At 65.6% G+C, this 57671-nt stretch carries 43 protein-coding genes (2 of these 43 running past the window's edge); 27 read left to right on the forward strand and 16 right to left on the reverse strand.

Going from position 1 to position 57671, the window contains the following annotated elements:
• From AC25MA_RS12485 to AC25MA_RS12515, 7 genes are all read right to left on the reverse strand, one after another.
• Positions 1-405, reverse strand: the beginning of a protein-coding gene (locus tag AC25MA_RS12485; protein ID WP_213883049.1) for a sensor domain-containing diguanylate cyclase. Its footprint begins 1092 nt before the window's first position; 405 of the gene's 1497 nt are visible here — the first part of the coding sequence; its start codon is at positions 403-405; its stop codon lies off the left edge, out of view.
• A gap of 230 nt (positions 406-635) precedes the next feature.
• On the reverse strand, positions 636-1946 hold the full coding sequence (locus AC25MA_RS12490; RefSeq protein ID WP_028689814.1) for an OprD family porin: 1311 nt from the start codon (positions 1944-1946) through the stop codon (positions 636-638).
• 205 nt (positions 1947-2151) lie between these two features.
• Complete coding sequence (locus tag AC25MA_RS12495; protein ID WP_023631633.1) at positions 2152-2376, reverse strand: hypothetical protein; 225 nt, start codon at positions 2374-2376, stop codon at positions 2152-2154.
• 130 nt (positions 2377-2506) lie between these two features.
• On the reverse strand, positions 2507-3922 hold the full coding sequence (locus AC25MA_RS12500) for a heavy metal sensor histidine kinase (protein WP_062364001.1): 1416 nt from the start codon (positions 3920-3922) through the stop codon (positions 2507-2509).
• 123 nt (positions 3923-4045) lie between these two features.
• Positions 4046-4717, reverse strand: a complete 672-nt coding sequence (locus AC25MA_RS12505; RefSeq protein WP_028689812.1) for a heavy metal response regulator transcription factor — start codon at positions 4715-4717, stop codon at positions 4046-4048.
• Between the two features lie 9 nt (positions 4718-4726).
• A complete protein-coding gene (locus tag AC25MA_RS12510; RefSeq protein WP_069016124.1) occupies positions 4727-7819 on the reverse strand; it encodes a multidrug efflux RND transporter permease subunit in 3093 nt (1030 codons plus the stop codon).
• Positions 7816-8979 (reverse strand): efflux RND transporter periplasmic adaptor subunit, encoded by a 1164-nt coding sequence (locus AC25MA_RS12515; protein WP_186594250.1) that lies wholly within the window; start codon positions 8977-8979, stop codon positions 7816-7818. Before AC25MA_RS12515 ends, AC25MA_RS12510 begins: the two co-directional genes overlap by 4 nt.
• A 222-nt stretch (positions 8980-9201) precedes the next feature.
• On the opposite strand from AC25MA_RS12515, the gene AC25MA_RS12520 reads away from it, so the two are divergent.
• On the forward strand, positions 9202-10785 hold the full coding sequence (locus AC25MA_RS12520; RefSeq protein WP_486972069.1) for a methyl-accepting chemotaxis protein: 1584 nt from the start codon (positions 9202-9204) through the stop codon (positions 10783-10785).
• Positions 10786-10903: 118 nt separating this feature from the next.
• On the opposite strand, the gene AC25MA_RS12525 is transcribed toward AC25MA_RS12520, so the two are convergent.
• The 4 genes from AC25MA_RS12525 to norR form a co-directional block, all read right to left on the reverse strand.
• A complete protein-coding gene (locus AC25MA_RS12525; RefSeq protein ID WP_241410885.1) occupies positions 10904-11638 on the reverse strand; it encodes a YkgJ family cysteine cluster protein in 735 nt (244 codons plus the stop codon).
• Complete coding sequence (locus tag AC25MA_RS12530) at positions 11635-11946, reverse strand: hypothetical protein (RefSeq protein ID WP_486972070.1); 312 nt, start codon at positions 11944-11946, stop codon at positions 11635-11637. Before AC25MA_RS12530 ends, AC25MA_RS12525 begins: the two co-directional genes overlap by 4 nt.
• A gap of 88 nt (positions 11947-12034) precedes the next feature.
• Positions 12035-12934 (reverse strand): chemotaxis protein, encoded by a 900-nt coding sequence (locus AC25MA_RS12535; RefSeq protein ID WP_028689806.1) that lies wholly within the window; start codon positions 12932-12934, stop codon positions 12035-12037.
• Between the two features lie 92 nt (positions 12935-13026).
• Positions 13027-14577, reverse strand: a complete 1551-nt coding sequence (norR, locus tag AC25MA_RS12540) for a nitric oxide reductase transcriptional regulator NorR (protein ID WP_028689805.1) — start codon at positions 14575-14577, stop codon at positions 13027-13029.
• A 154-nt stretch (positions 14578-14731) separates the two neighbouring features.
• Here norR and hmpA point away from each other — a divergent pair, with 154 nt between their 5' ends.
• From hmpA to AC25MA_RS12610, 14 genes are all read left to right on the forward strand, one after another.
• Positions 14732-15910: an NO-inducible flavohemoprotein gene (hmpA, locus tag AC25MA_RS12545; RefSeq protein ID WP_486972071.1), complete on the forward strand. Its 1179-nt coding sequence runs from the start codon at positions 14732-14734 to the stop codon at positions 15908-15910.
• 469 nt (positions 15911-16379) lie between these two features.
• Complete coding sequence (locus tag AC25MA_RS12550) at positions 16380-16886, forward strand: disulfide bond formation protein B (protein ID WP_028689803.1); 507 nt, start codon at positions 16380-16382, stop codon at positions 16884-16886.
• 559 nt (positions 16887-17445) lie between these two features.
• Positions 17446-18390, forward strand: a complete 945-nt coding sequence (cyoA, locus tag AC25MA_RS12555) for a ubiquinol oxidase subunit II (protein WP_028689802.1) — start codon at positions 17446-17448, stop codon at positions 18388-18390.
• Positions 18391-18393: 3 nt separating this feature from the next.
• Positions 18394-20415: a cytochrome o ubiquinol oxidase subunit I gene (gene cyoB, locus AC25MA_RS12560; protein WP_028689801.1), complete on the forward strand. Its 2022-nt coding sequence runs from the start codon at positions 18394-18396 to the stop codon at positions 20413-20415.
• Between the two features lie 3 nt (positions 20416-20418).
• Positions 20419-21042 carry a cytochrome o ubiquinol oxidase subunit III gene (cyoC, locus tag AC25MA_RS12565; protein WP_028689800.1) on the forward strand — a complete coding sequence of 208 codons (624 nt, stop codon included), beginning with the start codon at positions 20419-20421 and terminating at the stop codon, positions 21040-21042.
• Positions 21042-21374 (forward strand): cytochrome o ubiquinol oxidase subunit IV, encoded by a 333-nt coding sequence (gene cyoD / locus AC25MA_RS12570; protein WP_028689799.1) that lies wholly within the window; start codon positions 21042-21044, stop codon positions 21372-21374. Before cyoC ends, cyoD begins: the two co-directional genes overlap by 1 nt.
• Before the next feature lie 11 nt (positions 21375-21385).
• Positions 21386-22273 carry a heme o synthase gene (cyoE, locus tag AC25MA_RS12575; RefSeq protein ID WP_028689798.1) on the forward strand — a complete coding sequence of 296 codons (888 nt, stop codon included), beginning with the start codon at positions 21386-21388 and terminating at the stop codon, positions 22271-22273.
• Between the two features lie 255 nt (positions 22274-22528).
• On the forward strand, positions 22529-23737 hold the full coding sequence (gene alaC, locus AC25MA_RS12580; protein ID WP_028689797.1) for an alanine transaminase: 1209 nt from the start codon (positions 22529-22531) through the stop codon (positions 23735-23737).
• 192 nt (positions 23738-23929) lie between these two features.
• Entirely contained in the window at positions 23930-24313 is a 384-nt protein-coding gene (locus AC25MA_RS12585) for a YkgJ family cysteine cluster protein (RefSeq protein WP_028689796.1), read from the forward strand.
• 448 nt (positions 24314-24761) lie between these two features.
• Positions 24762-39968: an autotransporter-associated beta strand repeat-containing protein gene (locus tag AC25MA_RS12590; RefSeq protein ID WP_486972084.1), complete on the forward strand. Its 15207-nt coding sequence runs from the start codon at positions 24762-24764 to the stop codon at positions 39966-39968.
• A gap of 649 nt (positions 39969-40617) precedes the next feature.
• Positions 40618-40863, forward strand: coding sequence for a hypothetical protein (locus tag AC25MA_RS12595; protein ID WP_046857050.1), 246 nt, complete (start codon positions 40618-40620; stop codon positions 40861-40863).
• Positions 40860-41105 carry a DUF3077 domain-containing protein gene (locus AC25MA_RS12600; RefSeq protein WP_028689794.1) on the forward strand — a complete coding sequence of 82 codons (246 nt, stop codon included), beginning with the start codon at positions 40860-40862 and terminating at the stop codon, positions 41103-41105. Before AC25MA_RS12595 ends, AC25MA_RS12600 begins: the two co-directional genes overlap by 4 nt.
• A 93-nt stretch (positions 41106-41198) precedes the next feature.
• A complete protein-coding gene (locus tag AC25MA_RS12605) occupies positions 41199-41762 on the forward strand; it encodes a GNAT family N-acetyltransferase (protein WP_051555640.1) in 564 nt (187 codons plus the stop codon).
• Positions 41763-41813: 51 nt separating this feature from the next.
• Positions 41814-42353 (forward strand): hypothetical protein, encoded by a 540-nt coding sequence (locus AC25MA_RS12610; protein ID WP_486972072.1) that lies wholly within the window; start codon positions 41814-41816, stop codon positions 42351-42353.
• Positions 42354-42361: 8 nt separating this feature from the next.
• Here AC25MA_RS12610 and AC25MA_RS12615 read toward each other — a convergent pair whose 3' ends face one another.
• Positions 42362-42829: a DMT family transporter gene (locus tag AC25MA_RS12615; protein ID WP_486972073.1), complete on the reverse strand. Its 468-nt coding sequence runs from the start codon at positions 42827-42829 to the stop codon at positions 42362-42364.
• A 91-nt stretch (positions 42830-42920) separates the two neighbouring features.
• On the opposite strand from AC25MA_RS12615, the gene AC25MA_RS12620 reads away from it, so the two are divergent.
• Complete coding sequence (locus AC25MA_RS12620; protein ID WP_069016120.1) at positions 42921-43841, forward strand: LysR family transcriptional regulator; 921 nt, start codon at positions 42921-42923, stop codon at positions 43839-43841.
• A gap of 34 nt (positions 43842-43875) precedes the next feature.
• Positions 43876-44262, forward strand: a complete 387-nt coding sequence (locus AC25MA_RS12625) for a lysozyme inhibitor LprI family protein (protein WP_028689789.1) — start codon at positions 43876-43878, stop codon at positions 44260-44262.
• A gap of 15 nt (positions 44263-44277) precedes the next feature.
• On the opposite strand, the gene mnmH is transcribed toward AC25MA_RS12625, so the two are convergent.
• Positions 44278-45390, reverse strand: a complete 1113-nt coding sequence (gene mnmH / locus AC25MA_RS12630) for a tRNA 2-selenouridine(34) synthase MnmH (RefSeq protein WP_028689788.1) — start codon at positions 45388-45390, stop codon at positions 44278-44280.
• On the reverse strand, positions 45390-46424 hold the full coding sequence (gene selD / locus AC25MA_RS12635; RefSeq protein WP_028689787.1) for a selenide, water dikinase SelD: 1035 nt from the start codon (positions 46422-46424) through the stop codon (positions 45390-45392). Before selD ends, mnmH begins: the two co-directional genes overlap by 1 nt.
• A gap of 119 nt (positions 46425-46543) precedes the next feature.
• Here selD and AC25MA_RS12640 point away from each other — a divergent pair, with 119 nt between their 5' ends.
• From AC25MA_RS12640 to moaE, 8 genes are all read left to right on the forward strand, one after another.
• Entirely contained in the window at positions 46544-47398 is an 855-nt protein-coding gene (locus AC25MA_RS12640) for a putative selenate ABC transporter substrate-binding protein (RefSeq protein ID WP_486972074.1), read from the forward strand.
• Positions 47395-48189 carry a phosphonate ABC transporter ATP-binding protein gene (locus AC25MA_RS12645; protein WP_028689785.1) on the forward strand — a complete coding sequence of 265 codons (795 nt, stop codon included), beginning with the start codon at positions 47395-47397 and terminating at the stop codon, positions 48187-48189. Before AC25MA_RS12640 ends, AC25MA_RS12645 begins: the two co-directional genes overlap by 4 nt.
• The gene (locus AC25MA_RS12650) at positions 48183-49010 is read left to right on the forward strand and encodes a PhnE/PtxC family ABC transporter permease (RefSeq protein WP_486972075.1); all 828 of its coding nucleotides are present in this window, start codon (positions 48183-48185) and stop codon (positions 49008-49010) included. Before AC25MA_RS12645 ends, AC25MA_RS12650 begins: the two co-directional genes overlap by 7 nt.
• Positions 49007-49774 (forward strand): phosphonate ABC transporter, permease protein PhnE, encoded by a 768-nt coding sequence (gene phnE, locus AC25MA_RS12655; RefSeq protein WP_062364037.1) that lies wholly within the window; start codon positions 49007-49009, stop codon positions 49772-49774. The genes AC25MA_RS12650 and phnE overlap by 4 nt, the downstream gene beginning before the upstream one ends.
• Before the next feature lie 294 nt (positions 49775-50068).
• Positions 50069-51463, forward strand: coding sequence for a PhoH family protein (locus AC25MA_RS12660; RefSeq protein ID WP_084941689.1), 1395 nt, complete (start codon positions 50069-50071; stop codon positions 51461-51463).
• A gap of 120 nt (positions 51464-51583) precedes the next feature.
• Positions 51584-52054 carry a cyclic pyranopterin monophosphate synthase MoaC gene (gene moaC, locus AC25MA_RS12665; RefSeq protein WP_028689781.1) on the forward strand — a complete coding sequence of 157 codons (471 nt, stop codon included), beginning with the start codon at positions 51584-51586 and terminating at the stop codon, positions 52052-52054.
• On the forward strand, positions 52054-52299 hold the full coding sequence (gene moaD, locus AC25MA_RS12670; RefSeq protein WP_028689780.1) for a molybdopterin converting factor subunit 1: 246 nt from the start codon (positions 52054-52056) through the stop codon (positions 52297-52299). Before moaC ends, moaD begins: the two co-directional genes overlap by 1 nt.
• A 2-nt stretch (positions 52300-52301) precedes the next feature.
• A complete protein-coding gene (gene moaE, locus AC25MA_RS12675) occupies positions 52302-52748 on the forward strand; it encodes a molybdopterin synthase catalytic subunit MoaE (RefSeq protein WP_062364041.1) in 447 nt (148 codons plus the stop codon).
• 159 nt (positions 52749-52907) lie between these two features.
• Here moaE and rhlB read toward each other — a convergent pair whose 3' ends face one another.
• On the reverse strand, positions 52908-54374 hold the full coding sequence (gene rhlB, locus AC25MA_RS12680) for an ATP-dependent RNA helicase RhlB (protein WP_028689778.1): 1467 nt from the start codon (positions 54372-54374) through the stop codon (positions 52908-52910).
• Between the two features lie 92 nt (positions 54375-54466).
• Entirely contained in the window at positions 54467-55123 is a 657-nt protein-coding gene (locus tag AC25MA_RS12685) for an alpha/beta hydrolase (RefSeq protein ID WP_028689777.1), read from the reverse strand.
• 334 nt (positions 55124-55457) lie between these two features.
• Between AC25MA_RS12685 and AC25MA_RS12690 the strand changes: the two genes are divergently transcribed.
• Both AC25MA_RS12690 and AC25MA_RS12695 read left to right on the forward strand, forming a co-directional pair.
• Positions 55458-56486, forward strand: a complete 1029-nt coding sequence (locus AC25MA_RS12690) for an amino acid ABC transporter substrate-binding protein (RefSeq protein WP_028689776.1) — start codon at positions 55458-55460, stop codon at positions 56484-56486.
• A 67-nt stretch (positions 56487-56553) separates the two neighbouring features.
• Positions 56554-57671, forward strand: partial view of an amino acid ABC transporter permease gene (locus AC25MA_RS12695; RefSeq protein WP_062364047.1) — the 5' portion only. Its footprint extends 61 nt past the window's final position; the window shows 1118 of its 1179 coding nt (coding positions 1-1118); it begins with the start codon at positions 56554-56556; its stop codon lies off the right edge, out of view.

A 57671-nucleotide genomic window follows, 5' to 3' on the forward strand; every position in this document is an offset into this window, starting at 1 on the left:
GAAGTTGGCTTGGCGCGGCACCACGCTGGTGGAGTCGCCAAGCACGTCGCCCTTGGCATCGAGCCAGAGGATGTCGCCGCGCACCGGGGCTGAGAAGGCCTGGTTGAAGAGGATCTGCTGGCGCAGCTTGGCGGGCACGTTGAGCAGCTCGGGGTGCTGCACGGCCCAGATCAGGCCCTTGAGCGACTGGTCGTAGAGTTCGACGTTGCGCAGGATGTCGCTTTCGATCAGTTGCACGATGTTGCTCGACGAACGCATCGCTGACTGCTCGACGCTGTCGCGCTCGCGGGCCAGCAGGTAGCTGACGATGGCCACGATGGCGAGCACGGCAAGGCAGCTGCCCAGGTTGAGGACCAGCTCGGGGTGTGACTTGTACAGGGCGGATCGTGGTGATCGGGTGGGCAACGTCATGCTCGCAACTGCATAAGCCCCGGGATCCATGGGGAGTGGGCCGGAAAGCGGCGGCAGTATTTTAGGCAAGGCGGGATTGTCGGACAAGATCAAAGCTGATTTGGCCGACGGAAATGATTCAGTAGGCCCATCGCGGGGCAAGCCCGCTCCCACCATTCGCCAAGGCCAAGGCCAAGGCCAGGTCATGGTCGTGGGAGCGGGCTTGCCCCGCGATCGGTTTCAGATCAGAACACGTTCAACGGATAATCCACGATCACGCGGAATTCGTTGTTGTCCTGGATGTTCGAGTACGCCGCGTTGGCCCGGTGCGTGGCATAGCGCAGCAGCACCGACAGGTCCTTCAGCTGGCCTTGCTGGAATACGTACTTCACGTCGAAGTCACGCTCCCAGTGCCGGGCATTCTCGCCGTCGGCGTTATAGAAAGCGTAGTACTGGGTGTCCTGGCTGGCTTTGGTCAGGTCGGCCTTGCCGCGCGAGTACGACAGCGAGGTGCTCAGGCCCGGCATGCCGAGGCCGGCGAAGTCATAGTCGTACTGCAGCTTCCACGAGCGCTCGTTCGGTGCGTTGAAGTCCGAGTACATGCGCGAGTTGTCGAGGAAGATGCTGTCGCCCAGGTTGATGTAGTCGAACGGCGTGTCGCCGTTGACCCGCTGGTAGGCGGCGGTGACGCTGTGGTACCCGGCGGCGACGGTGAAGTGCACGCTCCAGGTGTTGTTGTCGATGTCGCCCAGCTTTGACTGGCCGGTGTCCTGGGTGTGATAGAAGTGCACGCCAGGGTTCAGGCTGACCAGGTCGTTGACCGCGTAGGTGTAGTCGAAGTCGGCGTAGTACTGGTTCCAGATGTCCTTCAGCTCGGCGGCGTAGACGTTGGCGGTGACGCCTTCGGTGCCGCTCCAGGACGCACCGGCCCAGCTCAGGTTCTGGCTGTCCTGCTCGGGCGTCTGGTTGCTGTAGTAGGTGTTGATGCGGCGGTGGCCGCTCTGGTTGTACGGCTTGGTGAAGCTGACCTTGCCGCCTTCGAGCATCAGCCCGTCGATGCTGCGGTTGGTCACGGCGACGCCGCGGAAGGTCTGCGGCAGCATGCGGCTTTCGCCACCGGCGATCACCGGGTTGGTGAGGAACAGGTCACCGGCCTTGAACTCGGTATCGAAGCCCTTGAGCTTGATCGCGCCGCCAGCGGTGGAGAAGGCATGGCGTGCCTTGTCTTCCGGCGCGCTCGGCAGGATCGAGGTGCCGGCGCGGCCGCCGCCGCCGTCCAGCTTCAGGCCGACCATGGCGTGGGCGTCGAGGCCGAAACCGATCACGCCGGGCGTGTAGCCGGACTCGAAGCGGGCGACGGCACCTTGGCCCCACTCGCGCTTGTCCTTGATCGAGGCATTCTTCTCGTTGCGGTTGAAGTAGGCATTTCTGAAATGCAGGTTCAGCGTGGAACCCTCGATGAAGCCATCAGCCTTGTCTTCATCGGCCTGTGCGGCCATGGGCATCGTTGCGGCCAATGCAACGAACAACGGGGTGAAACGAAACGCAAAAGACACCGGTACACACTCCTTTGGTCAAGCGATGGGGCAGTTTTTTATTGTCGTGTCTGCAAGTTCTTATTAGAGACGTAACAGCCAGGCTGATATTTTCGACGCATAAAAAAAGCCGCTGAAAGGCAGCGGCTTTGAAAGGCTAACATATCGTCACAGGCAGTGCCCATGGTGTAGCCCAGGGAAAACTGGAAACAGTTGACGTGGCCGGTCAACTATCGGCATCGGTATCGACAGATACCTTGGAGGCTGTCTGCTGTGCGTCTTTTGCCGCAGCGGACTGCTGTGCGGCGTAAGCGTCACGCGCCTCCTGGTGAACTGCGGCGAGTTCGGCGTTACGGGCAACGAAGGCCGGGGATTCTTCGGCCATGGCCAGGGGCGACAACAACAGGGAAGACAGGACGAACACGCTGGCAATACCCATACTGTTGGACATTTGATGCAACCTTCTTGCGTGGCAAGTGCTAATGGAGACAGGGCTAAAGTTAGTCCTGTAAACAGCGGGGAAACAGAGGCTGTTCAGATAAGCACTGTTGCGCAAAAAGTAATGATCGCGGCAAAAACACTCAGACTTTTACCGCAAACCCGCGTAGTTGAGCGTTCGGCAGGTTAATGCCGAAGGTATTGGCGCCGGCTTGGCTGTGCACGAAAACACTGCCACCGTGCATCAGGGCGATCGCCTTGACGATGGCCAGGCCCAGTCCGTGGTTGCCGCCGCCGCTGTTGGCACGCGCTGCATCCACTCGGTAGAAGCGCTCGAACAGCATCGGCAGGTGCTCGTCGGCAATCGCCGGCCCTGGGTTGCTCACCGCGATGCTGACCTGTTCCTCGCCCGCCTCGATGCGCACCTGGATCACCTGGTGCGGCGCGGTGTGCTGGACGGCGTTGTTGAGCAAGTTGATCAGCGCCCGGCGCAGCTGGGCCTTTTCGAAACAGGCTTGGGCGTCGCCGCTGACGCTGACGCTGACCTGGGCGTCCTCGAGGATGTAGTCGAGGTAGTCGAGGGTGGTGGCCACTTCCTCGGCCAGCGAGGCGCTGGTCAGCGAGGTGGCCTTGCTGCCCTGGTCGGCGCTTGCCAGGAACAGCATGTCGTTGATGATGCTGCGCAGCCGCTCCAGCTCTTCGAGGTTCGATTGCAGCACCTCGAAGTAGTGCTCGGCGCTGCGCCCGCGGGTCAGGGCGACCTGGGTCTGGCCGATCAGGTTGGTCAGCGGCGAGCGCAGTTCGTGGGCGACGTCGGCGTTGAAGGCCTCGAGTTGCGAATAGGCCTGGCTGACCCGGTCGAGGGCGGCGTTGAAGGCGCCGGCGAACTGCGCCAGCTCCGGCGGCAGGTCGCGGGTCTGCAGGCGGTCGTCCAGGCGCGGCGGGGCCAGGGCCTGGGCTTCGTCCGACAGCGCCAGCAGGGGCCTGAGGCCGATGCGCGCGACCCAGTAGCCGAGCAGCGAGGCCAGCAGCACGCCGAGGGCGGCCAGGCCGACGATGGCCACCAGCAAGCTGTGCTGGGCCTGCCAGAAGGTCTCGGTGTCGATGCCGATCAGAAAGCGCAGCGGCGGGCGCTCACCCAGCGCCGGCAGTTCGCTGACCAGCACCTTGTACGGGTAGGGGCTGTCGCTCAGGCGCAGGTCACGCATGCCCGGCGCGCCCTCGGCGAAGCCGCGCACCTGCTCGGTGGGATGGCCGTACTCGAAGGCCGGGTTGCTGCTCACCACCCAGAAGCGGATGCGCCGGTCTTCCTCGCTGAGCAGGTTGAGCTTGTTGTTGATCTTGGCCCAGTGCTCGGGGGTGCCGTAGCGGTTGAGGGTGGATTCGAGCACGCTGAAGCGCGCGTCCAGTTCGGCGGCCGGCAGCAGGTCGAGGCTGCGGTCGACCTGGCGGTACAGGGCGCTGCCGATCAGCACGAACACGGCCAGGGCTACCAGGGTGAACAGCGCCGAGAGGCGCAGGGCGATGGAGTTGCCGGGTTTGCTTCGGAAAAGGGTCATGGACAAATCTCACTGGGGGCTGCTGCGCAGCCCTTTCGCGACGCAAGGCCGCTCCTACAGGGAGACGCGAGCCGCTGTGAGAGCGGCCTTGCGTCGCGAGTGGGGCGCGCAGCGCCCCCCGGGCTACCCACGGTGCTCCAGGACATAACCCATGCCTCGAATGGTATGCAGCAGCTTGTTGTCGAACGGCCCGTCGAGCTTGGCGCGCAGGCGCTTGATGGCCACCTCGACGACATTGGCGTCGCTGTCGAAATTGATGTCCCAGACCAGCTCGGCGATGGCGGTCTTGGACAGGATCTCACCCTGGCGCCGGGCCAGCACGCTGAGCAGCGAAAACTCCTTGGCGGTGAGATCCAGGCGCGATCCCGCGCGGGTGGCCTTGCGTGCCATCAGGTCGATCCACAGGTCCGCCACCTGGATCTGCAAGGGCTCATGAATGGCGCTGCGTCGGGTCAGCGCCTGCAGGCGGGCGACCAGTTCAAGGAACGAGAACGGCTTGCCCAGGTAGTCGTCGGCGCCTTCGCGCAGGCCATGAATACGGTCCTCGACCCGCTCACGGGCGGTGAGCATGATCACCGGCGTCTGCTTGCGCGCCCGCAGTGCGCGCAGCACGCCGTAGCCATCCAGGCCCGGCAGCATTACGTCGAGCACGATCACCGCGTAGTCGCCTTCCAAGGCCAGGTGCAGGCCGTCGATGCCGTCGCGGGCCAGGTCGACGGTGAAGCCCTGCTCGGTGAGGCCGCGATGCAGGTAGTCGGCGGTTTTCTCTTCGTCTTCGATGATCAGCACACGCATGGTCTTGTCTCAACTGGCGGTCGGCGCGGGGGCGGCAGCGGCCCGGCGGCGGTGGAACAGGCGCTCCAGGGCCAAGTATATGACCGGGGTGGTGAACAGCGTCAGCGCCTGGCTTACCAGCAGGCCGCCGACCACGGCGATGCCCAGCGGCTGGCGCAGTTCGGCGCCGGTGCCGAAGCCGAACATCAGCGGCACCGCGCCGAGCAGCGCGGCCAGGGTGGTCATGATGATCGGACGGAAGCGCACCAGGCATGCCTGGCGGATCGCCTGCTCGGGCGTCATGCCCTGGTGGCGCTGGGCGTCGAGGGCGAAGTCGATGAGCAGGATGCCGTTCTTCTTGACGATGCCGATCAACAGCACCACGCCGATCAGGCCCATGATGGTGAAGTCCTGGCCCATCAGCCACAGCAGGATCAGCGCGCCCAGGCCCGCCGAGGGCAGGGTGGAGATGATGGTCAGCGGGTGCACGAAGCTCTCGTAGAGCACGCCGAGGATGATGTACACCGCCACCAGCGCGGCGAGGATCAGGTATGGCTGGCTGGACAGCGAGCTCTGGAACGCCTGGGCCGCGCCCTGGAAGTTGCCGGCGATGGAGTCGGGCATGCCCAGCTCGCGCTGGGTGCGTTCGAGGATCTGCACCGCATCGCCCAGGGCCACGCCGGGAGCCAGGTTGAACGACAGGTTGGCCGCTGGGAACAGGCCGTCGTGGCTGATCGACAGGGGGCCGGTGCTGGGCGGCGCGACATGGGCCAGGGCCGACAGCGGCACCATCTCGCCGGACAGCGGCGAGCGCAGGTAGAAGTAGTTGAGGCTTTCGGCCTTGCCACGCTGGCGGGCGTCCAGCTCGAGGATCACCTTGTACTGGTTGGTCTCGGTCTGGAACTCGCTGATTTGTCGCTGGCCGAAGGCGTCGTACAGCGCCTGGTCGACGTCGGTGGTGGTCAGGCCGAAGCGCGCCGCGGCCTGGCGGTCGATGTCGATGCGGGTGACGCTGGCGCCCAGCTGCAGGTCGTTGGACAGGTCGCGAAACGCCGGGTTTTCGCGCAGGCGCTCGGTCAGGCGCTGGGTCCACAGGTTCAGCGCCACGCCGTCGTTGCTCTTGAGCACGTACTGGTACTGGGTGCGCGAGGGACCGGAGCTGAGGTTGATGTCCTGCCCGGCGCGCAGGTACAGGACGATGCCGGGGATCTGCATCAGTTTCGGGCGCATGCGGTCGATCCACTCACTGGCCGAGACGTCGCGTTCGCCACGGGGCTTGAGGGAGATCCAGAAGCGGCCGTTGGCGATGGTCTGGTTGCTGCCGGTGACGCCGACCGAGTGCGAGAAGGCGCGCACCGCAGGGTCGGCCTCGATGATCTTCGCCAGGGCCTGGTGTTTCGCGATCATCGCCGGGTAGGAGACATCCGCCGCCGCCTCGGTGGTGCCGAGGATGAAGCCGGTGTCCTGCAATGGGAAGAAGCCCTTGGGGATGGCCACGTAGCCGGCCACCGCCAGCGCCAGGGTCAGACCGAACACGCCGAGGGTGACGCGCCGGTGCGCCAGGGCCCGGTCCAGGCCCTTTTCGTACCAGCGCACCAGGCGCTGGCCGAGGCCGCCGTGCTGCTCGTCGGGCGGGCGGCGCATGCACAGCGCGGCCAGGGTCGGTGCCAGGGTCAGCGAGACCACCACCGAGATCAGGATGGTCGCGGTGGCGGTCAGGGCGAACTCCTTGAACAGCCGGCCGACCACGCCGCCCATGAACAGCAGCGGAATGAACGCGGCGATCAGCGAGAAGCTGATCGACACCACGGTGAAGCCGATCTCGCCGGCGCCCTTGAGCGCGGCGGTGCGGCTGTCGTCGCCGGCCTCCAGGTGGCGGTGGATGTTCTCCACCACGACGATGGCGTCATCCACCACGAAGCCCACGGCGATGACGATGGCCACCAGGGTGAGGTTGTTGAGGCTGAAACCGAACACGTACATCAGCGCGCAACTGGCGATCAGCGACACGCCGAGCACGCTGGAGACGATGAAGGTCGCCGACCACTGGCGCAGGAACAGCGCCATCACCCCGATCACCAGGGCCACGGCGATCATCAGGGTCAGCTCCACCTCATGCAGCGAGGCGCGGATGGTCTGGGTACGGTCCTGCAGCACCGAGACATCGACCGCCGCCGGCAGCATCTCCTGCAAGCGCGGCAGGGCGTCGAGCACCCGGTCCACGGTGTCGACGATGTTGGCGCCGGGCTGGCGGAAGATCACCAGGTTGAGCCCCGGCCGGTCGCCGGACCAGGCCTTCACATAGGCGTTCTCGGCGCCATCGATCACCTTGGCCACATCGGCCAGGTGCACCGGCGCGCCGTTGCGGTAGCTGACGATCAGCCTGGCGTAGTCCTCGGGATGGAACAGCTGGTCGTTGGCGGCAAGGGTCGACACGCTGTGCTCGCCGTACAACGCGCCCTTGGCCAGGTTGAGGCTGGTCTGCTGGATGGCCAGGCGGATATCGGCCAGGGTCAGGCCGATGGCGGCGAGCTTCTCGGGCTGGGCCTGCACGCGGATGGCCGGGCGCAGCTGGCCGGTGATGTTGATCAGGCCGACCCCGTCGATCTGGCTGAGCTGGCGGGCCAGCAGGGTCTCGGCGTAGTCGCTCAGTTGGTTGCCGGGCATCTGCGTCGAGCTGACGGTGAGGATCAGCACCGGGCTGTCGGCCGGGTTGACCTTGCGCCAGGTCGGCGGGCTGGGCATGTCCTGGGGCAGGCGCGCGGTGGCTGTGTTGATCGCCGCCTGGACTTCCTGGGCGGCGGTGTCGATGTTCTTGTCGAGGGTGAACTGCAGGATCAGGTTGGTCGAGCCCAGGGCGCTGCTGCTGGTCATCTGGGTCATGCCGGGGATGGCGCTGAACTGCACCTCCAGGGGCGTCGCCACCGACGAGGCCATGGTTTCCGGGCTGGCGCCGGGCAGCTGGGCGGTGACCTGGATGGTCGGGAAGTCGGCCTCGGGCAGGGGCGCCACCGGCAGGCGCGGGAAGGCGATGGCGCCCAGCAGCACCAGGGCGAAGGTCAGCAGCAGGGTGGCGATGGGGTGGTCGATGCACCAGGCCGAGACGCCGTTGCGGGTGTTCATGGCTGGCTCCTGCGGTCGGCCATCTCCGCCGGGGCGGGGGCGTCGGGCGTGACCTCGACGGTGCTGCCGGGCTTGAGCCGCGACTGGCCGTCCAGCACCAGGCGGTCGCCGGCCTTGACCCCGGCGATGACGTTCAGCGTGCTGTCCTGGTATACCACCTTGACCGGCACGGCGCTGACCTTGTCGCCATCCAGGCGGTAGACGAAGTGGCCGTCGAGGCTGCGTTGCACCACTGGCGGCGGCACCACCAGGGCGTCCTCGTCCACTGCCGTGCGCAGGCGCACGGTGACCAGCTGGCCGGGCCACAGGCGGCCATCCTGGTTGTCGAACTCGGCCTTGACCCGCACCGTGCCGGTGGTGGCCGAGACCTGGTTGTCGATCAGCATCAGGTGGCCCCTGGCGAGCAGGCTGCGTTCGCCGTCGGCGTCCATGTACGCCTCGACCTCAGCGGGCGTGGGCGATTTCAGCAAGCTCTGCAGGACGGGGAGCTGCTGCTGGGGCAGGGCGAACTCCACGGCGATCGGGTCGATCTGGGTGACGCTGAACAGGCTCTGGGTGTCGCTGGTGCGCACCAGGTTGCCGGGGTCGACGTTGCGGATGCCGACGCGGCCGGTGACCGGCGAGCGGATCTGCGTATAGCTGAGCTGTACCGCGGCATTGTCGATGGCCGCCTGGTTGCCCTTGAGGGTCGCCTGCAACTGGTTCACCAGGGCTTGCTGCTGATCGAGGGTCTGCTTCGACACGCCGTCGTCGGTGCTCAGCAGCTGGTAGCGCTTGAGGTTGACGTTGCCGACCTGCAACTGCGCCTGGGTCTGGCCGAGCTGGGCGCGGGCCTGATCCAGATTCGCGCGGATCGCCCGGTCGTCGAGGGTGGCCAGCAGGTCGCCCTGGCTGACCCATTGGCCTTCCTTGACCAACACCTGGGTCAGCACGCCCTCGACCTGGGGGCGGACCTCGACGCTGTGCAGCGACAGCACCGAGCCGATGGCGCTGAGGTAGCGCGGTACATCCTGCTGGGCCACCGCGACCACCCGCACCGGGATCGCGCTGGCGGCGCGGCTGGCTGGAGCTTGCTGGCGCAACCCCTGCCAGGTGCCGACGGCGGCCAGCAGGACCAGGGCCAGGGCAGTGATAACGAGGGAACGGGACGGACGTCGCATCGGGGCGGGCACCTTGGCCAAGGGGCTGGGGAGAAGATTCGGCTATTGCAGGGTTATAGCGCGCCGAGCGGGTCGGCAGCGTGACGCCTGGCTGTCACGGCTGTCAGTTTCGGCGGGTTGATGGCCAAGTGCCAATACCCTGCCGTGGATCAATATTGCACCGACGTTTGCCCCTAAAGTCGTACGCCCTGCCGATTTCCCGTACAACAACGAGAGCCTCCGATGAAGTGCAATGTGCCTGTTACCGGTCGCGAAGTGGATTACCCCGGCGACGCCAACATCCTGTCCACCACCGACCTGGACAGCCGCATTACCTATGCCAATGATGATTTCCTGCGGATCAGTGGTTTCTCCCGCGAGGAACTGCTGGGCAACGCCCATCACATCGTCCGCCATCCCGACATGCCGCCCCAGGCGTTTGCCCAGATGTGGCAGGCGCTCAAGGCCGGGCGTTCGTGGATGGGGCTGGTGAAGAACCGCTGCAAGAACGGCGACCACTACTGGGTAAGCGCCTTCGTCTCGCCGATCAGCAGCGGTGGGCAGGCGCTGGAGTACCAGTCGGTGCGGACCAAGCCTGGGGCCGAGCAGGTCGCGGCGGCCGAGCGCTGCTATGCGCGCCTGCGCGAAGGCCGACGTGGCTGGCGTGAGCGCTTGCCGGTACTGGGATTGGGCTCACGTTTGTCGCTGGCGGTCGGTGCCGTGCTGGCGCTGGTAGTGGGTGCCGGGCAGTGGTGGCTGGGGGCGCCGTTGCTGGAATCGCTGGTGGAAGTGGCAGCGGCGGCAGGTTTGAGCAGCCTGGCGATTCTGGTGCTGTTGCGCCCTTACGAGCGGTTGCGCCAGCAGGCCCAGGCGATCGCCGACAACCCGTTGAGCCAGCAGCTGTATACCGGCCGGCGTGACAGCCTGGGGCAGATCGAGTTCGCCATGCACATGCTCAAGGCGCAGCTGGGGGCGGTGGTCGGGCGCATCGGCGATACCTCGTCGCGCCTGGCCGGGCACTCCGGCTCGCTGGTCGAGGCTCTGCACAGCAGTCACGCCAACAGCCTGGAGCAGCAGAGCGAAGCCGACCAGGTGGCGACAGCGATCCACCAGATGAGCGCCAGCGTCGCGCAGGTGGCCAGCAGCGCGCAGATGGCGGCGATGGCCGCCGACCAGGCCGAGGTTGAGACCCAGTCCGGCCATCACCTGGTCGACCGCAACCGCTGCGCGATCCAGGACCTGGCCGGCTCGCTGGTCGAGGCCAGCGAAGTGATCCACCAGCTGGAGAATCACAGCAGCGAGATCTCCGGGGTGCTCGACGTGATCCGTGGCATCGCCGAGCAGACCAACCTGCTGGCGCTGAACGCCGCCATCGAGGCGGCGCGTGCCGGTGACCAGGGGCGTGGCTTCGCGGTGGTCGCCGACGAGGTGCGCGGCCTGGCCCAGCGCACCGCGCAGTCGACCCACGATATCCAGCGCATGATCGCCGCCCTGCAGGAGGGTGCCCGCGCGGCGGTGCAGGTGATGCAGCAGAGCAGCGCCCATGCCGGGCACAGCGTCGAGCAGGCGCAACTGGCCAGCGACGCGCTGGACAGCATCAGCGTGCGGGTCAACCAGATCAACGAGATGAGCCTGCAGATCGCCGCGGCGGTGGAGCAGCAGAGCCAGGTCAGTGAAAACATCAACCGCAACATCACCAGCATCCGCCAGGCCAGCGAGGCGACGGTCAGCGTCGGGCAGCGCAGCCACAGCAGTGCCAGTGACGTGGCGGAGCTGGCCAAGGACCTGCGGCGGCTGGCGGATGAGTTCTGGCGGCGGTGTCAGTGATTGAGTTGTCAGTGCCGGCCCTATCGCGGGGCAAGCCCGCTCCCACAATAGTGGCCTCGAAGCCTGGAGTGTCGAGGGCTAGGGCGTGGGAGCGGGCTTGCCCCGCGATTGGATCTATCTAGAAACCGATGAACGCATAGTAGACCGGCGCTTCGCCCGTCACCTGCAGGCGATGACCCTGTAATTCGGCCGCAAGCGCCTCGTCCTGCACATGCACCACCCACGGCCCATCGACCGCCATTGGCGCCTGTTCCAGCACCGCCGCGAACGCCGCCATGTCCGGCAACCACGCGGTAAACCCGTTGCCCTTAAGCGCGCTGGTGGTCATCCCCAGCGCCTGGCAGATCGCCACCTTGGCGGCGATATCGTCGCGGTCCGCCTGACGCGAAGCCTCGATCAAGGCGCGCAGTGTCTCATCCACCGGCAGGCTGCCATGAATCAGCTCAGGCCCTTGTTTCCAAGCTTCGGGCGGGCAGTCCTTGTTTTCCGGCCGCAGCGGCAGGTGCGGGTTGATTTCCGCCGGGTAGATGCGACAGACCAGCGGCCGGCTTTCATAGATGCCGCACAAGTCGTTGTCGTCGAGGTTGCGACAACGCCCCGGGTTGAACGCGGCGAAGGTGACCGACACCTGCAGTTGCCCGGCGCCACAGGGCACCGGGAATGAACGGCGCAGCACATGCTCGCGCTGGTCCACCGGCATGCCCGGGCCATCGGCGAGGAACCCTTCGATCAGCACCACCACCTGGCCGCCGGAGGCCGCCCACGAGTGGGCCTCGGCAAGTGTCAGCGGCACATGATGGCCCGTGCAGCATTTGCCGCAGCCGGTGCAGGCGAAGCGAATGCTGTCGCTCATCGCTTGCCGGCGTCCCATTCGCTGGTGAAGGCTTGCTGGCGTTGGCGGTCATACAGGCACAACTCGGTACCGGTGCGGTTCTGCATGTGCTTCTGCGGGTAGGTGCCCTCGATCAACAGCGCGCTGTAACCGACCCGGTCGTCGAACTCGGTGGGCTTGCCCAGGGCGTGGGCATCATTGAACTGGCTGGCGGCCAGGCAGGCCTTGAGCATGTGCTTGCGCTGGTCGGTCCAGGCCTGGTTGCTCGAGGCGTGGGCTACGCCGCTGGCAAGGGCGCAGAGAATGAGGAACGAACTGAGGTATTTCATACGCGACACCGCCAATGAATCTGCGAAGGGCGCGAATTATGCCCGAACGTTTTCCTTCATCAAGTCAGGAAAATCCTGACTTGATGTGTCAGCGCTCCTCGAACACCACCGTCCGCGCCGCCGTCACCAGGCAGTTGGTCAGCTCCGGCGAGGAGAACTTGGTCAGGATCGCATTGGCCCCCGCCAGCTTGGCCTTGTCGCCGCTCATCGCGCTGTCCAGCGAGGTGTGCAGCAGGATGTACAGGTGCTGGAAGTCCGGCGTTTCACGCAGGGTGCGGGTGAAGGCGAAGCCATCCATCTCGGACATCTCGATGTCGGAGACGATGATGTTGATTTCCCGCTCGGTGCCTTGCAGCTCCAGCAGCACGTTGATCGCATCCTTGGCGCTGCGCGCGGTATGGCACTCGATGCCGAGGTTGCGCAGGGTGTGCACCGATTGCTGCAGCGCGACCTGGCTGTCGTCCACCACCAGGATGTTGGCGGCGGCCAGCAGGCTGGCGTCTTCCTCGCTGACTTCGCCCGGGTGCGGCTCGTGGGCCGGCGGGGCGATGCCGTGGATGACTTTCTCGATGTCCAGCACCTGCACCAGGGTGTTGTCGACCCGGGTCACGCCGGTGATGAACGAGCGGTTGCCCGATCCGTAGGGCGGCGGCTTGATGTCGGTGCTCAGGCAATGGACGATGCGGCTTACCGCCTGCACGTGCAGGCCCTGGCGCGAGCGGCTGATCTCGGTGACGATCAGGCAGCCGCCGTCGGGGTCGGCCAGGGGCATTTCGCCGATGGCGCGGGACAGGTCGATCACCGACAGCGAGTTGCCGCGCAGGGTGGCGACGCCTTTGACGTGCGGGTGGGACTCCGGCAGCTTGGTCAGCGGCGGGCAGGGGATGATCTCGCTGACCTTGAGCAGGTTGATAGCCATCAGCTTGCCGCTGCGCAGGGTGAACAGCAGCAGGGACAGCGAGTCCGCGCGGGCTTTTTGCGTGGCCATGGGCAACCTTCGGTTCGAAATGGGGGAGGATGCCGGGTTATCGGCTTTTTGGCGTCAGGCTTTAGCGTAGTTTGCTATTTGCGATGGTGTATTCAGCGCAAGCCCAGTCGCTTGGCCAGCCGGCTCAGGTTGGCCCGGTCCAGCCCCAGCTCTCGTGCCGCGGCGGCCCAGTTGTCATGGTGGCGATTCAGGCAGGCTTCGACGATCTGCCGCTGATAATCATCCACCGCTTCACGCAGCCCGCCCTCGGGCAACGGCACATCGGCCGACGGCGCTTCGGCTACTACCGGCATGGCCGGCGCCAGGTTGCGCAGGTCGAGGTCGGCCGCTTCCAGGGTGAGGATCTTCGGCCGCTGCCCGTGTTGCCCCAGCGCCTTGAGCGCCGAACGGCCGATCAAGTGCTCCAGCTCGCGCACATTGCCCGGCCAGCCGTAGGCCAGCAGCGCGGCCTGGGCGTCCGCGGACAGCCGCAGGCTGCCCAGCCCCAGGCGCGAGCGGTTCTGTTCGAGGAAATAGCCCGCCAGCAACAGCACGTCGCGACCCCGTTCGCGTAGCGGTGGCACGTGCAACGGATAGACGCTCAGGCGGTGATAGAAGTCGGCGCGGAAGTGGCCGCTGCGCACCTCCTCGGCCAGATCGCGGTTGGTCGCGGCGATCAGACGTACATCCACGCGGTGTTCGCGATCCGAGCCCAGCCGCTGCAGTTGCCCGCTTTGCAGTACCCGCAGCAGCTTGGCCTGTACCGCCAGGGGCAGTTCGCCAACCTCGTCGAGGAACAGCGTGCCGCCGTTGGCCAGCTCGAACTTGCCTCGGCGTTCGCCGTGGGCGCCGGTGAAGGCGCCGCGCACGTGGCCGAACAGTTCGCTCTCCACCAGGGTGTCGGGCAGCGCGGCGCAGTTGAGGCTGACCATCGGTTTGTCGGCGCGCTGGCTGGCGCGGTGCAGGGCCTGGGCCACCAGTTCCTTGCCGACGCCGGTCTCGCCGGTGATCAGCACGGTCAGGTCGCTGCCGCCGACCAGGCGGATCTCCTCGACCAGGCGCTTGTGCGCCTTGCTCTGGCCAATCAGTTCCCGGTCCTGGCCGCTGGCCTGGCGGTACACCTCGGCGCGCTGGTGTTCGTCCTCGGCGCGCGAGGCCAGGTGTTCGATGCGCTCGGCCACGGTCACCGTGGCGGCGGCCAGGCTGGCGAAGGCCTGCAAGGCGTCGAGCTCCAGGCTCTGGAACTGGCCGGGGGTGAGGGCGTCGAGGGTCAGCAGGCCCCAGGGGCGCTCGTCGACCATCAACGGGCAGCCCATGCAGTCGTGGACTTCGAGGTCGACATGCTCGGCATTGACCAGGCCGTCATAAGGGTCGGGCAACTGGCTGTCACTGGCGAAGCGGGTCGGCTCCGGGCGACTCAGGAGCACCTGGAAGCGCGGATGCTCGCTGACCTTGAAGCGCCGGCCCAAGGTGTCTGGCGACAGCCCGTCCACCGCCAGCGGCACCAGCCACTCACCGTCCAGGCGCAGCAGTGCCGCGGCATCGCAAGGCAGCAGGCCGCGCATGGCACCGAGCAGGCGGCGGTAGCGCTCCTGGTCGGGCAGGTCGCAGGAGAGGTCGCTGACCAGAGGGAGGAGGGCGGTGAGCAGGGGCTTTGCAGTCATATGGACTCCTGTTGGTCGTAATGACTATACGCCTGAGTGTGTCTTTATGACACTGATGTACTCAAGATCCTGATTTTATTGGTGTTTAAAGTTGGCACGATTGCTGAAATACCCCAGGCAACCATTCGAAGCCAAAGGCTCAGGAGTTGTCGCAATGCTCAATGCCGAACAACGTGCAATCATCAAGGCCACTGTCCCCCTGCTGGAAAGCGGTGGCGAGGCCCTGACCACCCACTTCTACAAACTGATGCTCAGCGAGTACCCCGAGGTGCGTCCGCTGTTCAACCAGGCCCACCAGGCCAGCGGCGACCAGCCGCGTGCCCTGGCCAACGGCGTGCTGATGTACGCCCGTCACATCGACCGGCTCGAGCAACTGGGCGGCCTGGTCGGGCAGATCATCAACAAGCATGTGGCCCTGCAGATTCTCCCCGAACATTATCCGATCGTTGGCAGCTGCCTGCTGCGCGCCATCGAGCAAGTGCTGGGCAAGGACATCGCCACCCCGGAAGTGATCGCCGCCTGGGCCGCCGCCTATGGCCAGCTGGCCGATATCCTCATCGGTGCGGAAGAGCACCTCTATAAGGAGAAGGAGCAGGCCGCTGGCGGCTGGCGCGGTACCCGTGAATTCCGCCTGGTGCGCCGCGAGCAGGAAAGCCGCGAGATCGTCTCGTTCTACTTCGCACCGCTCGATGGCAAGCCGGTGCTCAAGGCCGAGCCGGGCCAGTACATCGGCTTGCAGGTGTTCATCGATGGCCAGGAGCAGCGCCGCAACTACTCGCTATCGGCTCTGTGCGACGGCGAGCAGTACCGCATCAGCGTCAAGCGCGAAGCGGGTGGCAAGGTCTCCAACTACTTGCATGACAGCTTGATGGTCGGTGATACCCTGCAACTGTTCCCGCCATCCGGTGACTTCACCCTCGCCGCCAGCGACAAGCCGCTGGTGCTGATCAGTGGCGGGGTTGGCATCACCCCGACCCTGGCGATGCTCGAGGCGGCGCTCAAGACCGAGCGACCGGTGCACTTCATCCACTGCGCGCGAAATGGCGCGGTGCACGCCTTCCGCGACTGGATCGACGGGCTGGCGGCGCGCCACCCGCAGCTCAAGCGCTTCTATTGCTACGCCGAGGAAGATGGCAGCCAGGCCGCCGACGCCGTGGGCCTGCTGGACCAGGCGCTGCTGGGCGAGTGGCTGCCGCGTGAGCGTGACATCGACGCCTACTTCCTCGGGCCAAAGGGCTTCATGGCCGCGATCAAGCGCCAGCTCAAGGGCCTGGGCGTGCCGGAAGGGCAAGCGCGCTACGAGTTCTTCGGACCGGCGGCGGCGTTGGAGTGAAACGCTGAGCCCATCGCGGGGCTTGCCCCGCGATTCATCCCAATCGCTGCGGTTCGGCGTTCTGTCGGGCCGACAGCACCCGGATGCTCCCGGCCGTGGGTAATCGAGAACGAAACGGACGACGACATTCGGCGCTATCGATGTGGCCGAGCGCCGAACCGCAGCGATTGGGCCTGTCCCTTCTCTATATAGAAAAAGATGAACGCCTCCACACCGGCGTTCATCTTTAATCCTCCTTTAATCACGGTATCCTTCACTCCTGGGTGTCGAGGGGCCTGCCCCTGTCCGGTGCTCAAGCTGGCACATTTTTCATGTTGGCCAGTGAACCGAAACCGACCCGCTCGGTCCTAGGTCATCAGTGGATAGCCACGCACGCCCCTGCTCGATGCATTCAAAGGTCATCTCCAGCGTGTAGACTGGGCGCCCCTCGGGCAGCCCACGCTGCCACTCTCCATCGAAGGAATCGGCAATGAACGAACTCTCATCGCGCCTGAACCGGGAACGGCGCTTTCTGGTGCTCCTCGGCGTGATCTGCCTGGCGCTGATCGGCGGCGCCCTGTACATGCAGGTAGTGCTGGGCGAGGCGCCGTGCCCGCTGTGCATCCTGCAGCGTTATGCCCTGCTGTTCATCGCGATCTTCGCCTTCATCGCCGCGGCCATGCCCGGGCGCCGTAGCCTGACCTTCTTCGAGGCGCTGGTGGTGCTCAGCGCCATCGGCGGGATCGTTGCGGCGGGCAACCATGTGTATATACTCGCCAACCCGATGGTGAGCTGTGGCATCGACACCCTGCAGCCCATCGTCGACGACCTGCCGCTGGCCAAGCTCTGGCCACTGGCCTTCCAGGTCGACGGTTTCTGCTCCACCCCGTATCCGCCGATCCTCGGCTTGTCGCTGGCGCAATGGGCGCTGGTGGCCTTCGTCCTGACGGCGCTGCTGGTGCCCCTGGGAATCTACCGAAACCGACGTCGCGGTTAGACCAAAGTCCCGAATTGACCTGGGTCTATTGCACGGCAAGATAAGCCGCAAAGTGCGCCGCACGATTGATCCAGGTCAGCCATCAGCCCTTGCGCGGCAAGGGTTTCAGGGCTACTGGAAGGGGTGCGACAAACTGTCGCGAAGTTGATTTTTTGATCAGTATTGTTGCGTATTCTGTAAAAGACTGTTGCTCAATAAGTCATAGTCATCGTGGGGCGACCTATCTACAATCGCCCCCAATTTCCGTTCGGCACTGCTTGCAAGTCGCAGGATTGATGGAAGCCGCAGCGCTTTCCATTTGCTGACTTCGTCAAGTTTCGCCCAACGGCGATACCGGGCGGACCCCCCTCCGCGTTTTCCGCACCAAATGGACTTGGTCTGAAGTACAGGCCTGTTGCCTACGAAACCATAAGCACCGCACACCCGCTTGACGCCAAGATCCTGCAGTCGGATCCCTGGCAGGGGCGAGTACGGGCGCCAATTGCCGCACTTGGCAGGACGAAGTGTTGGCTACCAAAACACAAATTGCATTGAAGCAAGCTGATCTAGAGGTCGTGAGATGAGTAAAAAGCGTTACCCCAGACTGTTTGGCATATTGCCCTTTTTAGGCATGCTTTTACTCAGTGGGTGCAACTGGACCCTGCTCGACCCCAAGGGCCAGGTCGGCATTGAGCAGAAGAACCTGATCCTGATCGCCACCGGCCTGATGCTGCTGGTGGTCGTGCCCGTGATCATCATGACCCTGGCGTTCGCCTGGAAGTACCGTGCTTCCAACAAGGCCGCCACCTACACCCCCGACTGGTCGCACTCGACCAAGATCGAGGCCGCGGTGTGGATCATCCCGATCCTGATCATCATCGCCCTGGGTTACTTCACCTACCACTCCACCCACAAGCTGGACCCGTACCGTCCACTGGATTCCGATGTGAAGCCGGTGCAGATCGACGTGGTCGCGCTGGACTGGAAGTGGCTGTTCATCTACCCGGAGCAGGGCATCGCCACGGTCAACAAGATCGTCTTCCCGGCCAACACCCCGGTTAACTTCCGTGTCACCTCCGACGCCGTGATGAACTCCTTCTTCATCCCGGGTCTGGGCGGCCAGATCTACGCCATGGCCGGCATGACCACCAAACTGCACCTGATCGCCAACGAGAACGGTGTGTTTGACGGCATCTCCGCCAACTACAGCGGCGCCGGCTTCACCGGTATGAAATTCAAGGCTGTCGCCACTTCGCAAGCTGACTTCGATGCATGGGTCGCTGAAGTGAAGGCATCGCCGAAGAAACTGGACCAGGCCGAATATGACGCCTTGGCCAAAGCTAGCGAAAACAACCCAGTCGCGCTGTACAGCGAGGCTCCGGCTGACCAGTTCCAGCGCATCGTCGACAAGTACGAAGGCATGAACCGCGGTCGTCCGAACCACGAAGAAGCAGGCAGCAAAGATCTGGCCACCACCAAGGGTGTGGAATCGAGTATGCAACCAGCTGCCGGTGCAGAGGAGTAAGAGATGTTCGGTAAATTAACTCTGGAGGCGATACCGTATCACGAGCCGATAGTCATGGTGACGCTTGCCATGATCGCGCTCGGTGGTATCGCTGTCGTTGGTGCCATCACCTATTTCCGCAAGTGGACCTACTTGTGGACCGAGTGGCTGACCACGGTCGACCACAAGAAAATCGGCGTGATGTACATCATCGTCGCTATGGTCATGCTGCTGCGCGGCTTCGCCGACGCCATCATGATGCGTACCCAGCTGGCCGCCGCCACCGGTGGCTCGGAAGGCTACCTGCCGCCTGAACACTATGACCAGATCTTCACCGCCCACGGTGTGATCATGATCATCTTCATGGCGATGCCGTTCTTCACCGGCCTGATGAACCTCGCGGTTCCGCTGCAGATCGGTGCACGTGACGTTGCCTTCCCGTTCCTGAACTCCCTGAGCTTCTACCTGCTGCTGGCAGGCGTGCTGCTGGTCAACATCTCGCTGGGCGTTGGTGAATTCGCCAAGACCGGCTGGGTTGCCTATCCGCCGCTCGCGGGTATCCAGTACAGCCCTGGGGTGGGTGTCGATTACTACATCTGGGCGCTACAGCTCTCAGGCTTGGGTACGACACTGACAGGCGTGAACTTCCTCGTCACCGTGATGAAGATGCGCGCCCCTGGCATGAAGCTGATGGACATGCCGATCTTCACCTGGACCTGCACCTGGGCCAACGTGCTGATCGTCGCTTCCTTCCCGATCCTGACCGCCGCACTCGCCCTGCTGACCGTTGACCGTTATCTGGACTTCCACATCTTCACCAACGAGCTTGGTGGGAACCCGATGATGTACGTCAACCTGTTCTGGGCGTGGGGTCACCCTGAGGTCTACATCCTGATCCTGCCGGCCTTCGGCGTGTTCTCGGAAGTCACCTCGACCTTCGCAGGCAAGCGCCTGTTCGGTCACCACTCGATGATCTACGCCTCGGGCGCGATCGCCATCCTGGGCTTCGCGGTCTGGCTGCACCACTTCTTCACCATGGGTGCCGGCGCCAGCGTCAACACCTTCTTCGGCCTGGCGACGATGCTGATCTCCATTCCGACCGGTGTGAAGCTGTTCAACTGGCTGTTCACCATCTACCAGGGCCGTCTGCGCTTCACCGCGCCGATCATGTGGACCCTGGGCTTCATGGTCACCTTCTCCATCGGTGGCATGACCGGCGTCCTGCTGGCTGTTCCAGGTGCCGACTTCGTTCTGCACAACAGCCTGTTCGTGATCGCCCACTTCCACAACGTGATCATCGGTGGCGCGGTATTCGGCTACATCGCCGGCTTCGCCTTCTGGTTCCCGAAAGCCTTCGGTTTCACCCTGAACGAGAAGTGGGGCAAGGCTGCCTTCTGGTTCTGGATCTCCGGCTTCTACGTTGCGTTCATGCCGCTGTACGCCCTGGGCTTCATGGGCATGACCCGTCGTCTGAACCACTCCGACAACCCGCTGTGGGAACCCTACCTGTACGTGGCCGTGGTCGGCGCCGTGCTGATCCTGTTCGGTATCGCCTGCCAGCTGATCCAGATCTACGTCTCGGTTCGCGACCGCAAGGACAACATGGACGTCACTGGCGACCCATGGGGCGGCCGTACCCTGGAATGGTCGACTTCGTCGCCACCTCCGTTCTACAACTTCGCTCACATGCCTGAGCATGTCGGTCTGGACGCCTGGCACGAAGCCAAGCAAGCCGGTGCCGCGTACAAAGCTCCGGCCAAGTACGAAGCGATCCACATGCCGAGCAACACTTCCACCGGTCTGTTCATGGGTCTGTTCCTGACCGTGTTCGGCTTCGCCTTCATCTGGCACATCTGGTGGCTGGTGGGTGCGAGCCTGGTTGCGACCATCGCCGTCTTCGTTCGCCACGCCGCGCGTGACGACCAGGGCTACATGGTGCCGGCCGAAGAAGTGGCGCGCATCGAAGGCGAGCGCATGAAAGCGCTGGCCAACGCTGGTGCACTGCCTGCCGGCGGCGCACGTGTCGAATCGTTTGAACGGGTGTAATCAATGTCCAGTCAAGTAATCCACGGTGGCGCGCATGGTCATGACCATGCGCACGATGACCACCACCACGACTCGGGCCAGATGACCGTCCTCGGTTTCTGGCTGTACCTGATGACCGACTGCATCCTGTTTGCGTCGCTCTTCGCCACCTACGCGGTGCTGTCCGGCAGTTTTGCCGGCGGCCCGTCGGGCCACGACATCTTCCAGCTCGACTTCGTGCTGGTTGAAACCGCGTTCCTGCTGCTGTCCTCGATCACCTTCGGCTTCGCCATGCTGAAGATGTTCGACGGCAAGAAGGCCGGCGTACTGGGCTGGTTGGCCGTGACCTTCCTGTTCGGTGCAGGCTTCATCGCGATGGAAATCTATGAATTCCATCACCTGATCGCCGAAGGCTTCGGCCCGCAGCGCAGCGGCTTCCTGTCGGGCTTCTTCGCCCTGGTGGGCACCCACGGTCTGCACGTGACCGCTGGCCTGATCTGGATGGCGATCATGATGTATCAGATCAACAAGCACGGCATCACGCCGACCGCCAAGACTCGCATGAGCTGCCTGAGCCTGTTCTGGCACTTCCTGGATGTGGTCTGGATCTGCGTGTTCACCGTCGTCTACCTGCTGGGAGTTCTGTAATGGCTAGCGCACACGACACTCATCACGAGGGTAACCACGGTAGCGTGAAGTCGTACATGATCGGCTTCGTCCTCTCGATCATTCTGACCGCGATTCCGTTCGGCCTGGTGATGTTCCCGAGCCTGCCGAAGAACCTGACCGTCCTGATCGTGGTGGCCATGGCCGTCATCCAGGTGGTTGTGCACCTGGTGTACTTCCTGCACATGGACCGCTCGAAAGAGCAGCGTTCCAACGTGTCGACGTTCCTGTTCACTACCCTGGTGATCGCTCTGCTGGTCGGCCTGTCGCTGTGGATCATGTTCAGCATCCACTTCGAAATGTTGGCCAAGTGAGGTAAGACTGCATGTCCGTGAAGCACTTTATCCAAATCACCAAACCGGGGATCATTTTCGGTAACGTGCTTTCCGTGGCAGGCGGTTTCTTCCTTGCCGCTAAGGGGCATGTGGATTTCGCCCTGTTCCTGGCGGTGGTGATCGGTACTTCCCTGGTGGTCGCGTCCGGATGCGTGTTCAACAACTGCATCGACCGTGACATCGACCACAAGATGGAACGTACCAAGAACCGCGTCATGGTTCAGGGCGGCATGTCGCTGCCCCTGGCGCTGATCTACGCCACCCTGCTCGGGGTGGCGGGTTTCAGCCTGCTGTATGTGCAAGCCAATCCGCTGGCGGCGTTCTGCGCCCTGGTCGGTTTCGTGGTCTACGTCGGTTTCTACAGCCTGTGGCTGAAGCGCAAATCGGTGCACGGTACCCTGGTCGGCAGCCTGTCCGGTGCCATGCCTCCGGTGATCGGCTACTGCGCCGTGAGCAACAGCTTCGACCTGGCCGCGGTGACCCTGCTGGTGATGTTCAGCCTGTGGCAGATGCCGCACAGCTTCGCCATCGCCATCTTCCGCTTCAAGGACTACAGCGCCGCCAACATTCCGGTCCTGCCGGTGGCACGCGGTATCCTCGCGGCGAAGAAGCAGATCGTGCTCTATGTGCTGGCCTTCGTGCTCGCCACCCTGATGCTGACCCTCGGCGGCTACGCCGGCCTGGGTTACCTCGCCGTGGCGGCGGCCATGGGCCTGTACTGGCTGTACATGGCCTGGGGCGGCTACAAGGCCGAGGACGACAGCAAGTGGGCTCGCAAGGTGTTTGGCTTCTCCATCCTCACCGTTACCGCCCTGAGCGTGATGATGGGCGTGGACAGCCAGACCGCGGCTGATGTGCTGATGACCTACGCGCGCTGATACAGCAGCCTGTTACACCAAGAACCCCGGCCATGTGCCGGGGTTTTTTTATGCTTTTTTCCTGTGTTTGCCCGCGAAGGGCCAGTGCTGAAAACATAAACCTCAAATTTTCAAAAAAATAGTCTGAAAAAATCCAACAAAACAGGAAATTATCTTTTGCATTAACTGTGTTTCGGCACTATCTTCTGCTTCAGGCCGCCGCAGCGGCCAGCGTCGCTCGGACGGTTCCGGGCGCTTACGTCTGCAGAGGAACACATGGCCAACCCAGGTTCGCCGCGCCGCTTCGCGCGCATCGATCGTCTCCCCCCGTACGTCTTCAACATCACCGCCGAGCTCAAGATGGCCGCCCGCCGACGTGGCGAGGACATCATCGACCTGAGCATGGGCAACCCCGATGGCGCCACGCCGCCGCACATCGTCGAGAAGCTGGTGCAGGTCGCCCAGCGCGAGGACACCCACGGCTACTCCACCTCCCGTGGCATCCCGCGCCTGCGCCGGGCCATTTCCAACTGGTACAAAGAACGCTACGACGTCGCCATTGACCCGGAAAGCGAGGCCATCGTCACCATCGGCTCGAAAGAGGGCCTGGCGCACCTGATGCTCGGCACCCTCGACCATGGCGATACGGTACTGGTGCCCAACCCCAGCTACCCGATCCACATCTACGGCGCGGTGATCGCCGGCGCCCAGGTGCGCTCCGTGCCGCTGGTGCCGGGGGTGGATTTTTTCAACGAGCTGGAGCGGGCGATCCGCGAGTCGATCCCCAAGCCGAAGATGATGATCCTGGGCTTTCCGTCCAACCCCACCGCCCAGTGCGTCGAGCTGGACTTCTTCGAGCGCGTGGTGGCCCTGGCCAAGCAGTACGATGTGTTGGTGGTGCACGACCTGGCCTACGCCGACATCGTCTACGACGGATGGAAGGCGCCGTCGATCATGCAGGTGCCGGGCGCCAAGGACATCGCCGTGGAGTTCTTCACCCTGTCCAAGAGCTACAACATGGCGGGCTGGCGAATCGGCTTCATGGTCGGCAACCCCGAGCTGGTCAGCGCCCTGGCGCGGATCAAGAGCTACCACGACTACGGCACCTTCACCCCGCTGCAGGTGGCCGCCATCGCCGCCCTGGAAGGCGACCAGCAGTGCGTGCGCGATATCGCCGAGCAGTACCGTCAGCGCCGCAACCTGCTGGTCAAGGGCCTGCACGAGATGGGCTGGATGGTCGAGAACCCCAAGGCCTCGATGTATGTCTGGGCCAAGATCCCCGAGGCCTACGCGCACCTGGGGTCGCTGGAGTTCGCCAAGAAACTGCTGGCCGAGGCCAAGGTCTGCGTGTCGCCGGGGATCGGCTTCGGTGACTACGGCGACGATCATGTGCGCTTTGCCCTGATCGAGAACCAGGACCGGATTCGCCAGGCCATTCGCGGCATTCGCCAGATGTTCCGGGCCGATGGTGTGACCCGCAAGTAAGCCGTTCACCCTGATCGCGGGGCAAGCCCGCTCCCACGCCATTCAGTGGGAGCGGGCTTGCCCCGCGATGCGTTTGCGCCGATCAGCGGCGATCTTTTTTTGCGTCCCCCTCTTCTCAGCCGTTCGCGCCTGGATTACAAATAGCGCCGCGGGCGCTCGCCCCGATAACAACAACCTCCTTCCCTGGCCATCATGTCCGATCAGAACCCTTGCCTGACCTGCGGCGCCTGCTGCGGCTACTTTCGTGTGTCTTTCTTCTGGGGTGAATGCCAGTCCGCCGGTGGCGTGGTGCCCGACGATCTGGTGGTGCAGATCAATCCGACCCGGGTCGCCATGATCGGCACCGACGCCAAGCCTTGCCGCTGCGTCAGCCTGGGCGGCGAGATCGGCACGCAAGTGGCGTGCTCCATTTATGAGAACCGCTCCAGCCCCTGCCGCGAGTTCGAGGCCTCGTGGGAAAACGGTGTGCACAACCCCAGCTGTGACGACGCACGGGCGGCCTATGGTCTGCCACCGCTGACACCACCGGGCGCCAATGAGCCGCATTGGCCGGAAGAGGGAGCGGAGGTCGCCTGAAAGTCGACCTGCCTTCCGAGCGACGGTACGCCGATGGGAATTGCCCCGTGATGGCCGTATGGCCTTATCGCGGGTAGGCTTGCTTTCACACACCGCCGCACATTTTGGTCTCCGCCATTACCGCTCGTCGGTTGGATCCAATGCTCGGGTGGCTGAAACCCGCGAAACACGTGCCGCCTCGACAAAGTATTAACACCATTTGACCGTCCCCTGCGCCGTACCGCCCGCGCCTGAGCGGCTACACATTCCTTCAAAGGATATTCGTAGCCATAGATCAGGCGTTTCGGCCGTCGCGTGTTCCACTGCTCTTTTCTGCCCTGCTGTGCACGCATTCAAGGACTGAAGTGCCTGATCCACGAAGGAGCTCTACGTGGACAGACGTGCCGCCCCCCGTTCACCCGCCCGTTTCTCGCAACTGTCGCTGGCTGTCAGCCTGGCTGTCGGTGCGATGGCATTTGGTCTGTCCAGCGAACAGGCGCTGGCCGTCTGTAGCGCGGCCGGTTCCACGATCACCTGCAACGGCGCTGCCAACCCGCTGGCGCCGAGCTATACCAATGGCGGCAGTGGCCTTACCGTCAACGTCAACCCAGGCGCGAGCCTGGGTACCTTGCTGGGCGTGGGCGGCACTTCGTTGTCACTGGCCGGGAACAACAACACCCTGAACAACTCCGGCACCATCGACCCGACGTTGCTCGGGCTGCTGAGCATCCAGTCCTCCGCCGTGCTGATCGGCAACACCGGCACCGGCAGCATCCTCAACATCAACAACAACGCCACGGGCGTGATCAAGGGCACCGGCGCCTTGCTCGGCGCCAACCTGCTGAACCTCACCGGCATGGCGCTGGACGCGCGCAACGGCGCCGGCGGCACCACCACCATCAGCAACGCCGGCAGTATCGGCTCCTCGGCGCTGGCCAGCCTCACGCTGGTGAGCGAGGACACGCCGGTCATCGCCGTGACCGGCGGCAGCACGGTGAACTTCACCAACACCGGCACCATCCTTGGCCGTGCCGCGTTCGAGGCTTCCGCGGCGGGCAACACCTTCACCAACGCCGGGACCCTGACCGGCAGCCTGTCGATGGGGGCCAACAGCACCAACCGCTTCAACGCCATCACCGGCTCCAGCGTTGGGGCAGGGCTTGGCGTCGGCGTGGCCTTGCTGGTCACCAGCAACCCGAACCTTGCCTACGCGGCAGCTGGCAAGATCGACGGCGGCGCAGGCGGCACTAATACCTTGGCATTGCAAAACGCCATTGGCGGCGGCAGTGGGACCAGTGGCAGCGGTACGATCAACGCCACCAACTACATCAACTTCAGCCGCCTGATTGTCGACGCCGGCACCTGGAGCCTGATCGGCCAGGTGCTCAACGGCACCACCCAGACCACCCTCAACGGTGGCCAGCTCAACTTCGACAACGCCAGCGCCTTCGGTAGCGGTGCCATTACCGTCAATGGGGGTGGGCTGGCGGGGACTGTCGGTGGTCTGAGCCTGGCCAACAACTTCACCCTCAATGCCGGCCTGAGCGTCGGCGGCGCCACCGACATGGCCCTCAATGGCGTGGTTTCGGGTGTCGGCGGGCTGACCAAAACCGGCGCCGGGCTGCTCACCCTTGGCGCCACCAACACCTACAGTGGCGGCACCACCCTCGCCGCCGGCGGTCTCAACCTGGCCAGTGCCGCGGCGCTGGGCAGTGGCGGCCTCACCGTCAGCGGCGCCAGCAGCCTGCAGGGCAGCGTGCCGCTGGTGTTGAACACCGCCGTGGCGCTGAACGCGGCGCTGACCTTGCCTGGTAGCAACGCCCTGACCCTGGGTGGCGTGCTCAGCGGCACTGGTTCACTGGTCAAGAGCGGCAGCGGTGGCTTGACGCTGAACGGCGTCAACACCTACAGCGGCGGCACGACCCTGGGCAGCGGTACCCTCACCCTCGGCAACGCCAGCGCCCTGGGCAGCGGCGCGTTGGCACTGAGCGGCAACGGCACCCTGGACACCACGGCGACCATGGCCCTCGGCAATGCCATCAATCTGGGCAGCAGTACCCTGATCTTGCCGGGCAATAACGCCTTGACGCTCAACGGCGTGATTGGCGGCAGCGGCAGCCTGACCAAGAATGGCACCGCCGACCTCACTCTCAACGGCGTCAACACCTACAGCGGCACCACCACCCTGGGCGGTGGCAAGCTCACCGTCGGCAACAGCGCGGCGCTGGGCACCAGCGGCCTGACCCTGGGCGGCAATGCCAGCCTGGACGCCAGCAGCGCGGTCAGCCTGGGCAATGCGATCAACCTGGGGGCCAACACCCTTGACCTGCTGGGCACCAGCGCCACCACCCTGGGCGGTGTCATCAGCGGGACTGGCGCGCTGGTCAAGAATGGCGCCGGCGACCTGACCCTCAATGGCAACAACACCTTCAGCGGCGGTCTGACGCTCAACACCGGCAAGCTCACCGTCGGGCACAGCAATGCGCTGGGCAGCGGTGCGCTGACCCTGGGCGGCAACGTCAGCCTCGACGCCGGTACCGCGGTCAACCTGGGCAACGCGGTCAACCTCGGCGCCAACACCCTCAACCTGCTGGGCAGCAGTGCCACGACCCTGGGTGGTGTCATCAGCGGTACCGGCGCGCTGGTCAAGAACGGCAGCGCCGGCCTGACCCTCAACGGCAGCAACACCTTCAGCGGCGGCACCACCCTCAATGGCGGCGTGCTGACCGTGGGCAACAACAATGCCCTGGGCACCGGCGCGCTGTCCCTGGGCGGCAATGCCAGCCTCGATGCGGGCGTGGCGGTCAACCTGGGCAACGCCATCAACCTGGGTGGCAACACACTCACTCTGCCGGGCACGAGTGCCACCACCCTGGGTGGCGTGATCAGCGGCACCGGGGCGCTGGTCAAGAATGGCGGCAGCAACCTGACCCTGGGTGGCGCCAACACCTTCAGCGGCGGGCTGACCCTCAATGCCGGTACCCTGACCCTGGCCACCGCGGCGGCCCTGGGCACGGGCGGCTTGACCGTCGGTGGGGCCTCGACCCTGGCCAATACGGCAGCGATGACCCTGAACAATGGCGTCAATCTCGGCGCCGACCTGACCCTCGCCGGCGCCAACAACCTCACGCTGGCCGGCAACCTCGGCGGCAGCGGCGGCCTGATCAAGAACGGCAGCGCCAGCCTGACCCTGAGTGGCAACAACACCCAGAACGGCGCCACGGCGCTGAACGCCGGCACCCTGGTGCTCGGCAGCAACACCGCGCTGGGCACCGGCGCGCTCAATGCCGCGGCCAACACCACCCTGGATACCAGTGTCGCCGGGCTGAACATCGGTAACGCCCTCAACCTGGCCGGCAACCTGAACCTGCCCGGCAGCAACGACCTGACCCTGAGCGGCGTCATTGCCGGCGCCGGCGGCATCACCAAGGGCGGCAACACCACCTTGACCCTGACCGGTGCCAACACCAACAGCGGCTCCACCTTCCTCAACGCCGGCACCCTGGTGGTCGGCAACAACACCGCGCTGGGCACTGGCACCCTCAACACCGCCGCCGGCGCCCACCTGGACGCCAGCACGGCCGTGAGCCTGGCCAACGACGCCATCATCGCCGGCCCCCTGACCATCGACGGCACTGCCAACCTGGGCTTGAGCGGCGTGCTCAGCGGCATCGGCTCGCTGGTCAAGAACGGCAACGCCAGCCTGACCCTGAGCGGCAACAACGTCTTCACCAACGGCACCCAGCTCAACGCCGGTACGCTGGTCCTGGGCAGCAACACGGCATTGGGCATCGGTAGCCTGACCCTGGGTGGCAACGCCAACCTCGACACCAGCAGCGCTGTCGCGGCCACCAACACCATCAGCCTCGGCGCCAACACCCTGACCGTGCTGGGCAGCAACGCCACCACCCTGACCGGGCAGATCAGCGGTACCGGCGCGCTGGTCAAGAGCGGCAGCGCCGCCCTGACCCTCAACGGCAACAACACCTACAGCGGCGGCACCACCCTCAACGGTGGGTTGCTGACCCTGGGCAACAACAACGCCCTGGGCACCGGCGGCTTGACCCTGGGTGGCAACGCCAGCCTCGACAGCAGCGGCACCCTCAACCTGGGCAACGCCATCAACCTCGCCGGCAATACCCTGACCCTGGCAGGCAGCAATGCCACCACCCTCGGCGGCGTGATCAGTGGCACTGGCGCACTGACCAAGAACGGCAGCACCAACCTGACCCTGTCAGGCGCCAACACCTTCAGCGGTGGTCTCAACCTCAATGCCGGGACCTTGACCCTGGCCAGCGCCGCCGCGCTGGGAACCGGCGCGCTGAACGTCGGCGGCGCGGCCACCCTGGCCAACGCCACGGCCATGACCCTGAACAACGCCATCAACCTCGCAGCCGACCTGTCGCTGCCCACCACCAGCAACCTCACCCTGGCCGGCAACCTCAATGGCACCGGCGGCCTGGTCAAGAGCGGCAGCGCCACCCTGACCCTGAGCGGCAACAATACCCACAGCGGCGCCACCGCGCTCAACGCCGGCACCCTGGTACTCGGCAGCAACACCGCCCTGGGCACTGGCGCGCTGAATGCCGCCAACAACACCACCCTGGACACCAGCGTCGCCGGCCTGAATATCGGCAACGCGCTGAACCTGGCCGGCAACTTCATCCTGCCCGGCAGCAACGACCTGACCCTGAGCGGCACCATCGCTGGCGCCGGCGGCATCACCAAGAACGGCGCCACCCGCCTGACCCTGACCGGCAACAACAGCAACAGCGGCATCACCCGTCTGAACGCCGGTACCCTGGTGGTCGGCAGCAATACCGCGCTGGGCACCGGCACCCTCAACACCCTGGCCGGCACCCACCTGGATGCCAGCACCGCGGTCAGCCTGGCCAACGACGTCACCATCGCCGGCCCCCTGACCATCGACGGCAGCGCCGACCTGGGCCTGAGCGGCGTGGTCAGCGGCATCGGTTCGCTGGTCAAGAACGGCAACGCCAACCTGACCCTGAGTGGCAACAACCTCTACACCAACGGCACCCAGCTCAATGCCGGCACGCTCACCCTGGGCAGCAACACCGCGCTGGGGATCGGCGCCCTGACCCTGGGCGGCAACGCCAACCTCGACGCCAGCACCGCCGTGGCGGTGACCAACGGCATCAGCCTGGGCAGCAACACCCTGACCGTGCTGGGCAGCAATGCCACCACCCTCGGTGGCCTGATCAGCGGCAGTGGCGCGCTGGTCAAGAATGGCAGCGCCGGGCTGACCCTCAACGGCAACAACAGCTACAGCGGCGGCACCACCCTCAATGCCGGGCTGCTGACTCTGGGCAACAACAACGCCATCGGCAGCGGCGCCCTGAGCGTGGGCGGCAATGCCAGCCTCGACGGCAGCGCCGCGCTCAACCTGGGCAACGCCATCAACCTCGGCACCGGCGCCACCCTGACCTTGCCGGGCAGCAATACCACCACCCTCGCTGGCGTGATCAGCGGCACTGGCGCGCTGACCAAGAACGGCAGCACCAACCTGACCTTGTCGGGCGCCAACACCTTCAGTGGGGGGCTCAACCTCAACGCCGGCACCCTGACCCTGGCCAATGCCGCGGCGCTGGGGACCGGCGCGCTGAACGTCGGGGGGGCCGCGACCCTGGTCAACAGCGTGGCGATGACCCTGGGCAACGATGTCAACCTCGGCGCCAACCTGACCCTCGGCGGCAGCAACAACCTGACCCTTGGCGGCGTGCTCGCAGGCACCGGCGGCTTGGTCAAGAACGGTGTGTCCGACCTGACGCTGACCGGCAACAACACCTTCAGCGGTGCCATCGACCTGCTCGGCGGCAGCATCACCACGGTCGGTACCACGGCCCTGGGCAATACCTCGGCGGTCAGTGTCGGTGCCGGCACCAGCCTCAACCTCGGCGCCAGCGCCACCATCGGTGGCCTGAGCGGTGCCGGTACGGTGAACATCGCTGGCGGCGGCAACCTGACCCTGGGCGGCAACAACCTCAACAGCGTGTTCAGCGGTGCATTGGCCGGCAGCGGTGGGTTGGTCAAGACCGGCACTGGCAGCTTCGAGCTGTCCGGGGTCAACGTGCTAGGTGGCAACACCACGGTCAATGCCGGCCTGCTCAATGTCACCGGCTCGCTGGCCAGCCCCGGCGTGCAGGTCAACAGTGGTGCCAGCCTCGGCGGCACCGGCAGCTTGCTGGGGGCGGTCGACATCGCCAACGGCGCGCACCTGCTGGCCAACAGCGGTGCGACCCTCAGTACCGGCGCGCTGACCCTGCACAGTGGCTCGATCCTCGACTTCGGCCTGGGCTCGCCAGCCACTGGCGGTACCGCGCTGGTCAACGTCAACGGCAACCTGACGCTGGACGGCACCCTCAACGTCACCGACGTCGGCGGTTTCGGCACCGGTATCTACCGGCTGTTCGACTACACCGGCGCGCTGGTCGACAACGGCCTGCTGGTCGGCAACGTGCCAGGCGCCATGCTGCCTGGCGACCTGCAGGTGCAGACCTCGATCGGTAGCCAGGTCAACCTGCTGGTCGGCGGCGCCTCCGGCACCGTGCAGTTCTGGGATGGCGGCCAAAGCGTGCCCAATGGCGTGATCGACGGCGGCACCGGCACCTGGAATGGCAGCAACACCAACTGGACCGATGTCAACGGTGTGCTCAACGGCAGCTGGGCCAGCGACTTCGCGGTGTTCCAGGGCACTGCAGGGGATGTCACCGTGGTCGGCACCCAGGCCGCCACTGGCCTGCAGTTCGTCACCAACGGCTACCGACTGATCGGCGCCGGTGGGCTGGATCTGGTCAACGGCAGCAACGGCGCCTTCGCCGTGCGTGTCGACCCTGGCGTCACCGCGACCCTCAACGTTGGCCTCTCGGGCAGCGGCCAACTGGCCAAGCTCGACAGCGGCACCTTGGTGCTCAATGGCGCCAACAGCTACACCGGCGGCACCCTGCTCAACGGTGGCACGATCGTGGTCGGCAACAACACCGCTTTGGGTAGCGGTTCTGTCAGTACCGCCAACAGCACCACCCTGGACAGCAACACCGCCGTGACCCTTGGCAACGCCTTCAATCTCAGCGGTGCCCTGACCGTCGCGGGCTCCGCCGACCTGGGGCTGTCCGGCGTGGTCTCCGGCCTTGGCAGCCTGGTCAAGGCCGGCGGCGCCAACCTGACCCTGGGTAACGCCAACACCTACAGTGGCGGCACCAGCCTGGGTGCCGGTACCCTGACCCTCGGCAACGCCCAGGCGTTGGGTACTGGCGGCCTGACCGTCACCGGCGCCGCCAGCCTGGACACCTCCGGTAACCTGGCACTGGGCAATACCGTCGCCCTGAATGCCAACCTCACCCTGCCGGGAACAAACGACCTCAGCTTCAACGGAGCGCTCAGTGGCACCGGGGGCCTGGTCAAGACAGGTTCCGGCACGCTCACCCTCAACGGCAGCAACAGCCAGCAGGGCAGCACCAGCCTGAACGGCGGTACCCTCGTGGTAGGCAGCAACACCGCGCTGGGCACCGGTGCGCTGAACGCAGTCGGTGGCACCACCCTGAGCAGCAATGCCAACGTCACCCTGGCCAACCAGCTCAACCTGGCCGGCAACCTGACCATCGCCGGGGCGCAGAACCTGACCCTGGGCGGCAACGTCAACGGCGTCGGCGGCCTGACCAAGACCGGCAGCGGCACCCTGACCCTGACCGGCACCAATGGCAACCTGGGCAACACCAACCTCAATGCCGGTACCCTGGTGCTCGGTAGCGCCAGCGCCCTCGGCCTTGGCCAGCTCAACGCGGCGGCCGGCACCACGCTGGACAGCGCTGCGGCGATCAACATCGGCAACACCGTCAACCTGGGCGGCGACCTCACCATCACCGGCAGCAACGACCTGGGGCTGGGCGGGCTGGTCACCGGTGCCGGTAGCCTGATCAAGAACGGTGCCAGCAACCTTACCCTCAGTGGCGCCAACACCCTGATCGGCGGCGTGACCCTCAATGCCGGCACGCTTACCCTGGGCAACAACCAGGCGCTGGGCACTGGCACCCTGACTGTCGGTGGCGCCAGCAACCTGGCCACCACCGGCGCCCTGACCCTGGCCAATCAGGTGACGCTCAACAGCACCCTGAACCTGACCGGCAACAACAACCTGGCCCTCAATGGCGTGATCAGCGGCACCGGCGGCCTGACCAAGACCGGCAGCGGCAACCTGACCCTCGGCGCCGCCAACACCTACCAGGGCACCACCACCCTTGGCGGCGGCACCCTGACCCTGGGCAACAACGCCGCCCTGGGCACGGGCAACCTGGCGGTGACCGGCAACAGCACCCTGGCCACCATCGGTGTACTGCAGGTGGTCAACGCCATTGGCCTTGGTGCCGGCACCACCCTCGGCATCAACAACACCCAGACCCTGACCCTCGATGGCGTCATCAGCGGTGCCGGGGCGTTGAACAAACTGGGTGCCGGGCAACTGGTGCTCAATGGCAGCAACACTTACGCCGGCGGCACCTCGCTCCAGGCCGGCAGCCTGCTGCTGGGCAATGCCGGCGCCCTGGGCAGCGGAGCACTGACCGTCAACGGCGCCGCCAGCCTCGATGCCAGCCAGGCGCTGGCGCTGGTGAACGCCATCAACCTCGCCGGTGGCAACCTGACCCTTGGCGGCAGCCAGGCGCTGACCCTCAACGGCGTGATCTCCGGCAGCAACGGCCTGGTCAAGAACGGCGCCGCTACCCTGGCCCTGAACGGCAACAACACCTACAGCGGCGGCACCACCCTCAACGCCGGCACTCTGGTGGTCGGCAGCAACACCGCGTTGGGCAGCGGTGACCTCAGCACCGGCGCCAACACCAGCCTCGATGCCGGCGGTGCGGGCGTCACCCTGGCCAACAATGTGCATCTGGGCGGTACCCTCAACCTGCCGGCCAGCGCCGACCTGACCCTCAACGGCGTGGTGGATGGCGTCGGCGGCCTGAACAAGTCGGGCGCCGCGACCCTTACCCTCAACGGCGCCAACAACTACCTGGGCGGCACCACCCTGAATGCTGGCCGGTTGGTGGTCGGCAACGACAACGCGTTGGGGCAGGGCGCCCTGACCGTCGCCGGGGCCTCGACCCTGAGCAGCGGCGCCAGTACCGCCCTGGCCAACAACGTCACCCTCAACGCCGGCCTGACCGTCGATGGCGGCAACGACCTGACCCTCAACGGCGTGATCAACGGCACCGCCGGCCTGACCAAGAACGGCAGCGGCAACCTGACCCTCAATGGCAACAACGGCTTCCAGGGCGGCACTCAGCTCAACGCCGGGCGCCTGACCGTAGGCAACAGTGGGGCGCTGGGTACCGGCACCCTGTCGGTCACCGCCGACGCCACCCTGGCCAACAGCGCGCCCATGGCCCTGGGCAACACCATCGCCCTGAGCAATGGTGCCAACCTGACCGTCGATGCTGTCAACGCGCTGATCCTCAGTGGTGACCTGGGCGGCAGCGGCAACCTGGTCAAGACCGGCGTCGACGACCTGACCCTGGTCGGCGTCAAGACCTTCACCGGCAATGTCGACATCCAGGCCGGCTCCCTCACCACCCTCGGCAGCGGTGTGCTGGCCAACGTCGACACCCTCAACGTCGGTGCCAGCGGCCAGCTCAACCTCAACGGCAACGCCAGCCTCGGCAGCCTGACCGGCAGCGGCCAGGTCGATGTCGGCATCGGCAGTGTCCTGAGCCTGGGCGGCAACAACCTCAGCAGCACCTTTGCCGGCGGCCTCAACGGCCTGGGCGGCCTGACCAAGGTCGGCAGTGGCACTCTGACCCTTACCGGCACCAGCAACCTGGCTGACAACACCCTGGTCAACGCCGGCACCTTGAAAGTCGACGGCACATTGGGCAGCAACCTGCTGACCGTCGCCAGTGGCGCCACCCTGGCGGGTAGCGGCACCGCCAACGCCACGGTGGTGATCAACAACGGCGGTCACCTGGCCGGGCAGAGCGGTGCCACCCTGAGCCTCGGCAGCCTGGTGCTCAACAGCGGCTCGATCGTCGATGTCGGCTTGGCGTCACCGTCTACCGGCGGTACCGCGCTGTTCAACGTCGGCGGCAACCTGACCCTCGACGGCACGCTCAATGTCAGCAGCATCGGCGGCTTCGGCAACGGTGTGTACCGCATCTTCGACTACACCGGCGCCTTGACCGACAACGGCCTGGACTTCGGCACTCTGCCGCTGGGCGTGGGCCTGGGCGACGTGACCCTGCAGACCGCACTGGCCAACCAGGTCAACCTGCTGGTCAGCGCCGCGGGCCTGAACATCCAGTTCTGGGACGGCAGCCAGAGCGTGGCCAACGGCCAAGTCGATGGCGGCACTGGCGTGTGGAACGCCGGCAACACCAACTGGACCGACCTCAACGGCGTGCTCAACACCACCTGGGGCAGCACCTTTGCGGTGTTCCAGGGCACGGCGGGCGACGTCACCGTCGATGGCAGCCAGACCGTCAATGGCCTGCAATTCGTCACCGATGGCTACCGCTTGCTGGCCGGCACCGGCGGTGCGCTCGACCTGATCAATGGCACGAGTGGCGACACCAGCGTGCGGGTCGATCCAGGTGCCACGGCAACCCTCGATGTCGGCCTGACCGGCGTCGGCAAGCTCAACAAGCTCGACAGCGGCACCCTGGTGCTCAATGGCAGCAACAGCTACAGCGGCGGCACCCTGCTCAGCGGCGGTACCTTGATTGTCGGCAGCAACACGGCCCTGGGCGGCGGCGCGCTCGACACCACGGCGGGCACCACCCTCGACAGCAACGCCTCGGTAGCGCTGGGCAATGCCATCACCCTGGCCGGCCCGCTGAACATCGCCGGTAGCAATGACCTGGCCCTCAACGGCAACATCGGCGGCGCCGGTGGCCTGGTCAAGGCCGGCAGCGCGCGGCTGGCGCTGGCCGGCAACAACACCTATGCCGGCAATACCGCGCTCAATGGCGGCACCCTGGTGCTGGGCTCCAACACCGCGCTCGGCACCGGCACCCTGACCACCGCACCTGGCACCAGCCTGGACAGCAGCCAGGCGGTCACCCTGGCCAACAACGTCACCACCATGGGCGACCTCACCGTGCTGGGCAGCAACGACCTGACCCTGGGGGGTACCGTCGGCGGCACCGGCCGCCTGCTCAAGGCCGGCCTGGCGCGCTTCGCGCTGATGGGGGCCAACACCTACAGCGGCGGCACCGAGTTGCAGGCCGGCACGCTGGTGGTCGGCAACAACGCGGCGCTGGGCACTGGTGGCCTGGAGGTCACCGGTAACGCCAACCTCGACAGCGCCAGCGCCGTCACCCTGGCCAACCCGGTCAATGTCAGCGGTGTGCTCAACGTGCTTGGCACCAACGACCTGCACCTGGCCGGCGTGCTCAGCGGCGCGGGCGAGCTGAACAAGAGCGGCCTGGCCGACCTGACCCTGTCGGGCAACAACACCTTCAGCGGCATCCTCAACATCCTCTCCGGCAGCCTGAGCACCCTCGGCACCACTGCCCTGGGTACCCAGAGCCAGTTGAACGTCAGCACCGGCGCCAGCCTCAACCTCGACGGCAACACCAGCCTTGGCGACATCGGCGGCACCGGCGCGATCCAGATCGCCGCCGGCAACAGCTTGACGGTCGAAGGCGGCGTGTTCGGCGGCAATATCAGGGGGACCGGTCCCTTGAACAAGCTCGGCAGCGCCACCCTGGCGCTGAACAGCGCCAACAGCCATACCGGCACCACCAACGTCCAGGCGGGCGGTCTGAAAGTGGACGGCTCCCTGGCCAGCGGCGCGGTCAACGTGGCCAGCGGCGCCAGCCTCAGCGGTGCCGGCAGCCTCGGCGGGGCGGTGACGGTGGCCAACGGCGGCAATCTCGCGGCCACCAGTGGCGGCACGCTGAACGCCGGCAACCTGGTGCTCGACAGCGGCGCCAACTTCAACGCTTCACTGGGCACGCCCTCGGGCGGCGGCAGCCCGCTGGTCAACGTCGCCAACAATCTGACCCTGGGCGGTACCCTCAACGTCACCGACATCGGCGGCTTCGGCGCCGGGGTCTACCGGTTGTTTGCCTACGGCGGCAGCCTCACCAACAACGGCATGAGCTTCGGCACCACGCCGGTACCGATCACCGACCTGACCGTGCAGACCGCCGTGGCCAACCAGGTCAACCTGGTGGTCGGCGGTGCCAGCAACGTACTGTTCTGGGACGGCAGCCAGAGCGTCGCCAACGGCCAGATCGACGGTGGCAGCGGCACCTGGGACGCCATCAACACCAACTGGACCGACGTCAACGGCGTGTTGAACAGCACCTGGAACGACACCTTCGCGGTGTTCCAGGGCGCCCCCGGCACCGTCACCGTGAACGGCAGCCACAGCATCACCGGCCTGCAGTTCGTCACCGATGGCTATGTGCTCAACGCCGGTACCGCCGGTGAGTTGCTGGGCAACGGCACCACCAACCTGCGTGTCGACAACGGCGTCACCGCCACCCTCAACGTCGCCCTCAACGGCACCGGCAGCGTCGCCAAGCAAGACGGCGGCACCCTGGTGCTCAACGCCGCCAACGGCTACAGCGGCGGCACCGCCCTCAACGGCGGCACCTTGGTGCTGGGCAACAACAGCGCGCTGGGCAGTGGCACCCTGACGGCCGCTGGCGGCACCACGCTGGACAGCAACACCGCCGTCACCCTGGCCAATACCACCGTGCTCAACGGTGCCCTGGCCATCGCCGGCAGCAATGACCTGACCCTCAACGGTGTGGTCAGTGGTACCGGCGGGCTGATCAAGAACGGTGCCGGCCTGCTGACCCTGAACGGGGCCAACACCTACAGCGGCGGCACCCAGATCAATGCCGGCGGCGTGGTGGGCAATACCACCAGCCTGCAAGGCGCGATCCTCAACAACGGAGCCCTGACCTTCGCGCAGAACGCCAACGGCAGTTACACCGGCAACCTCAGCGGCAACGGCACCCTGGCCAAGAACGGCACTGGCGAGCTGCTGCTGACCGGGGTCAATACTTTCACCGGCGCCACCAGCGTCAACGCCGGCACCTTGTTGGTCAACGGCCGTCTCGACAGCACCAGCGTGCAGGTCGCCACCGGCGCCCGCCTGGGTGGCAGCGGCACCTATGGCGGTGCTGTACAGATCGCCAACGGCGCCACCCTGGCTGCTGGCCAGAGCGCCACGCCACTCACCGTCGGCAGCCTCGACCTGGCGTCGGGCAGCGCCCTGGACTTCAGCCTCGGCGCTCCGGCCGCCTCCACCACCGTGGTCAGGGTCAACGGCAACCTGGTGCTCGACGGCACGCTGAACATCACCGATGCCGGCGGTTTCGGCACTGGTGTCTACCAACTGTTCAGCTACGGCGGCACGCTCACCGACAACGGCCTGGTGTTCGGCGCCATTCCGGGCAGCGTGGTCCTGGGCGACCTCAGCCTGCAGACCGCCATCGCCAACCAGATCAACCTGGTGGTGCAGAACTACGGCGAGGAGCTGCAATTCTGGAATGGCGGCAAGACCAATCCCGATGGCAGCATCGGCGGCGGCAGCGGCACCTGGGGCTCGAACACTGGCTGGACCAACGCCGGTGGCACCACCAGCGAAGGCTGGAGCGGCGGCTACGCGGTCTTCGGCGGTACGCCGGGCACCGTCACCGTGGTCGGCAACCAGTCGTTCGACGGGCTGCAGTTCCTCAGCAGTGGTTACCAGGTGGTCCCGGGGGCCGGTGGCAGCCTGACCCCAGTCAACGATACCGACGGCAGCCTGGCGTCGGTGCGTGTCAACGCCGGCGCCACGGCCACCATCAGCGCGCCGCTGGTCGGCACCGGCGGTATTGAGAAACTCGACGCCGGCACCTTGATCCTCGCAGGCGCCAACACCTACAGCGGCGGCACTACCGTCAGCGGAGGTACCCTGGTCGGCAACACCACCAGCCTGCAGGGCAACATCCTCAACAATGCCAACCTGGTGTTTGCCCAAGGTAGCAATGGCACCTTCAACGGCACCCTAAGCGGAACCGGCACCACCACCAAGCAGGGCGGTGGCACCCTGCTGCTGACCGGTAACCAGCCGTTCAGCGGCGCCTTCAACGTCAACCAGGGTGTGCTCCAGGTGGGCGATGCCGCCCACCCGGGCAGCACCCTCGGCGCCCAGGTCACGGTAGCCAACGGCGCCGCGCTGACCGGCAACGGCACCGTCGCCGGGCTGACCAACAACGGCACCGTGCTGCCGGGGCCGGCCGGCAACCTGAACGTATCGGGCAACTTCACCAATGGCGCCACCGGCACCCTGGTAATCGACCTTGCCACCTCGCCGGTGAACTACTTGAACGTGGGCGGCACGGCCAACCTCGGCGGCAGCCTGATGGTGGCCAACCTCGCCAGTGGCAACGGCCAGTACACCGTGGTCAGCGCGGCGGGCGGTGTCACCGGCACCTTCGCCACCACCAACCTGGCAAACTCGGCGTTCCTCAACAGCTCGCTGAACTATGGCGCCAACCAGGTGACCCTGTCGGTCAGCCGCAACGGCACCTCCTTCGCCGATGTCGCCGCCACCGGCAACCAGCGTGGTGTGGCCACCGCCCTCAGCAGTGCCGGGGCGCCGGCCGAGCTGGTCAACAACGTGCTGCCGCTTGACCGCCAGGCTGCCCAGGCGGCATTCGACAGCCTGTCCGGCGAGATCCACGCCAGCACCGCGACCGTGCTGATCGAGGATTCGCGCTACATCCGCGACGCGGTCAACGACCGCCTGCGCCAGGCTGACTGCAGCAACCAGGACGATCCGCGTCGCACCTTGGCGCCGACCGCCAACCAGCAACTGACCAGCGAAGGCTGCCAGGGCCAGGCCGTGGGCTGGATCCGCGCCATCGGCGGCTGGGGCACCTACGACGGCAGCAGCAGCCATGCCAGCGTCGACCGTGACCTGTCGGGCTTCATGCTTGGTGTCGACCGTGCCCTGGATGACCAGTGGAAAGTCGGCGCCGCCGCCGGCTACACCCGCTCGAGCATCGATGCGCACCGTCGCCGCTCCGACGCCACGGTGGACAGCTATCACCTGACCACTTACCTCGGCTACCAGCTGGACGCCTTCGCCGCCCGTATGGGCGTGGCCTACAGCTGGCACGACATCGACACCAAGCGTGATGTCACCGTGGGCAGCTACGACGACCGCCTCAAGGCCAAGTACAAGGCGCGCAGCGCCCAGGTGTTCGGCGAGGTGGGCTATGCCATCGATGCCGGCGGTATCGCTCTGGAGCCGTTCGCCGGCCTGGCCTACGTCAACTACGACAGCGACACCGCCCACGAGAAGGGCGGAGCAGGGCGGCTGGAGGGCAAGGTCGATCAGGACGTGACCTTCTCCACCCTGGGCGTGCGGGCCGGCAAGCGCATCCTGCTCGATAATGGCAGCACCGTTACGCCGCGGCTGTCGGTGGGCTGGCGGCATGCCTTCGGTGACGACAAGCCTGATGCCGATCTGCGCTTCGTCGGTGGCGGCGCCGGGTTCAGCACCGAGGGCGTGCCGATCGCCAAGGACGCGGCGGTGGTCGAGGCCGGGGTGGATTTGTCGGTGGGCGCGAGCGGCAAGCTGGGGGTCGGGTATTCCGGGCAGCTGTCGAGCGAGAACCGCGACCATGGTGTGGTGGTGAGCTTCAGCATGGGGTTCTGAAGTAGATCGCCGGGGCTGCTTTGCAGCCCTTTCGCGATACAAGGCCGCTCCCACATCTATTTCGGGCCAATTTTTCCTGTGAATGAGGCGGCGCCCGCCTTGGTGCACGCCTCAAGTCGTGCGGGGCGGCAGTGGTGCCCATGCTGAAGTTGCGTCGGACCAACAAGGCGGACCAGGTAATGGCTCAGGACTGACTGGCCCGAAACAGATGTGGGAGCGGCCTTGCGTCGCGATGCGCCGCGCGGGCGGCGCTCGATCTTGCAGGCGCTGCAAGGCCATCGCCAAGCACCTGGTGGCCATGACGCGATCAAAACCTCGCCCCAAACCCCGTAAGACATTTCCGAATTTGAAACCAAATCCTTCAGCCAGCCAGCGCTTCGGACCTATCCTACGCGCCTGCCGGAAGGCTCTGAATTGGCCGGGAAATACACCAGGGGTACCGTCACTGGGTCGTCACATTTGGCGACCGGGTGTGAGAAGCCCGTCCATGTCCAGATTCAGGTTGCCTGTTATGGCAGCCGTGCGCGCGCAGACTTCGGTCTGGCCGTGGTGTCTGGACACGGTCTTCTCACCTCGCGTACGGCTGCCACCCTTGTCTGTGAGAAGGATGCTGGTGGTTGCTCTAGAAACCCTTTCCAGAGTAACAACTATGAAAAAACTAGTACCTGACCCACCCTACCCAATCCCCTTCGTCACCATCATCAGCGACCTCGACCCCGAGGAAGCCATGGCCCACGCCAACAAGCTGATGCACACCCTCAGCGACACCGTCCATGCCTACACCGTCTGCCAGCGCGATGCGCGCCTCGACGTGATGATGGACAGCGTCGAGATCCTCGGCCAACTGGTCATCTCGCTGGTCCGCCACGCCCGGGCCAAGGGGGCGCCGGTATGAGCGACGACTTCAAGCCCGGCCCGACCCAGGGCAAGACCACCTGCCTCGAGATCTTCTGCATCCAGCCCGGCATCCCGTTTGACCACGCGTTCAGCGACCTGTCGGTGCTGCTCGGCTGTGTGGCGCATTTCACCACCGAGGCCGAGATGGAGGGTGACCTCATGGCCGCCAGTGCGGCGCGAATTCTCAGCGGGCTGGCCAAGGGGCTGATCGATGACATGGAGCTGGGGTTGAACCGGTAGCGCTGAAAGGGGCCGCAAAGCGGCCCCAGGGATGCCAGACCGAGCCACTGTCGTTAGACTGTCATCTCCTCACCACCGGACAGGAGTCCCGGCGTGCCCGACCCCCGCAGTTTCCCCAGCGACCTGTGCCTCGACAGCCCACGCCTGCAGCTGCGCCCCATGCGCCATGGCGATGCGCAGCAGTGGCTGACCATCATGGCCGACCCGGAAGTGATGCGTTACTGGTACCACGCCCCCTGGCAGACCCTGGCCGAGGCCGAAAGCGCCCTGGCCGCCGACCGCGAAGCCTACGCCGCCGGACAGTTGCTCAAGCTGGGCATGTACCGCCGCGACAACGGCGAGCTGATCGGCATGGTCCAGCTGTTCAACCTCGAGGAGGGGTCACGCCGTGGCGAGATCGGCTACTGCCTGGCCAAATCCGCCCAGGGCCGGGGCTACATGGACGAGGCGCTGACCTGCTTCATCGACTACCTCGCCCACACCCTGCACCTGCGTCGCCTGGAGGCGGAAATCGATCCGCGCAACCAGGGCTCGGCGCGTACACTGGAACGCCAGGGCTTCGTCCTTGAGGGCACCTTGCGCGCCCGCTGGTGTGTCGCCGGTGAGCTCTCCGATTCGGGCTTGTACGGGCTGCTGCTCGAACTGCCTGTCGCCTGAGGCACAGGTACGCTATGGTCGGGTTTTGCCGATGATCGACGGAGTCTGTGTTTGCAAGCCTTCTATCTGACCTTCAGTTTGCTGCTGTACCTGCTGAGCCTGGCTTTCGATGGCGCCCTGATGGGGGCGGGCCGGCATATGCCGGCGTTGCAGATGCTGCTCTACGGCCCCTGGGGCATCGCCTTCGGCCTGTACCAGTGGTTCGCCAACCCGCTGCTGGCGCTGGCAGTCCTCGCCCACCGCCGGTTCCGCCGCCTGGCGCTGGTATGCGGCCTGGTGGCGTTGTACCTGGCGGCCAGCAGCTTCGCCATCACCCGCTTGCCGGACAACCAGAGCTACGCCTTCCAGGATGTGAGCGGTTTTGGCGCGGGCTTCTACCTATGGCTGCTGGCGATCCTGGTGTTCTGCCTGGGGCAGCTGTGGTGGTGCTGGAAGGCGCGCTCGGCGGCGCAGGTGCCGGGTTGGAGCTGGCTGGATGTGGCGCTGGTCGCTGCCCTGAGCGTGGCGCTGTATGCCGGTACGCAGATGCCCTCGCTGCGCTTCGAGCCGCACAAGGTGATCGTGCCGCCGGAGCAGCCGCACACCTTGTGAGGGTGCGCTCAACGCGCCGTGCCCCACTGCACCACGATCATCCCGATCACGATCATCCCCACCCCCGCCAGTCGCAACAGGTTCACTGGCCGCTCCGGCAAGCCCATCAGGCCAAACTGGTCGATCAGCAGCGACGACAGCACCTGCCCGGCCACCACGCAGACGATGAACCCGGCTGCCCCCAGGCGCGGCGTCAGCACCAGCGCGGCGGTGATGTACAGCACCCCGGCGACCCCGCCGAACCAGGCCCACCAGGGCGCATGGGCCAGTTGCTGCACCTGTGGCAGTGGCGCGCGCATCAGCAGCAGGGCCGGCACCAGCATCAGCAGGCTGACCAGCAACGACACCCCGGCGGCCCACAGCGGATGGCCGAGCAGGCGCCCGAGCGCGGCGTTGCTGCCGGCCTGGAACGGCACGGCGGCCCCGGCGAGCAGGGCGATGAACAAGGGGTGGGCGGCGAAGAGGCTGGCGGGCATGGTGTCTACTCCAGATAAGAACACTGGCCTCAGTCTCGATCATGCATTTCAATGATGGAAATTCGAACTTCGCACAGGCTGTATTCGTACCATGGATGATCTGCGCCGCATCGACCTGAACCTGCTGCTGACATTGCACGCCTTGCTCAGCGAGCAACATGTCTCGCGCGCGGCCCTGCGCCTGCATCGCAGCCAGCCGGCGGTCAGCCATGCCCTGGCGCAGTTGCGCGAGCTTTTCGCCGATCCGTTGCTGGTGCGACGCGATGGCCGCCTGCAACTGACAGCCCGTGCCGAGGCTTTGCAAGCGCCGTTACAGGAGGCGTTGCAGCAACTCGACGGACTGCTCGGCACGCCGGGCTTCGAGCCGGCGCGGGCTCGGCGCACGTTTCGCCTAGCCATGTCCGACTACGGCGCCCGCGTGGTGCTGCCTGCGTTGATGCGCCTGATGCGGCGCGAAGCGCCGGGCATCGACCTGGTGGTGTCCCAAGGCAGCCGCGAGGCGATGCTCGGCCAGTTGATCGACGGCGAGGCAGACCTGGCGCTGGGCGTGTTCCCGGAACTGCCGACGGAAATGGCCCAGCAGGTGCTGTTCGAGGAATCCTTCGTTTGCCTGGCCGACCGGGCCAGCCTGCCGCCCCGAGGCGGCCTGGCGCTCGAACCCTGGCTGGCGCGGCCCCATGTGCTGGTGGCGGTGCGCCCCGGCATCGACAACGAGATCGACCAGGCCCTGGCCAGTTTGGGCGCACGCCGACGCATCGCCCTGACCTTGCCGCATTGGGGGGTGGCCCAAAGTGTCATTGCCGGGACCGACCTGGTGCTCACCGTGGCCCGGCGCAGCCTTGCCGGTGCCCGGCTGGACCCGGCGCTGCGCCGGTTCGCGCCGCCCCTGGCGATCTCACCGTTCGCCTTTGCCCAGGCCTGGCACTCGCGACGTGACGGCGATGCCGGGCACCGCTGGTTGCGGGCGCGGATCCAGGCGCTGTGCGTGAACGAAGGTGCGGCAGGGTGCTAGGCTGTGCCGCATTCATCTGCGAAAAGGAAAGCCCATGTTCAAGCATTGCCTGGTCGGCGCCGCCGCCCTGCTGATCGCCGCCGGCGCCCAGGCCGAGGACTATTCGCCCACCTACACCCAGTGCATGGACAAGGCCTCCAGCACCCTGGCCATGGGCGCTTGCATCCAGGCCGAGACCCAGCTGCAGGATGACCGGCTGAACCGGGTCTACAAGCAGCTGATGGCCAAGCTCGACAGCCAGCAGCAGAAGGACCTGCGCGACGTCCAGCGCACCTGGATGAAGTACCGCGACGGCAACTGCGCCTTCCACGGCAAGTTGAGCAACGGCAGCATCTACCGCATCGAAGGCGCCATGTGTGAGATGGACATGAGCAAGGACCGCGCGGCGGAGCTGGAGCGGGTGCTCAGTCCTGGGCAGTGATGCGGCATCCGCGAATCAGGCGCCGCGTTGCTCACGCAGTGCCCGGGCCTTCAGGTACTCGCGCACCTCCACGCCGTCTCCGGCGAACTCGATCCGCTGTGCCTTGGCCGCTCGCTGGTAGGCGTACATCGGGTCGTAGTACTCCTTGAGCAGCCCTTCGATCCACCCTCGGTGCAGGCTCACGTCGCCGCTGCGCAGCTGCTCCTCCAGCGCCTGGTCGAGCAACGTCGACAGCCGCTGGAAGCGTTCGCCGCCCAGGCGCTTGTAGATGTTGATCATGCTCTGGCGCATGCGCTCGGCGAACAGCGGGCCGCCGGTTTCTTCACCGTGCACGGCGATGTACTCGGCGCACAGGTTGATCACGTAGTCGCGCAGGATACGTTCCACGCGATGCGCGAAGCTGTCTTCCAGCCACACCAGCGGATAGCGCTGCATGCCCTGGTACATTTCCAGCGGCACCGCGCAGCTGCCGACCACGCGGCCTTCGTCCTCGAGCACGAACTGGCCGATGCCTCGCTCGCGTTTCTTGAGGATGTCGATGGCCAGCGCGTTCTCGAAATCGATCTGCGCCGGCTGCGCCGTGGCGCGCTTGCCGAAGCTGGAACCGCGGTGATTGGCGTGGCCTTCGAGGTCGAGCACGTTGTCCAGCTGGTGCAGCACATCGGTCTTGCCGGTGCCGGTCAGTCCGCCCACCAGGACGAACTCGCACTGCTGCACCGCCTGCAGCGTGGTGTCCATCAGCAGGGTGCGCATGGCCTTGTAGCCGCCCACCACCTTCGGATACTGGATGCCGGCGTCCTTGAGCCAGCCCTGGACGATCTGCGAGCGCAGGCCGCCACGGAAGCAGTAGAGGTAGCCGTCGGGATGGGCCTGGGTGAACGCGGCCCAGGCCTCCAGGCGCTGTTGCTTGAGCGCGCCGTTGACCAACTGGTGGCCCAGGGTGATGGCGGCGGCCTGGCCCTGCTGCTTGTAGCAGGTGCCGACCTTCTGCCGCTCCTGGTCGTTCATCAGCGGCAGGTTGACCGCGCCGGGGAAGGCGCCTTTGGTGAATTCGATCGGTGCGCGCATGTCCATCATCGGCACGTCGTCGAGGAACAGCTGTTTCAGCTCGGTGCAGTCGGGGCGCATCAGATCACCTCGACTGCGTGGCTCTGTCGCTCGACCAGCTCGCCGATCGGCGCCAGTTCGAGCCCGAGCTCCCGCGCCACGGCGAGGAATTCCGCCTCGCCTTGCGGGGTGACCGCCACCAGCAGGCCGCCGCTGGTCTGCGGGTCGCACAGCAGGTGCTTCTGCTCGTCGCTCAGCGCGCCGATCTTGTGGCCGTAGCTGTCGAAGTTGCGCAGGGTGCCGCCGGGGATGCAGCCCTCGGCCAGGTAATGCTCGACGCTGGGCAGGCGCGGCACCGCGGCGTACTGCAGGCGGGCGGTGAGGCCGCTGCCCTCGGCGACTTCGACCAGGTGGCCGAGCAGGCCGAAACCGGTGACGTCGGTCATCGCCTGTACGCCGTCGAGCTTGCCGAAGCGGCTGCCCGGGGTGTTGAGGGTGCACATCCAGTCACGGGCCAGGCCCTGGTCCTGTTCGCGCAGCTTGGCCTTCTTCTCGGCGGTGGTGAGAATGCCGATGCCCAGTGGCTTGGTCAGGTACAGGCGGCAGCCGACGCTGGCGGTGTCGTTGCGCTTGAGGTGGCGCTTGCTCACCACGCCGGTCACGGCCAGGCCGAAAATCGGCTCGGGGGCGTCGATGGAATGGCCGCCGGCCAGCGGGATGCCGGCTTCGGCGCACACGGCGCGGCCGCCGCGGATCACCTCGCGGGCGACCTCCGGCGGCAGCACGTTGACCGGCCAGCCGAGGATGGCGATGGCCATCAGCGGGTCGCCGCCCATGGCGTAGATGTCGCTGATGGCGTTGGTGGCGGCGATGCGGCCGAAGTCGTACGGGTCGTCGACGATGGGCATGAAGAAGTCGGTGGTCGAGACCACGCCGCGCTCGTCATCCAGGGCGTAGACGGCGGCGTCGTCGCGCGAGGCGTTGCCGACCCAGAGTTTCGGGTCGAGGGCCTGCGTGCCGCTCTCGGCGAGGATCACATCCAGGACCTTGGGAGAAATCTTGCAGCCACAGCCAGCGCCGTGGCTGTACTGTGTCAGACGAATCGGCTCGCTCATGTGCACCTCGACTTTTCGTGATGCGCGATTGTAGCAAAGCTGGCCTTTGTGCCTGCGGCTCTTATACTTCCCGCGATGCAACACCGACTCATACCCCGCGATCGAACCGGAGAATCCCCATGCTCAAACGTCCCCTGGCACTGTTTGCCGGCCTCGCGCTGTCCTGCTGCGCGGTGTTCGCCCAGGCCGCCGATGTGCTGCGCGTCAGCGCCATCCCCGACGAGGCGCCAACCGAACTGCTGCGCAAGTTCAAGCCACTGGGCGAGTACCTTGAGCAGCAGCTGGGCATGAAGGTGCAGTTCGTGCCGGTGGCCGACTACCCGGCTGTGGTCGAGTCGCTGGCCAGCGATCGCCTGGACCTGGCCTGGCTGGGGGGCTTCACCTTCGTCCAGGTGCACCTGAAGGACCCCAAGGCCACGCCGCTGGTGCAGCGTGAGCAGGATGCCAAGTTCACCAGCAAGTTCATCACCGCCAACCCGGACGTGAAAAGCCTCAAGGACCTCAAGGGCAAGACCTTCGCCTTCGGTTCGATTTCGTCCACCTCGGGCAGCCTGATGCCGCGTTACTTCATGCTCAAGAACGACAACATCAAGCCCGAGGAGTACTTCAGCCGCGTTGCCTATTCCGGCGCCCACGATGCCACCGCCGCCTGGGTCCAGGCCGGCAAGGCCGATGCCGGCGTGCTCAACGCCAGCGTCTGGGACAAGCTGGTCGCAGTCGGCAAGGTCGACACCAGCAAGGTAAAGGTGTTCGCCACCACGCCGGAGTACTTCGACTACAACTGGACCGTGCGCGGCAACATGGACCCGGCACTGAAAGAAAAGATCAAGCAGGCCTTCCTCGCCCTGGACCCGGCCAAGCCTGCGGACAAGGCGATCCTCGACCTGCAGGCCGCCAGCCGCTTCATCGAGACCAAGCCCGAGAACTACGCGGGCACCGAGCAAGCCGCGCGTGAGGCCGGTCTGCTCAAGTGAGTATCCGTGTTCAGGGCGCCAGTGTGCGCCATGGTCAGGTCCAGGCCTTGAGCGCGGTGGACCTGCTGATCGGCCAGGGCGAGCGGGTGGCGATCATCGGTCCGTCCGGGGCCGGCAAATCCAGCCTGCTGCACCTGATGGGCACCGCCGTGCCGCCCAGTGGCGGGCGGCTGGAGTTGTTGGGCGAGCAGCCCTGGGCATTGTCTGCCCGGGCCCGCCAGCGCTTGCGCGCACGGGTTGGCCTGGTACACCAGGCGCCGCCCCTGCCGCTGCGCCAGCGGGTGGTCACCGCCGTGTTGGCGGGGCGCCTGGGGCAGTGGGGCACGTTGCGCGGGCTGCTCAACCTGATCCACCCCGGCGATGTACCCGGTGCCCGTGCGGCGCTGGCCGAGCTGGGCATGGCCGACAAACTGTTCGCCCAGTGCGGGCAGTTGTCCGGTGGCCAGTTGCAGCGGGTCGGCATTGCCCGTGCCTTGTACCAGCGACCTGAAGTGCTGCTGACCGATGAACCGGTTTCGGCCATGGACCCGGTGCTGGCCGACCATAGCCTGGCGCTGCTCAATCGCCATGCCCAGGCCCATGGCGTGACCCTGGTCGCCAGCCTGCACGCGGTGGAGCTCGCCTTGGCGCATTTTCCGCGCATTGTCGGCATTCGTGCCGGGCAGGTAGCGTTCGACTGCCCGGCAGAAGCGGTCAGCGAAGCGATGCTCGATGCCTTGTACGCCAACGAGCAACTGGCCTCGCCTGTTGCCGCGACGGCGAGCCTGCAGGTGCAGATCCCGCGATGCTGAGCACTGACCAGCGCGACCCCGCTGCCATCCCTCGTTTGCTGTTGACCCTGTTGTGCCTGGCGCTGCTGTGGCCGGGCCTGCGCTTGAGCGAACTCGACCCCGGCGTGCTGTTGCAGGCCGAGAACCGTCAGCAGATGGCCAGCTTCGTCAGCGCATTCTGGCCCCCGGCCCACGACGCCGGCTTTCTGCATCTGCTGCTCAGCGCCACGGTGCAGACCCTGGCCGTGGCCACGGCGGGCATGACCCTGGCGCTGCTGCTGGCGGTGCCGGCCAGCCTGCTGGCCAGCCGGGCGCTGTCGCTGCGGGCAGCTTCCAATGGTGGACGTCTGGGACCATGGTCACGCACTGCACGCCTGCCGGTGCGCGGCGTACTGATCTTCCTGCGCAGCGTGCCAGAGATTGTCTGGGCACTGCTGTTCGTCCGTGCCGTGGGCCTGGGCCCGACCGCCGGGGTGCTGGCCATCGCCATTACCTACAGCGGCATGCTCGGCAAGGTCTACGCGGAAATCTTCGAATCGGTGGACCAGCGCCCGGCCCATGCCTTGCTCCAGGCCGGCAGCAGCCGCCTGTCGGCGTTTCTCTATGGCACCCTGCCCGAGGCCGCAAGCGAGGTGATGTCCTATACCGTGTACCGCTGGGAATGCGCGGTGCGCGCCTCGGTGGTGATGGGCTTCGTCGGCGCTGGTGGCCTGGGCCAGCAGATCGACTTGTCGATGCGCATGTTCGCCGGGGCCGAGGTGGCGAGCATGCTGCTGACCTTCCTGTTGCTGGTGGTGCTGGCCGACCTGCTCAGCCGCTTCCTGCGCGGGAGGCTCGCATGAGGCGGGTGATCAATGGGCTGGTGATCGTCGCGATCCTGGCGGCGGTGCTGGCGTCGTTCGCCTACCTGGAGCTGGACCTGGCAGCGCTCGTCGGCAGCGGCGGACCGGCGCAGATGGGCGAATACGCGGCGCGCTTCCTGCACCCGGACCTTTCCCTGACGCATCTGCGGGCGGTGGGTCAGGGCGCCCTGGAAACGCTGGCCATGTCCGGGATGGGGACGCTCTCGGCGATGCTGCTGGGTCTATTGCTGGCGCTGCCGGCCGCCGGCCGCTTCGGTTGGCCGTTGCAGGGCGCGGCGCGCCTGCTGCTCAATGCGTTGCGGGCGATTCCGGAGCTGGTCTGGGCGGCGCTGACCGTGCTGGCGGCGGGCCTGGGGCCGAATGCCGGCACCCTGGCGCTGGCGCTGCACACCGCCGGGGTGCTGGGGCGGCTGTTCGCCGAGGCGCTTGAAAATGCGCCGCCGGAGCCGGCGGCGGCGATCCGACTGCAGGGCGGCAGCCAGCTGGCGGCGTTCTGTTTCGGCACGCTGCCCAACTTGTGGCCGCAACTGCTGGCGTACAGCCTGTATCGCTGGGAGAACAACATCCGCATGGCCAGCGTGTTGGGGTTCGTGGGAGCGGGTGGGCTGGGGCAGATGCTCTACGCGACCCTTAGCCTGTTCCAGGAGGCCCAGGCCAGCACGGTGATCATCGCCATGCTGTTGCTGGTGCTGCTGGTGGACGCCCTGAGCGATGTGCTGCGCCAGCGGTTCGTGCGCGCCTGAACGGGCTAGATGCGGTACCTGATCTCTGACTGTAGTCCCGCTCTGGCCTCGCGCCAAGCCCTGTTCGTCAATCCGAAAAATAAACTTCACCGGAGCGTAAAAAGACTTTTTTCGGTCATGGTTTTTGCGGTATCAAGGAACCAGACAGCCGAACCCTGCAGCACAGGTGGCGTCATCCACGCCCCTTTTGCCAGGTGAGCTTCCCGCCCGTAACGACGCGGATACGGGAAGAACGGCAGTCACTCTGCGGCGCAGCCGTTCGCGCCGTGTGGCTTTCACATAAGGTGAACGAGTATGGATGACCAAGGACGCACCCCTTCCTCCAACCAGCCAATCCTGTATGTGCTCGATACCAACGTCCTGATTCACGACCCCAACGCCCTGCTCAACTTCGAGGAGCACCACGTCGCCATACCGATGACGGTGCTGGAGGAACTCGACAAGCTCAAGACCGGCAAACACACCATCGCCGCCGAATGTCGCCAGGCCATCCGCCTGATCGACCAGACCTTGGGCGACGCCTCGCCCAGCGATGTCGAGCAAGGCGTGCCGATCCAGCGCGGCAAGAGCGGGCCCAAGGGCTTCCTGTCCATCCTCATGAGCACGCGCAACGAGCCGAACCGCCTGCTCCCCGAAAACCTCGCCGACAACATCATCATCAACCAGCTGCTGGACCTGCGCGCCAAGCGTAAGGACCTCGACGTGGTGCTGGTGACCAAGGACATCAACATGCGCCTGAAGGCGCGTGCCTGCGGGATCGCCGCCGAGGACTACAGCACCGACCAATTGGTCGACGACGTGTCCTTGCTGTCCAAGGGCTACCACTCGGTCACGGGGTCGTTCTGGGACCGTGTGAGCAAGGTCGACACCCGCCAGGAACGCGGCCGTACCTGGCACCGGGTGCAACTGATCGACAACCTGCCGGCGGTACACATCAACGAGTTCATCATCGATGAGCAGGGCTTTGTCGGCTGGATCAAGGGCATCCGCGACAGCGAACTGTTGCTGCTCGACCTGCATCAGGAGCCGCTGCTGCACCAGGAAGCCTGGGGCCTCAAGCCACGGGACATCCACCAGAGCCTTGCGCTGTTCGCCCTGCTCGACCCGGATATCCACCTGGTCAACCTGACCGGCGCCGCCGGCTCCGGCAAGACCATCCTGGCGCTGGCCGCGGCCATCGAGCAGACCATGGTCAGCAAGCGCTACCGGCGCATCATCGCCACCCGCAGCGTGCAGGGGCTGGATCAGGAGATCGGCTTCCTGCCGGGCACCGAGGCGGAGAAGATGGAGCCCTGGCTGGGCGCCATCACCGACAACCTCGAAGCGCTGCACATGGACGACGAGAGCACCCACGGCAGCGTCGAGTACATCCTCGAGCGGGTGCCGTTGCAGTTCAAGTCGCTGAACTACATCCGCGGTCGCAGCTTCCAGCAGAGCCTGATCCTCATCGACGAGTGCCAGAACCTCACGCCGCACCAGATCAAGACCATCATCACCCGCGCGGGGAACGGGTCCAAGGTGGTCTGCCTGGGCAACCTGGCGCAGATCGACACGCCGTACCTGTCGGCCACCAGCTCCGGGCTGACCTACCTGACCGAACGCTTCAAGGACTTCCCCCACGGCGTTCACATCACCCTGCAGGGCGTGCCGCGCTCGGTGCTGGCCGAGTACGCCGAGTCGCACCTGTAAACGTCAGCGCACAGCCTGTTCGTCGGTATTGCCGGTGAACAGGCCGGTGCGTCGATACACCCTCTGCGCAAACCTGACCTACGGGTTTACACTCTGCATTCCCTTCCCAGGAGCAGAGCAGTGCTGACTCATCTTGATTCCCAGGGGCGCGCCAACATGGTCGACGTCACTGAAAAGGCCGTGACCGCCCGCGAGGCGATTGCCGAGGCACGGGTGCGCATGTTGCCGGACACCCTGCGCATGATCGTCGATGGCCAACACCCCAAGGGCGATGTGTTCGCCGTGGCGCGCATCGCCGGCATCCAGGCGGCGAAGAAGACCAGCGACCTGATCCCGCTGTGCCATCCGCTGATGCTCACCGGCGTCAAGGTCGAGCTGGCCGCCGAAGGCGAGAACGTGGTGCATATCGTCGCCCGCTGCAAGCTGGCCGGGCAGACCGGCGTCGAGATGGAAGCCCTGACCGCCGCCAGCGTCGCCGCGCTGACGATCTACGACATGTGCAAGGCGGTGGACAAGGGCATGGTCATCGAGCAGGTGCGCCTGTTGGAGAAGACCGGCGGCAAGAGCGGCCACTACAAGGTGGAGGGGTGATGAAGGTCAAGGTCATGTATTTCGCCCGCTACCGTGAGTTGCTGGGCGTCGACGCCGAGCGCCTGGAAGGCGACTTCAAGGTGCTGGACGATGTGCGCCAGACCCTGGTGGGCAAGGGCGGGCACTACGCGGTGCTGGCCGAGCAGAACCTGATGTGCGCCCGCAACGAAGAGCTGTGCCGGCTCGATGAGCCATTGGACGAGGGTGACGAAATCGCGTTCTTCCCACCCGTGACCGGAGGTTGACCGTGGCCGTACGTGTTCAGCAGGCGGCCTTCGACCCGGGCGTCGAGGTCAACGCCATGCACGCCGCCAATGTCGGCGTGGGCGCGGTGGTCGGTTTCGTCGGCTACGTGCGCGACTTCAACGATGGCCTGGACGTGGCCGGGATGTTCCTCGAGCACTACCCGGGGATGACCGAGAAGGCCCTGGCCAAGATCGTGGTCGAGGCCGAGCAGCGCTGGCCGTTGCTCAAGGTCGAGGTGCTGCACCGCATCGGCGCCCTGGAGCCGGGCGAGCCGATCGTCTTCGTCGGTGTGGCCAGCGCGCACCGGCAGGCAGCGTTCGATGCCTGCAACTTCATCATGGATTACCTGAAGACCCGGGCGCCGTTCTGGAAGAAGGAGAACACCCAGGAGGGGCCGCGCTGGGTGGAAGGGAAGCAGAGCGACCAGGATGCGGCGGGGCGCTGGTAAATCCAGGCTCAGATCGCTTTTGTGGGAGCGGCCTTGTGTCGCGAAAGGGCCGCCTCGCGGCCCCCGGATCTGAGCATTGATGCAGATATTGCAGGGGCCGCTTTGCGGCCCTTTCGCGACACAAGGCCGCTCCTACAGGGAGGTGAGTGGCCTTGAAGATCAGTGATGCTTGCGTGGCACCGGCTTCAACAGCTCGTCCGGCGGCATCTCGCACTTGATCTTGCGCCCCAGCAGCGTCTCGATCGCCGGCAGCTGGTACGAATCGTCCTCACCGGCAAAGCTGATCGATACCCCGCTGCTGCCCGCACGACCCGTACGACCGATACGGTGCACGTAGTCATCCGGATCTTCCGGCAGGGTGAAGTTGATCACGTGGCTGATGCCGTCGATATGGATGCCGCGGCCGGCCACGTCGGTGGCCACCAGCACGCTGATGCGCCCCTCGCGGAAGTTCTCCAAGGTGCGGATGCGCTTGTGCTGCGGCACGTCGCCCGACAGCTGGGCGGCGTTGATGCCGTCGCGCACCAGTTTTTCCTCGATGCGCCGCACCTCGTCCTTGCGGTTGGCAAACACCATCACCCGTTCCCACTTGTTCTGCGTGACCAGGTTGTACAGCAGCTTGTACTTGTCGCTGCCAGCCACGGCATAGACGTGCTGCTCGACGGTCTCGCTGGCCACGTTCTCCGGCTCGATCTCGACGATGGCCGGGTTGGTGGTCCACTGCTTGGCCAGGTTCATCACGTCGTCGGTGAAGGTGGCGGAGAACAGCAGGGTCTGGCGTTCGCTCTTCGGTGGGGTCTGGCGGATGATCTGGCGGACCTGGGGGATGAAGCCCATGTCGAGCATGCGGTCGGCCTCATCCAGCACCAGCACCTCGACCATGTCCAGATGCACCTCGCCGCGCTGGTTGAAGTCCAGCAGGCGGCCGGGGGTGGCCACCAGGATGTCGCAGTGGCGGGCTTCCAGCGATTTCAGTTGCTTGTCGAAGTCCATGCCGCCGACGAAGCTCATCACGTTCAGGCCACTGTACTTGGTCAGGGCCTGGGCGTCCTTGGCGATCTGCACCACCAGCTCGCGGGTCGGGGCGATGATCAGCGCCCGCGGCTCGCCCATGTAGCGCTCCTTGGGCGGTGGCACCTGCTGCAGCTGCGAGATGATCGAGATCAGAAACGCGGCAGTCTTGCCGGTGCCGGTCTGGGCCCGGCCAATGGCATCCTGGCCACGCAGGGTGTGGCCCAGGACCTGGGCCTGGATCGGTGTGCAGTAGGGGAAGCCAAGGTCGTGGATGGCGTGCATCAGCTCGTTGGAGAGCTTGAAGTCGTGGAAGCGGGTCTTGCCTTCCTGCGGCTCGACCACGAAATCCTCGGGCTTCCACAGGCTGGCCTGGGGCTTGGGCTTGCGTTCGCGGCGCGGCTTGTCCCGGGCGGGCTGTTCGGCGCGCGCCTGGTTGCCGGGTTGGGGGGCGGCCTGTGGTTTTGCCGCGGCCCTGGGCTTGGCGTGCTGGCGTGCTGGCGCCTTTTCGACAGGCGGTTGCGCGGCCGGCGCGGCCGGGGTCACGGCGACGGGCTCGGCGGCCTGCGGCGCGGCGTCTCCCTTGGCGAATATTTTCTTGAGTGCCTTGAGCACGGTCGTCTCGTCAACTGGTTAAGGAATGTACGCCGGGCAGTGTAATGCAAGAATCGGGCGCGGCGTAGTGCAATGCATGGCGGGCTACAGGGCTACTGCAACTGACGGCTCAGCCATTCGTGAATGTCGTTGAGCTCCTCGACCACCACTTCGTGCTCCATCGGGTACTCGTACCAGCGGGCGGCGACGCCCCAGGTATCGAGGTACTCGAAGGCGGTACGGCCCATCGAGGGGATCACCACCGGGTCGTGCACCCCGTGCAGGCACAGCGCCGGGGTGCGCTGCTGGCAGGCGCTCAGTTGCAGGGCGTCGGTGAAGGTCGGTGCGTAGGTGGACAGGGCGATCACCCCGCCCAGGGCTTCCTGCCACTTTATATAGGCGGTGTGCAGTACCACCGCGCCGCCCTGGGAGAAACCGGCGAGGAAGATGCGCGACAGGTTGATGCCCTTGGCCTGTTCCGCCTTGATCAGGGCAATGACCTGATCGGCCGATTCTTCCAACTGCGTTTCGTCGATGGCCCGCGCCGGGGTCATGGCCTTGATGTCGTACCAGCTGGGCATCTCATAGCCACCGTTGATGGTCACCGGGCGGGTGGGGGCCTGGGGCATGATGAAGCGGGTGCTCAACAGGCGTTCCTGGAGAAATTCCGCCACAGGTAGGAAGTCGTAACGGTCGGCCCCCAGGCCGTGCAACCAGATCACACAGGCGTCGGCGGTTTTCTGAGGTTCGAGGATCAGCGGGTTGGTCATGACTGCTCCAAAAGAGTGCTTGCGAACTTATGTAGTGCGTAAAAAGAAGGCATTGGAGGTTAATGCCAGAAAAAGATGTCGCAACTCTACAACTTTTACTACTTGACTACCGCTTAATCGCTTAAGCCTTCGACTGTGGTACGCCCTTTGCTATGTCCTTGCCATGCGAAGAGGTGGACCGATCGCGGTAACACCCCTCGTGTGGATCGAAGGCTGTCACAGAACAGCCCATTGCGCCAATTGACCCAAAAACAAGCCAACAAGGGTCGGATGCGCCTCATAAGGGTGCGGTGCAATTCCGGCTCATACAACAAGAGCGATTTGGAGGTTGTTGATGAAGATGTTGAAAACCACCCTGGCAGTCCTGACCGCCGCCGCCGCGCTGGGCGCCACCAGCTTCGCCCAGGCCGGCGCCACCCTCGACGCGGTGAAGAAGAAGGGCTTCGTCCAGTGTGGCGTGAGCGATGGTCTTCCAGGCTTCTCCGTACCGGACGCGCAAGGCAAGATCGTCGGCATCGACGCCGATGTATGCCGCGCCGTGGCCGCCGCGGTCTTTGGTGACGCGACCAAGGTCAAGTTCAGCCAGCTCAACGCCAAGGAGCGCTTCACCGCGCTGCAGTCCGGCGAAGTCGACGTGCTGTCGCGCAACACCACCTGGACCAGCTCGCGCGATGCCGGCATGGGCCTGGTGTTCGCCGGCGTCACCTACTACGACGGCGTCGGCTTCCTCGCCAACAAGAAACTCGGTGTCTCCAGCGCCAAGGAGCTCGACGGCGCGACCATCTGCATCCAGGCCGGTACCACCACCGAGCTGAACGTTTCCGACTACTTCCGCGCCAATGGCCTGAAGTACACCCCAATCACCTTCGACACCTCCGACGAAAGCGCCAAGTCGCTGGAATCCGGCCGTTGCGACGTGCTGACCTCGGACAAGTCGCAGCTGTTCGCCCAGCGCTCCAAGCTGGCCGCGCCGACCGAGTACGTGGTGCTGCCGGAAACCATCTCCAAGGAGCCGCTCGGCCCGGTGGTACGCAAGGGTGACGAGGAATGGTTCAGCATCGTCAAGTGGACCCTGTTCGCCATGCTTAACGCCGAAGAGGCCGGCATCACCTCGAAGAACGTCGAGGCCGAGGCCAAGTCCACCAAGAACCCTGACGTCGCCCGCCTGCTGGGCGCCGATGGCGAGTACGGCAAGGACCTCAAACTGCCCAGGGACTGGGTAGTGCAGATCGTCAAGCAAGTCGGCAACTATGGCGAAGTGTTCGAGAAGAACCTGGGCCAGAGCACCGACCTGAAGATCGACCGTGGCATGAACGCCCTGTGGAACAACGGCGGCATCCAGTACGCGCCACCGGTGCGCTGATGGTTGCACCCCGCGGCGGCATCCTGCCGCCGCGGGTCGTTCGAATCCCTTCTTTTCGGGGCACTTCATGCAAAATCAAATCGGCGCACGGAAAGGGTTTTCCCTTAGTGATCCACGTGTGCGCGCGTGGCTGTTCCAGATCCTCACGGTGGTCTTCGTGGTGGGCCTGGGCTGGTACCTTTTCCACAATACGCAGACCAACCTGCAGCACCGGGGCATCACCTCGGGCTTCGATTTCCTCGAGCGCAGCGCCGGCTTCGGCATCGCCCAGCACCTGATCCCCTACGTGGAATCGGACAGCTACGCCCGGGTGTTCGTCATCGGCCTGCTCAACACCCTGCTGGTGACCTTCATCGGCATCATCCTGGCGACACTGCTGGGCTTCATCATCGGCGTGGCGCGGCTGTCGCCGAACTGGATGATCAACAAGCTGGCGACGGTGTACGTGGAGACCTTCCGCAATATTCCGCCGCTGCTGCAGATCCTGTTCTGGTACTTCGCCGTGTTCCTGACCCTGCCGGGGCCGCGGGGCAGCATCAACATCGACGACACCTTCTTCATCAGCAACCGCGGCCTGAACATGCCCGGCGCCTCGATGGCCGAGGGTTTCTGGCCGTTCGTCATCGCGCTGGCGCTGGCGATCGTCGCCATCGTGGTGATGGTGCGCTTTGCCAACAAGCGTTTCGATGAAACTGGCGAGCCGTTCCACAAGTTCTGGGTCGGCCTGCTGCTGTTCATCGGCATCCCCGGCGTGTGCGCGCTGCTGTTCGGCAGCCCGGTGCACTGGGAAATGCCGCAGCTCAAGGGCTTCAACTTCGTCGGTGGCTGGGTGCTGATCCCCGAGCTGCTGGCGCTGACCTTGGCGCTGACTATCTACACCGCGGCGTTCATCGCCGAAATTGTGCGTTCCGGCATCCGTTCGGTCAGCCATGGCCAGACCGAGGCGGCCCGCTCGCTGGGCCTGCGCGAAGGCCCGACGTTGCGCAAGGTGATCATTCCCCAGGCGTTGCGGGTGATCATTCCGCCGCTGACCAGCCAGTACCTGAACCTGGCGAAGAACTCGTCGCTGGCCGCCGGTATCGGCTACCCGGAGATGGTCTCGCTGTTCGCCGGTACCGTGCTCAACCAGACCGGCCAGGCCATCGAGGTGATCGCCATCACCATGAGCGTCTATCTCGCCATCAG

It is taken from the genome of Pseudomonas sp. P65(2024), assembly GCF_057480955.1.

Coding starts and splice junctions, on each gene's coding strand:
- phnE (WP_062364037.1), top strand. CDS start 49,007: ATGAGGCGGGTGATCAATGGGCTGGTGATCGTCGCGATCCTGGCGGCG.
- AC25MA_RS12625 (WP_028689789.1), top strand. CDS start 43,876: ATGTTCAAGCATTGCCTGGTCGGCGCCGCCGCCCTGCTGATCGCCGCC.
- AC25MA_RS12620 (WP_069016120.1), top strand. CDS start 42,921: ATGGATGATCTGCGCCGCATCGACCTGAACCTGCTGCTGACATTGCAC.
- AC25MA_RS12650 (WP_486972075.1), top strand. CDS start 48,183: ATGCTGAGCACTGACCAGCGCGACCCCGCTGCCATCCCTCGTTTGCTG.
- cyoD (WP_028689799.1), top strand. CDS start 21,042: ATGGCTAGCGCACACGACACTCATCACGAGGGTAACCACGGTAGCGTG.
- AC25MA_RS12685 (WP_028689777.1), bottom strand. CDS start 55,123: ATGACCAACCCGCTGATCCTCGAACCTCAGAAAACCGCCGACGCCTGT.
- AC25MA_RS12590 (WP_486972084.1), top strand. CDS start 24,762: ATGGCATTTGGTCTGTCCAGCGAACAGGCGCTGGCCGTCTGTAGCGCG.
- selD (WP_028689787.1), bottom strand. CDS start 46,424: ATGAGCGAGCCGATTCGTCTGACACAGTACAGCCACGGCGCTGGCTGT.
- AC25MA_RS12530 (WP_486972070.1), bottom strand. CDS start 11,946: ATGAAATACCTCAGTTCGTTCCTCATTCTCTGCGCCCTTGCCAGCGGC.
- moaD (WP_028689780.1), top strand. CDS start 52,054: ATGAAGGTCAAGGTCATGTATTTCGCCCGCTACCGTGAGTTGCTGGGC.
- AC25MA_RS12535 (WP_028689806.1), bottom strand. CDS start 12,934: ATGGCCACGCAAAAAGCCCGCGCGGACTCGCTGTCCCTGCTGCTGTTC.
- AC25MA_RS12690 (WP_028689776.1), top strand. CDS start 55,458: ATGAAGATGTTGAAAACCACCCTGGCAGTCCTGACCGCCGCCGCCGCG.
- AC25MA_RS12585 (WP_028689796.1), top strand. CDS start 23,930: ATGTCCGATCAGAACCCTTGCCTGACCTGCGGCGCCTGCTGCGGCTAC.
- AC25MA_RS12525 (WP_241410885.1), bottom strand. CDS start 11,638: ATGAGCGACAGCATTCGCTTCGCCTGCACCGGCTGCGGCAAATGCTGC.
- AC25MA_RS12520 (WP_486972069.1), top strand. CDS start 9,202: ATGAAGTGCAATGTGCCTGTTACCGGTCGCGAAGTGGATTACCCCGGC.
- norR (WP_028689805.1), bottom strand. CDS start 14,577: ATGACTGCAAAGCCCCTGCTCACCGCCCTCCTCCCTCTGGTCAGCGAC.
- AC25MA_RS12500 (WP_062364001.1), bottom strand. CDS start 3,922: ATGACCCTTTTCCGAAGCAAACCCGGCAACTCCATCGCCCTGCGCCTC.
- AC25MA_RS12660 (WP_084941689.1), top strand. CDS start 50,069: ATGGATGACCAAGGACGCACCCCTTCCTCCAACCAGCCAATCCTGTAT.
- cyoA (WP_028689802.1), top strand. CDS start 17,446: ATGAGTAAAAAGCGTTACCCCAGACTGTTTGGCATATTGCCCTTTTTA.
- AC25MA_RS12515 (WP_186594250.1), bottom strand. CDS start 8,979: ATGCGACGTCCGTCCCGTTCCCTCGTTATCACTGCCCTGGCCCTGGTC.
- alaC (WP_028689797.1), top strand. CDS start 22,529: ATGGCCAACCCAGGTTCGCCGCGCCGCTTCGCGCGCATCGATCGTCTC.
- AC25MA_RS12550 (WP_028689803.1), top strand. CDS start 16,380: ATGAACGAACTCTCATCGCGCCTGAACCGGGAACGGCGCTTTCTGGTG.
- AC25MA_RS12600 (WP_028689794.1), top strand. CDS start 40,860: ATGAGCGACGACTTCAAGCCCGGCCCGACCCAGGGCAAGACCACCTGC.
- cyoE (WP_028689798.1), top strand. CDS start 21,386: ATGTCCGTGAAGCACTTTATCCAAATCACCAAACCGGGGATCATTTTC.
- AC25MA_RS12510 (WP_069016124.1), bottom strand. CDS start 7,819: ATGAACACCCGCAACGGCGTCTCGGCCTGGTGCATCGACCACCCCATC.
- AC25MA_RS12595 (WP_046857050.1), top strand. CDS start 40,618: ATGAAAAAACTAGTACCTGACCCACCCTACCCAATCCCCTTCGTCACC.
- hmpA (WP_486972071.1), top strand. CDS start 14,732: ATGCTCAATGCCGAACAACGTGCAATCATCAAGGCCACTGTCCCCCTG.
- cyoB (WP_028689801.1), top strand. CDS start 18,394: ATGTTCGGTAAATTAACTCTGGAGGCGATACCGTATCACGAGCCGATA.
- AC25MA_RS12640 (WP_486972074.1), top strand. CDS start 46,544: ATGCTCAAACGTCCCCTGGCACTGTTTGCCGGCCTCGCGCTGTCCTGC.
- mnmH (WP_028689788.1), bottom strand. CDS start 45,390: ATGCGCCCCGACTGCACCGAGCTGAAACAGCTGTTCCTCGACGACGTG.
- AC25MA_RS12495 (WP_023631633.1), bottom strand. CDS start 2,376: ATGTCCAACAGTATGGGTATTGCCAGCGTGTTCGTCCTGTCTTCCCTG.
- AC25MA_RS12505 (WP_028689812.1), bottom strand. CDS start 4,717: ATGCGTGTGCTGATCATCGAAGACGAAGAGAAAACCGCCGACTACCTG.
- cyoC (WP_028689800.1), top strand. CDS start 20,419: ATGTCCAGTCAAGTAATCCACGGTGGCGCGCATGGTCATGACCATGCG.
- AC25MA_RS12615 (WP_486972073.1), bottom strand. CDS start 42,829: ATGCCCGCCAGCCTCTTCGCCGCCCACCCCTTGTTCATCGCCCTGCTC.